Origin of the sequence: Streptomyces sp. NPDC005485, from assembly GCF_040606085.1 — a bacterium.
In the GTDB taxonomy this organism is placed as follows: domain Bacteria; phylum Actinomycetota; class Actinomycetes; order Streptomycetales; family Streptomycetaceae; genus Streptomyces.
The window spans coordinates 55321-104354 of the sequence record NZ_JBEXDZ010000006.1; the positions used below are offsets into that span (position 1 = coordinate 55321).

Annotated in this window: 40 protein-coding genes, 1 tRNA gene and 2 pseudogenes (1 of these 43 running past the window's edge); 19 read left to right on the forward strand and 24 right to left on the reverse strand. The window is 68.8% G+C overall.

The window, feature by feature from the left end; translation table 11 throughout:
• A protein-coding gene (locus ABZS97_RS04115) for an IclR family transcriptional regulator C-terminal domain-containing protein (RefSeq protein ID WP_356133374.1) crosses the window boundary here: on the forward strand, positions 1-689 show its end. It extends 949 nt beyond the left edge of the window; the window shows 689 of its 1638 coding nt (coding positions 950-1638); the start codon falls outside the window, past its left edge; the stop codon is at positions 687-689.
• A 131-nt stretch (positions 690-820) separates the two neighbouring features.
• Here the strand turns inward: ABZS97_RS04115 and ABZS97_RS04120 are convergent, their stop codons facing one another.
• A complete protein-coding gene (locus ABZS97_RS04120) occupies positions 821-2398 on the reverse strand; it encodes an MFS transporter (protein WP_356133294.1) in 1578 nt (525 codons plus the stop codon).
• Between the two features lie 132 nt (positions 2399-2530).
• On the opposite strand from ABZS97_RS04120, the gene ABZS97_RS04125 reads away from it, so the two are divergent.
• The 4 genes and pseudogenes from ABZS97_RS04125 to ABZS97_RS04140 form a co-directional block, all read left to right on the forward strand.
• Positions 2531-3262, forward strand: a complete 732-nt coding sequence (locus ABZS97_RS04125; protein ID WP_356133296.1) for a TetR/AcrR family transcriptional regulator C-terminal domain-containing protein — start codon at positions 2531-2533, stop codon at positions 3260-3262.
• A gap of 108 nt (positions 3263-3370) precedes the next feature.
• Positions 3371-3443: transfer RNA gene (locus tag ABZS97_RS04130), tRNA-Arg, on the forward strand.
• A 113-nt stretch (positions 3444-3556) separates the two neighbouring features.
• On the forward strand, positions 3557-3901 hold the full coding sequence (locus ABZS97_RS04135) for a hypothetical protein (protein WP_356133298.1): 345 nt from the start codon (positions 3557-3559) through the stop codon (positions 3899-3901).
• A 434-nt stretch (positions 3902-4335) separates the two neighbouring features.
• Positions 4336-4929, forward strand: a pseudogene (locus ABZS97_RS04140) (hypothetical protein); the annotation flags it as partial.
• 323 nt (positions 4930-5252) lie between these two features.
• Here the strand turns inward: ABZS97_RS04140 and ABZS97_RS04145 are convergent.
• From ABZS97_RS04145 to ABZS97_RS04180, 8 genes are all read right to left on the reverse strand, one after another.
• Positions 5253-8177 carry a discoidin domain-containing protein gene (locus ABZS97_RS04145; RefSeq protein ID WP_356133300.1) on the reverse strand — a complete coding sequence of 975 codons (2925 nt, stop codon included), beginning with the start codon at positions 8175-8177 and terminating at the stop codon, positions 5253-5255.
• Between the two features lie 27 nt (positions 8178-8204).
• The gene (locus tag ABZS97_RS04150) at positions 8205-9665 is read right to left on the reverse strand and encodes a glycoside hydrolase family 32 protein (RefSeq protein ID WP_356133302.1); all 1461 of its coding nucleotides are present in this window, start codon (positions 9663-9665) and stop codon (positions 8205-8207) included.
• 68 nt (positions 9666-9733) lie between these two features.
• Positions 9734-12061: a glycoside hydrolase family 3 N-terminal domain-containing protein gene (locus tag ABZS97_RS04155; protein ID WP_356133304.1), complete on the reverse strand. Its 2328-nt coding sequence runs from the start codon at positions 12059-12061 to the stop codon at positions 9734-9736.
• Positions 12062-12207: 146 nt separating this feature from the next.
• Positions 12208-13101 (reverse strand): carbohydrate ABC transporter permease, encoded by an 894-nt coding sequence (locus ABZS97_RS04160; RefSeq protein WP_356014229.1) that lies wholly within the window; start codon positions 13099-13101, stop codon positions 12208-12210.
• A 6-nt stretch (positions 13102-13107) separates the two neighbouring features.
• Complete coding sequence (locus ABZS97_RS04165; protein WP_356133306.1) at positions 13108-14085, reverse strand: sugar ABC transporter permease; 978 nt, start codon at positions 14083-14085, stop codon at positions 13108-13110.
• A gap of 40 nt (positions 14086-14125) precedes the next feature.
• The gene (locus ABZS97_RS04170; protein ID WP_356133308.1) at positions 14126-15424 is read right to left on the reverse strand and encodes an extracellular solute-binding protein; all 1299 of its coding nucleotides are present in this window, start codon (positions 15422-15424) and stop codon (positions 14126-14128) included.
• A 480-nt stretch (positions 15425-15904) separates the two neighbouring features.
• Positions 15905-16912, reverse strand: coding sequence for a LacI family DNA-binding transcriptional regulator (locus ABZS97_RS04175; RefSeq protein ID WP_356133310.1), 1008 nt, complete (start codon positions 16910-16912; stop codon positions 15905-15907).
• A 188-nt stretch (positions 16913-17100) separates the two neighbouring features.
• Positions 17101-18144 (reverse strand): LacI family DNA-binding transcriptional regulator, encoded by a 1044-nt coding sequence (locus tag ABZS97_RS04180; protein ID WP_356133312.1) that lies wholly within the window; start codon positions 18142-18144, stop codon positions 17101-17103.
• 291 nt (positions 18145-18435) lie between these two features.
• Between ABZS97_RS04180 and ABZS97_RS04185 the strand changes: the two genes are divergently transcribed.
• Together ABZS97_RS04185 and ABZS97_RS04190 are read left to right on the forward strand one after the other, a co-directional pair.
• On the forward strand, positions 18436-20985 hold the full coding sequence (locus ABZS97_RS04185; protein WP_356133314.1) for a GH32 C-terminal domain-containing protein: 2550 nt from the start codon (positions 18436-18438) through the stop codon (positions 20983-20985).
• 120 nt (positions 20986-21105) lie between these two features.
• Complete coding sequence (locus ABZS97_RS04190; protein WP_356133316.1) at positions 21106-21762, forward strand: class I SAM-dependent methyltransferase; 657 nt, start codon at positions 21106-21108, stop codon at positions 21760-21762.
• Positions 21763-22202: 440 nt separating this feature from the next.
• On the opposite strand, the gene ABZS97_RS04195 is transcribed toward ABZS97_RS04190, so the two are convergent.
• Positions 22203-23096: a site-specific integrase gene (locus tag ABZS97_RS04195; RefSeq protein ID WP_356133318.1), complete on the reverse strand. Its 894-nt coding sequence runs from the start codon at positions 23094-23096 to the stop codon at positions 22203-22205.
• Positions 23097-23130: 34 nt separating this feature from the next.
• Positions 23131-23334: a hypothetical protein gene (locus ABZS97_RS04200; protein ID WP_355842394.1), complete on the reverse strand. Its 204-nt coding sequence runs from the start codon at positions 23332-23334 to the stop codon at positions 23131-23133.
• Positions 23335-23585: 251 nt separating this feature from the next.
• On the opposite strand from ABZS97_RS04200, the gene ABZS97_RS04205 reads away from it, so the two are divergent.
• The 5 genes from ABZS97_RS04205 to ABZS97_RS04225 all read left to right on the forward strand — a co-directional run bounded on the left by ABZS97_RS04205 (position 23586) and on the right by ABZS97_RS04225 (position 27326).
• A complete protein-coding gene (locus ABZS97_RS04205) occupies positions 23586-23927 on the forward strand; it encodes a hypothetical protein (protein WP_356133320.1) in 342 nt (113 codons plus the stop codon).
• 973 nt (positions 23928-24900) lie between these two features.
• Positions 24901-25302, forward strand: coding sequence for a hypothetical protein (locus ABZS97_RS04210; protein WP_356133322.1), 402 nt, complete (start codon positions 24901-24903; stop codon positions 25300-25302).
• Between the two features lie 599 nt (positions 25303-25901).
• Positions 25902-26063 carry a hypothetical protein gene (locus ABZS97_RS04215; protein ID WP_356133324.1) on the forward strand — a complete coding sequence of 54 codons (162 nt, stop codon included), beginning with the start codon at positions 25902-25904 and terminating at the stop codon, positions 26061-26063.
• A complete protein-coding gene (locus ABZS97_RS04220) occupies positions 26029-26640 on the forward strand; it encodes a caspase family protein (protein WP_356133326.1) in 612 nt (203 codons plus the stop codon). The genes ABZS97_RS04215 and ABZS97_RS04220 overlap by 35 nt, the downstream gene beginning before the upstream one ends.
• 221 nt (positions 26641-26861) lie before the next feature.
• Positions 26862-27326: a hypothetical protein gene (locus tag ABZS97_RS04225; RefSeq protein WP_356133331.1), complete on the forward strand. Its 465-nt coding sequence runs from the start codon at positions 26862-26864 to the stop codon at positions 27324-27326.
• A 210-nt stretch (positions 27327-27536) separates the two neighbouring features.
• Here the strand turns inward: ABZS97_RS04225 and ABZS97_RS04230 are convergent, their stop codons facing one another.
• Entirely contained in the window at positions 27537-27803 is a 267-nt protein-coding gene (locus ABZS97_RS04230; RefSeq protein WP_356133333.1) for a hypothetical protein, read from the reverse strand.
• Between the two features lie 445 nt (positions 27804-28248).
• A complete protein-coding gene (locus ABZS97_RS04235; RefSeq protein ID WP_356133335.1) occupies positions 28249-31911 on the reverse strand; it encodes a LamG-like jellyroll fold domain-containing protein in 3663 nt (1220 codons plus the stop codon).
• A 788-nt stretch (positions 31912-32699) separates the two neighbouring features.
• On the opposite strand from ABZS97_RS04235, the gene ABZS97_RS04240 reads away from it, so the two are divergent.
• Positions 32700-33311, forward strand: a complete 612-nt coding sequence (locus ABZS97_RS04240) for a DUF4232 domain-containing protein (RefSeq protein WP_356133337.1) — start codon at positions 32700-32702, stop codon at positions 33309-33311.
• A 33-nt stretch (positions 33312-33344) separates the two neighbouring features.
• Here ABZS97_RS04240 and ABZS97_RS04245 read toward each other — a convergent pair whose 3' ends face one another.
• The 3 genes from ABZS97_RS04245 to ABZS97_RS04255 all read right to left on the reverse strand — a co-directional run bounded on the left by ABZS97_RS04245 (position 33345) and on the right by ABZS97_RS04255 (position 37166).
• The gene (locus ABZS97_RS04245) at positions 33345-34751 is read right to left on the reverse strand and encodes a helix-turn-helix domain-containing protein (protein WP_356133339.1); all 1407 of its coding nucleotides are present in this window, start codon (positions 34749-34751) and stop codon (positions 33345-33347) included.
• A gap of 173 nt (positions 34752-34924) precedes the next feature.
• Positions 34925-36253, reverse strand: coding sequence for a phosphatase PAP2 family protein (locus ABZS97_RS04250; protein WP_356133377.1), 1329 nt, complete (start codon positions 36251-36253; stop codon positions 34925-34927).
• Positions 36254-36497: 244 nt separating this feature from the next.
• Positions 36498-37166: a DNA-binding response regulator gene (locus ABZS97_RS04255; RefSeq protein WP_356133341.1), complete on the reverse strand. Its 669-nt coding sequence runs from the start codon at positions 37164-37166 to the stop codon at positions 36498-36500.
• A 72-nt stretch (positions 37167-37238) separates the two neighbouring features.
• Here ABZS97_RS04255 and ABZS97_RS04260 point away from each other — a divergent pair, with 72 nt between their 5' ends.
• From ABZS97_RS04260 to ABZS97_RS04270, 3 genes are all read left to right on the forward strand, one after another.
• Entirely contained in the window at positions 37239-38087 is an 849-nt protein-coding gene (locus ABZS97_RS04260; RefSeq protein ID WP_356133343.1) for an aldo/keto reductase, read from the forward strand.
• Between the two features lie 98 nt (positions 38088-38185).
• A complete protein-coding gene (locus ABZS97_RS04265; RefSeq protein WP_356133345.1) occupies positions 38186-38812 on the forward strand; it encodes an NAD(P)-binding oxidoreductase in 627 nt (208 codons plus the stop codon).
• Between the two features lie 126 nt (positions 38813-38938).
• The gene (locus ABZS97_RS04270) at positions 38939-39415 is read left to right on the forward strand and encodes a tautomerase enzyme (protein ID WP_356133347.1); all 477 of its coding nucleotides are present in this window, start codon (positions 38939-38941) and stop codon (positions 39413-39415) included.
• Between the two features lie 36 nt (positions 39416-39451).
• Here the strand turns inward: ABZS97_RS04270 and ABZS97_RS04275 are convergent, their stop codons facing one another.
• A complete protein-coding gene (locus ABZS97_RS04275; RefSeq protein ID WP_356133349.1) occupies positions 39452-40036 on the reverse strand; it encodes a TetR/AcrR family transcriptional regulator in 585 nt (194 codons plus the stop codon).
• A gap of 107 nt (positions 40037-40143) precedes the next feature.
• On the opposite strand from ABZS97_RS04275, the gene ABZS97_RS04280 reads away from it, so the two are divergent.
• The 3 genes from ABZS97_RS04280 to ABZS97_RS04290 all read left to right on the forward strand — a co-directional run bounded on the left by ABZS97_RS04280 (position 40144) and on the right by ABZS97_RS04290 (position 42508).
• Positions 40144-40575: a tautomerase family protein gene (locus ABZS97_RS04280; protein ID WP_356133351.1), complete on the forward strand. Its 432-nt coding sequence runs from the start codon at positions 40144-40146 to the stop codon at positions 40573-40575.
• The gene (locus tag ABZS97_RS04285) at positions 40568-41578 is read left to right on the forward strand and encodes an alcohol dehydrogenase catalytic domain-containing protein (protein ID WP_356133352.1); all 1011 of its coding nucleotides are present in this window, start codon (positions 40568-40570) and stop codon (positions 41576-41578) included. The genes ABZS97_RS04280 and ABZS97_RS04285 overlap by 8 nt, the downstream gene beginning before the upstream one ends.
• 186 nt (positions 41579-41764) lie before the next feature.
• A complete protein-coding gene (locus ABZS97_RS04290; protein WP_356133353.1) occupies positions 41765-42508 on the forward strand; it encodes a DUF4232 domain-containing protein in 744 nt (247 codons plus the stop codon).
• 79 nt (positions 42509-42587) lie between these two features.
• Here the strand turns inward: ABZS97_RS04290 and ABZS97_RS04295 are convergent, their stop codons facing one another.
• The 7 genes and pseudogenes from ABZS97_RS04295 to ABZS97_RS04325 all read right to left on the reverse strand — a co-directional run.
• A complete protein-coding gene (locus tag ABZS97_RS04295; protein WP_356133355.1) occupies positions 42588-43232 on the reverse strand; it encodes a response regulator transcription factor in 645 nt (214 codons plus the stop codon).
• Positions 43196-44515, reverse strand: coding sequence for a sensor histidine kinase (locus ABZS97_RS04300; protein ID WP_356133357.1), 1320 nt, complete (start codon positions 44513-44515; stop codon positions 43196-43198). Before ABZS97_RS04300 ends, ABZS97_RS04295 begins: the two co-directional genes overlap by 37 nt.
• Before the next feature lie 165 nt (positions 44516-44680).
• Positions 44681-45148, reverse strand: a complete 468-nt coding sequence (locus tag ABZS97_RS04305; protein ID WP_356133359.1) for a MaoC family dehydratase — start codon at positions 45146-45148, stop codon at positions 44681-44683.
• Positions 45149-45235: 87 nt separating this feature from the next.
• The gene (gene sbnB, locus ABZS97_RS04310; protein ID WP_356133361.1) at positions 45236-46267 is read right to left on the reverse strand and encodes a 2,3-diaminopropionate biosynthesis protein SbnB; all 1032 of its coding nucleotides are present in this window, start codon (positions 46265-46267) and stop codon (positions 45236-45238) included.
• Positions 46268-46330: 63 nt separating this feature from the next.
• A complete protein-coding gene (locus ABZS97_RS04315; protein ID WP_356133363.1) occupies positions 46331-48013 on the reverse strand; it encodes an NAD(P)/FAD-dependent oxidoreductase in 1683 nt (560 codons plus the stop codon).
• Positions 48014-48042: 29 nt separating this feature from the next.
• Positions 48043-48771 (reverse strand): 3-oxoacyl-ACP reductase FabG, encoded by a 729-nt coding sequence (gene fabG / locus ABZS97_RS04320; RefSeq protein WP_356133365.1) that lies wholly within the window; start codon positions 48769-48771, stop codon positions 48043-48045.
• Positions 48768-49034: pseudogene (locus ABZS97_RS04325) on the reverse strand (3-oxoacyl-ACP synthase); the annotation flags it as partial. The pseudogene ABZS97_RS04325 and the gene fabG, both read right to left, overlap by 4 nt.

Here is a 49034-nt window from a genome sequence, read left to right on the forward strand (position 1 = left end):
CGGAGGTCGCCCAGGCCACGGGCCTCGCCCGCGCGACCGCCCGGCGCGCCCTGATCACCCTGGAGCACCTCGGATACGTCACCGCGCACGGCCGGGTCTTCCGGCTCACCCCGCGCGTCCTGGGCCTCGGCTTCCCGCCGCTGTCCCGTGCGTCGCTCCCCCAGATCGCGGCGCCGCACCTCACGCGACTCTCGCAGCGGCTGCAGGACTCGACGTCGCTCGCGATCCTCACGGGCGAGGAGATCCAGTACACGGCGCGTGTCTCCGTCAGCCGTGTCATGAGCGTCAACGTCACGACCGGCTCGCGACTGCCCGCGTACGCCACCTCGCTGGGCCGTGCGATCCTCGCCGATCTCCCGCCCACGGAACGGAAGTTGGGCCAACTGCGGCCGCTGACCCCGTACACGGTCACCGACCCGGAGCAACTGACGGCGCTGCTGGACGGCGTACGGGAGAACGGATTCGCCCTGGTCGACGGGGAGTTGGAGGAGGGGCTGCGTTCCATCGCCGTACCCGTGCGCGAGCGTGGCGGCCGGGTCGTGGCCGCCGTCAACGTCGCCATGCACAGCAGCCGCCGTACGCCCGAGGAATGCGTCGCCAAGGTGCTGCCCGAACTGCACTCGGCGGCCACGCGGATCGAGGCGGATCTGCGGGTGGCGGGGCGGTTTCGGCGGGTGTCGAACGCGTGAGTGAGGCCGGTGCCCTTGGGGGCACCGGCCTTGGTCGGTCACTGGTGGATCGAGGTGGATCGGTCAGTGGCTGGTGGATCGGTCACTGGCTGGCGGATCGGTCACTGGTTGGTGGATCGGGGTGGATCGGGTCAGGCGACGGGCGCCGACGCGGGCTTCTCGGCCTCGGCCTCGGTTTCGGTCTCGGTCTCGGTTTCGGTCTCGGCCTCGGTTTCGGTCTCGGTTTCGGCAGGGGCCGCCTCCGCCGTCTCCGGCTGCTTGCCGTTCCGCATCACCAGGGTGGCGAGGACGGCGGCGGCGAGGACGCCTGTCGCGCTGACGGTGAAGGTGGTCGACATCGAGTCGGTGAAGGCCTCCCGGGCGGCGTGGACGAGAGCGGTGTCGCCGTGGGCGACGGCCAGGGCGCCGGCGATCGACTGCTTGGCCTGCTCGGGGGCGTCGGCGGGCATCTCGTCGGCGTAGCCGCTGGTGAGCAGCGAGCCGAGGATCGCGATGCCGAGCGCGGTGCCGGCCTGCTGGATGGTGTCGTTCAGGGCGGAGCCGACGCCCGCCTTGTCCGCCGGGATCGTGCCCATCAGCGCACCGACCGCGGCCGGCATCGCCAGACCGGCACCGAGGCCGAGCAGACCCAGAGCGACGGCCGGGACCGCGAAGCCGGAGTCGGCCGAGACGGTGGTCAGCAGGGCGAAGGAGGCGACCATGAGGAGCATTCCGGCGAGGATGACGTAACGGTGGCCGATCTTCGTGGTGAGCTGCGTCCCGGCGGTGTTGCCGACGAGTGCGGCGACGGCCAGCGGTACGAAGGCGAGGCCCGCCTTGACGGGCGAGTAGCCGAGCACGAACTGCAGGTACTGGGTGAGCACCAGGAGCAGGCCGCCGTTGCCGATCTGGACGAGGGCGAGCGAGAGCGAACCGCCGCTGAAGTTGCGGCTCTTGAAGAGCACGAGCGGGACCATCGGCACGGCGGTGACGTTCTCCCAGACCACGAACCCGACGAGGGAGAGGACCGCGACGGCCAGGGTGATACCGGCGTGGCCGCCGAAGGCGCCGTGCTGCGGGAGCTCGATGATCCACCAGACCAGGGCGGTCATGCCGACCGCGGAGAGCACGGCGCCGAGCGGGTCGGCCTTCTGCCAGGGCGCCTTCGACTCGGGCATGAGGGTGAGACCGGCGAGGACGGCCAGCGCGACGACCGGGACGTTGATGAAGAAGATCGAGTGCCAGGAGAAGTGGTCGATCAGTACGCCGCCGAGCACCGGGCTGCCGACCAGGCCGAGCATCGACACCGAGCCCCAGGCCGCCATCGCCTTGCCACGTTCCTCCTCGTCGAAGACGGTGATGAGGATCGACAGCGTCGAGGGCATGATCAGCGCCCCGCCGACGCCCATCGCGGTCCTTACGGCGATGACCTCGCCCGGGTTGGTGCAGAAGGTCGCGGCCAGTGAGGCCGCCCCGAAGAGCAGCAGGCCGATGATCATGATCTTCCGTCGGCCGAACCGGTCACCGAGGCTTCCCGAGGTGAGCAGGAGCCCGGCGAAGACCAGGATGTAGGAGTCCAGGATCCACTGGGTGTCCTGGGCGCTCGCGCCGATGTCCTCCGTCATCGAGGGCACCGCGACGGTCAGCGCCATGCTGTCGACCACCAGGACCAGCGTGCTGAGGCAGAGCACGATCAGGATCCACCAGCGACGGGGATTACGGGTTTCCATGAGCTTCCCTTTCGACTGCGCACGCTGTTCCTTCGTTGCGAACACTGTACGCAGAGCGGAACAGTGTGCGCAACCCTCCATCGATGTACGCTGGATGCGAACGCTGTACGCACGAGGGGAGCAGGCAACATCATGGCCGCCACCAAGAACTCGACCCCGAACCCGATCCCGTCGGTGTGGACCCGGCAGCAACGCGAACCCGACCAGCCGGCGCTGAGCCGGTCCGCGATCGTCCGCGAGGCGATCGTCATGCTGGACGCGGACGGCATCGAGGCGCTCAGCATGCGCAAGCTCGGCGCCCGCCTGAACGCCGGCGCGACCTCCCTCTACCGGCACGTCGCCACCAAGGACGAGCTGATGGAGCTCGCCGTGGACGAGGTCTTCGCCGAGATCACCGTGCCGCCCGCCGACAGCGCCGACTGGCGCGCCGCCGCCACCGAGGCGGCCCAGTCCTTCCGCGCGACGGCCCTGCGCCACCGCTGGCTTTCCTCGGTCCTGGGCCAGGCGGGCCTCGCCTATCTGGGCCCCAACCTCATGTCGTACTCCGAGCGCCTGGCCGCCCTGTTCACGGCCGCGGGCTTCCCCGAGCCGGGCCGAGCCATCGACACGGTCCTCACCTACGTCATCGGCATGAGCACCACGGAGGCCGCCTGGCTCACCACGGTCGCCCGCTCCGGCGAGACGGAGGCCGCCTTCATCGCCCGCCTGATGCCCGCCGCCCAACAGGCCGCCGCCGGCCACGACCACCTGTCCGACGCCTACTCCACGGCCGCGCCCCGCGACCCGGCCACCCTCCGCGACACGAAGTTCACCTACGGCCTGGACGTAGTCCTCGACGGCCTACAACTCCGCCTCCCCCACTGACCTTCCCCGCCTCCCCCTCCCCCTCCCCTGACCTGCAAAAACCAGAACCTTGCCAGCCACAACCCCACATCGGCTACGCTAGTCGCCGGGTCTCACCGAGATCCACACGCCTTCGTAGCTCAGGGGATAGAGCACCGCTCTCCTAAAGCGGGTGTCGCAGGTTCGAATCCTGCCGGGGGCACAGAGAAACACCTGGTCAGAGGCCCTTCCGTCCATCGGACGGGAGGGCCTTCGTACTCGCAGCACGCATATGGCACACATGCGGCTGCGGGCGGAGGTGGGGAGCTGTGCGAGATGCCCGCTAAGGACGAGCTGGCCCGGCGCCGGTACGAGAAGCTGGTCGAGCGGATTGAGTCGCTGATGCGGGCCGCGCTGAAGGCGGAGCACGAGGGGTACTACGGTCAGCTGATCCTTGGCGCTGACGATCTTGCGGAGATGGGCGAGCTCAAGGACGTCCGGCGTGCCGCCAGGGAGGCAGGACGGCGTCTCGGCTGGAAGACGACCACCCGTCTCGTTGGTGACAGGCTCTTCGTCCTCGACGAGCGGAAGGCTCCCGAGGAGATCGAGCGGCTGGCTGGAGATACAGCCGCTGCCGCGATCGATCGGGCCCGGCAGGAAATCCACCGACCGCGCAGCTGACCTGATCCGAGGCAGACGCAAGGCGCCGCCCCACCGCATCAGGGCGGTGGGGCGGCGCCCTCGGGTTACAGCTCCGACACGGATCAGGCACACATCACGCGGCATCGTCCTCCAGGGCGGCCACTGCCTCGGCGGCCTCACGGGCCTTCCGCTCCGCCTTCCCCAGCTTGGCCTTCGCCTTGGCGAGTTGCTTGGAGCGGCGCTTGTGCATCGCAAACCCGCAGGCCAGCGGCGGGAAATCGGGGACCGGCCCCCAAGGGGCTGCCGTTGCACCAGGGGACCGTCATGGGGACCATGAGCACGGTCCCCGCCGGTCGCTGGGGACCGACACACCCGTGGCGGGAACCGCCCACCAGGAGGGGACCGGTCCCGTCGACGCACGGGGACCGGATCACGAGGTCGGTCCCCGGCCTCCTCGGGGACCGGCAGACCCCGTGAAACGGGGTTCCGGTGAGGGTGCGGAACTGCTGGATGAGCTGCGGGCGGCGATCGGCAAGTACGTCGTGCTGCCCAGTGACGAGGCGCTGACCGCGGTCACCCTGTGGGTGGCGGCCACGCACATCCAGAGCGTTCTGCAGCACGCGCCGCGCCTGGCGGTCGTCGGCCCGACGAAGGGCTGCGGCAAGTCCCGGGTGCTGGACGTGCTCCACGAGACCGTCCACCAGCCGATCATGACGGTGAACATGTCCACGGCGGTGCTCTTCCGCGTCATCGGCAAGAACCCGCGCACGATCCTGGTGGACGAGGCCGACACCATCTTCAGCAAGGCCGGCGAGAACGAGGAGCTGCGCGGCCGACTGAACGCCGGACACCAGCGCAACCGGCCCGCCTGGCGGATCTCCGGTCCGGAGCACAAGCCGACCCCGTATCCGACCTTCGCCATGGCCGCGCTGGCCTCGATCGGCGACCTGCCCGACACGATCACGGACCGGGCGGTCGTGCTCCGCATGCAAAAGCGCAAGCCCGGTGAGAAGGTGACCCCGTTCCGCTCGCGCCACGCCACACCGGAACTGAACGCGCTGCGGGACCCAGCCCTCACCGGCCTCGCCGGTCCTCACCGTGATGATCCGTGCCAGCCGCTGACCGGTCCCCACACGTGGTCTGCCGTGGGATCCAGGTGCTCGGCCGAACGCGATGTGACATGAATGGCCGGTGCCCTTCGTGCACGTCAACTGCGCCGACCTCTACTGCGAGGAATCCGGCGAGCAATTAACTTCACCCCTTGCGGGCTCTTGCTGAAAGTGCCTCCGACCAATGCAGGAACAAGGAGGTCAGGGGTACCTGTTCCTGCGGTCGGAGGCACTCTCTCGACCTCGGGGGGTGAATAGCCACCCCGCATGAAAGCCCGAGGTCAGCTGTAGACGGTCAATTCTGCGATTGACCACCAGTTACTCGCGACGTCGCCTGTGTTGACGACCTTGATGTAGCGATCTGTCTGAGTCGGGAAGGAAATCAGCTCGACTCGCTGGCCGTCCGCTATGGAGGAAACCTTGGTCCAGTCGGTGCCATTCGAGGAGACGTACACGTCCGCGCTTCGTGCATAGTCGCCAATATTGCTGCCGGAATCCAGCAGAATCTTGCCGAACGTCTGCGTCTGCCCCATGTCCACCTGGATCCACAGGCCGTCGTACTGGCCTCTTCCGGAGCTGTACCGGGTGCCGGAATCGCCGTCCAGCATGTTTGCGGGACCGTCGTTGTACGGGCTTGTGTCGGAGGTCGTGGCGGTCCAGCCCGTGCGCGACAGCGCGGGGCCCAGGTCTATGACGTCGAAGGCAGCTTCACCCGCTTCCGCTCCGCCGGCTCCATTCACCGAGACCTTGTACGCGCCCACCGCAAGACCGCTCGGCACGTACGCGCTGATGCTCGTGTCCGACCAGCTGTCGATTTCGGCGAAGAGTTTGCCGAAACGCACCGTACCCAGCCCCTGGGCGTCACCGAAGTGAGAACCGCTGATCGTGAACTTGGCGCGCGGTATGCCTTGCTTCGGCTTCAGGCTGCTGAAGACCGGTGCGGGGAAGCTGGACAGCTTCTGCGTGGTGAACATCGCCGAGGTCCCGCTCGCCAGGGTGTAGGTGTACGAGCCGTCGGCGGCCACCGGGAAGCTGTGGCTGCTCGTGGTGCCGTTGAACACCGTGGTGACCTGTGCCCCTTCCGCGCTGGTCCAGGTCTTCAGCTGGAGCCCCTTGGGGACCGCTGTCGGGGCTGCGATGGAACCGGTGCCGCTCGAGGATCCGTATACGTTGATTTCGGCGATGCTCCACCAGAAGCCGGATGCCGCGACGCAGACGATGCGGATGTACCGTGCCGTCTGCTCCGGCAACGTGACGGCTATCTTCCCTATGTTCCCGTTGCCGTTCGCGACCGCGCTGCCCCATTCGGCCCCGTCGTCCGAGACATACACCTGGTATTTGGTGACGTAGTCGAAGGAGTTGCTTTCTCCGGTGGCGAAGACGATCTTGTTGAAGCTCGTCGGGCTTCCCAGATCGATCTGGAACCAGGCGCCGCTGGTCGTCCCCTGGCCGAGATTCCACCGGCTGTTGATGTCGCCGTCGATCGCGTTCGAGGCCGCACCCCAGTCCGGGCTCGACGAGGCCGTGGCGGTCCACTTGCCACGGCTCAACGAGGATCCGGGCGTCCGGATCGACGCTCCCATCGGAAGGGAGTACGTGAGCAGCCTGTTCCCGGTGCGGACGGCGTTCTGGTACTGCAGGAGTTCCGGGTCGTACGTGACCGTCATCGGCCCCAATGACGACTTGAACGTGAAGTCATGGGTCGGGTCGAAGACATTGGTCGCCGCGGGGGTCCCGCCGCTGCGCCGGCCCGTGTAGGTGAACGTGACAGCGTCGCCGGCGTTCAGGGTGTAGTCGAAGGACTGCGTCCCGTCCGCCACGCTGAAGTTCTTCGCGGCGCTACCCGAGTTGTACGCGATCACGACCTTCGAGCCGTCCGGGTTCAGGAACGCGACGCTCTCGATGCTTCCTTCCCCGAAGGTGTTCGAGTAGATGCGATGCGCTCCGGGCTTCACGAACCGGCTGGCGTGAGCGAGTGCGTGGTAGTCCACGTTGTAGGACACCTGCCCGCTGTCCGGATCGACCGTGACCAGTCCCCGGCACATGGGGATGCCGTTGGTGTCGCTGTTGAGGGGCCCCAACTCGGGGTCGAGCGCGGTGTTCCAGAGCATCACACCGTTCGCCCAGTTGCGCATGCCCTTGATGATCCACGTGCCGAGTGCGTCATTGAACGCCGTCTCGTCGTCGCCCTGCCAGACGCCTCCACTGGCCTCCGTGATGTAGGTTTCCTTGCCCGGAAAGTCGTTGTGGACCACAGTCTGGTAGGTCGGGTTGCCGCTGTAGATGTGCCATCCGGTGCCAGCCGTGTACTGGGAAGCGGCGGGGTCGCTGAAGATCGTCTCGGGGTACGAGGGCACATCCCAGTTGTGGTCCCAGGCGAGGATCTTCGTGGAGATGCGGTTGGCCGCGAACGCCTGGCCGATCTCCTGGATCAACGCGGATTCCTGGTAGGCGGACAGGAACATGCCGGGCCAACTGGGCGTGCCCATGGGCTCGTTCTGCGGCGTGATGTAGGAGATCGGCACACCGGCCTTGTCGTAAGCCTTGATGAACTTCACGAAGTAGTCGGCCAGCGTGGAAGCGTTCTCGCTCTTGAGGGTGCCGCCGATCATGGAGTCCGAGGTCTTCATCCAGCCTGGCGGGCTCCATGGGTTGGCCAGGATCTTGGCGGACGGGTTCTGTGCGAGAGCCTGCCGCAAGACCGGAATGATGTACTTCTCGTCGTGCTGGACCGAGAAGTTGGACAGCGTCGGGTCCGTCTGTCCCGCCGGCATGTCGTCGTAGGAGTAGTTGCCGGACGCGTTGAAGTCCGTGGCGCCCATCGGCGTACGGATCAGGCTGAGGCCGATGCCCTTCGCGGGGTCGTACAGCTTCTGCATCAGCTTCGCTCGGTCAGCGGTGGACAGCTTGTTGATGAGCCACGCGGAGGAGTCGGTCATGGCCGCCCCGAAGCCCTGGATCTTCTGGTACTGGACGCTGTCGTCGACCTTGATGGTGAGCGGGTTGGTGGTGCTCTTCGCGCGGAACAGCACATCGCTCTGGCCGGCGACCCATTTCTTGGCCGATATGTCGGTAAGCCAGACCTGCACGGACGAGTTGCGCGACGAGGTGGCTGCGGAAGCGTTGCCGGAAACCTGGGTCCAGGCGGCGGCGACGCCGATGGCGGTGGTGAGGAACTGACGTCGTCCAAAACCGTGCGAGCTCATTGAGGATCCTCCTTCAGACCTGTTGGTTCAGTACTGCTCTGCGGCGCCGGCGGTCGGCGTCTTGATCACCAGCGGGTGCAGCTCCCACGCATCGACCGCGTAGCGAAGGCGCGTGCCCGGTGCGGTGCGGGCCTGAAGTCGCCACGCGCCCTGCCCTGTCGGGTAGAACCGCAGCGTGAGGACCTGGCCGGTGGAGGTCAGGAAGACCTCGGCGATGGAGTGGTCGACGACCACGCGCAGGTCGACCGGCTGTCCGGTGGGGCAGGGCATCCGGTAGGCGCCGCCGTGAGCCCGCGTGTCCAAGGAGGCGTGGTAGCGGTCGACGACCAGTTCACCCGCGTCCGGATCGAGGCGGATGTCGAGGTACTCGGATCCGTCCGGGGTGGTGAGCAGGCGCAGGCCGGCGGTCCCGGTCGACTGCAGACGGGCCGTCAGGTCGAAGGCCCGTCCCACGCTGCCCAGTTCCACCGGCTCCGGGCCATGGATCGCACCCTCGGCCTGCACAGTGCGCTCACCGCGCAGCGCGAGCAGCTCGGTGGCGGGCCGCTGACGCAGCGTGCCGTCGCCGCCGACATGGATCTCGCGGGGCACGGTGAGGACGCCGGCCCATCCGCCGGCGGCGGCCCAGGCTTGGTCGCGGGCTTCCCAAGACCAGCCCCACAGCAGCCATCTGCCACCAGGTGCACGCAGCAGGGCAGGTGCGTAGCAGTCCGGGCCGTGGTCCGCCCACACCGGTGCGCCTGCCTTGAAGTGGCCATCGTGCTCTTCGCCGATCAGGGCGGCGACGCGCATCGGACCAGTGGGTTCGGTCCAGGTACTGAAGATGAGCGCGGCCTGTCCGCCGGCTGCCGGGAGGTACTGGGGGCACTCCCAGCCATCGCCGGTGAGCTCTTCGGTGCCGCCGATGGGCTCCGGGTGACGGGCCACGAAGGGGCCTCGGTAGATCCAGGTCTCCAGATCGGGCGACTCGTACAGGAGGGCGGCGGCGCGGCCGTCCGCGAAGGCGGCGCCGACCAGCATCCGCCAGCCGTCACCGTCCCGCCACACGTACGGGTCGCGGTACATGGTGCAGCCCTCGGGCAGCTCGGGGATGAGCAGTTCGCCCCGCGGGCTGAAGGTCGTGCCGCCGTCGTGGGAGACAGCGCAAGTGACCGGCTGGTGCTGGGGCGAGCGCTCCACGAGGTGCGCGGAGTAGAAGGCGACGAGCCGGTCGCCGTCGGAGACGGCGTTGCCGGAGAAGCAGCCGTCGCCGTCCACACCACCGGGAGTCGGGGACAGGGCGATCGGCAGCGGCTCCCAGCTCAACAGGTCGGGACTGCGGAAGTGGCCCCAGTGCATGTTCGCGTGTGTCGCGCCGTACGGGTTGTACTGGTAGGAGACGTGGTACTGGCCGTCGTGGAAGACCAGCCCGTTGGGATCGTTGACCCAGTTGCGGGGCGGGCGCAGATGCGCGACGGGGTAGTGCGGATCGAGGGGTGGAGTGGACACACGCGTGCCTTTCGGTATGTCAGGCCGGGCCCGACCGGCCGCCCGGAGAGGCAGCCGGACGCCGGCCCTCAGGCCCGGATGCGGAATCCCGCGCTGAGCTGGTGCTCCCGCCGTGAGCTGGGGCCGACACGGAGCATGAACTCGCCTGGTTCGACCACGCGACGGTTGTCGGCCGTGACGAGTGAGCAGTGCGCGGCAGGGATACTGAGGCCGACATCTAGGGTTTCGCCGGCAGGGATCTCGGCCTGGGTGAAAGCCTTCAGCTCCTGCTCGGCCCAGGTGACGCTGGTGGTCAGGTCACTGACGTACGCCTGGACCGTCTCCAGAGCGGGCCGGTTGCCGCTGTTGGTGAGTCGTACCGTGGCGTGGACGGTGCCGTCCGCGGACACGTCAGGGTCGTGTACGACGAGGTCGGAGTAGGTGACGGTGGTGTAGCTCAGGCCCTCGCCGAACGCGAACAGGGGGTCCTGGGTGAGATCGGCGTAGCGGTTCCCGTGCTGGCCCCGCACCTGGTTGTAGAAGACCGGTTGCTGTCCGACGTGGCGGGCGAAGGAGACCGGGAGCCGGCCGCTGGGTTCGATCAGCCCGAGGAGGAGTTCGGCAATGGCGCGACCGCCGCGCATACCCGGGTTGAACGCCTCGATGAGCGCTGCCGCGTTGAGGGCCGAGTCCGGGAGGCTGCTGGGCTTGGACTGGGCGAGTACGACGATCATGGGTGTGCCGGTGGCGGCTACCGCCTCCAACAGGGCGAGCTGGCCTCCTTGGAGCTCGAGGGTGGCAGTGGAACGCACCTCGCCTGCGAGCGCGATGGTGTCCCCCACGACGACGACGGCGTAGTCGGCGGCCTGGGCAGCGGCGGTGGCCTCCCGAAGCTGTGCCTGGTCGACCGGGGCCGGGGTGAAGACGGGCGGCTGCGGCTGGCCGTCGGGCCCGAGCGACCACTGGGTGGGGTCGAAGGCGAGGCTTTCGATATCGGCCCCGCGGGCATGTGTGATGGTCCAGTCGGACGGCGCGACGGCGCGAAGGCCGTCCAGCACCGTCTCCACCGTTTCCCGTGGATGGCCTTCGGGCATCCACGGGACCTGTCCGGTGGCGCCCGCCCAGTCGCCGAGCATCGCCTGCGGGCTGTCGGCGTTAGGGCCGATGACCGCTATCGTCCGCGGCGTGCCCCGGCCCTCAGCGCGACCGGTCCCGTCCGAAGTGAGCCGGTCTTCGAGGGGCAGGATCCCGTCGTTGCGCAGCAGCACCAGGGAACGACGGGCGGTCTCCAGGTTGAGGTCGGCGTGTTCGCGGCAGCCGATCACCTGTGCCTGCCGGTCGGGATCGGGTATGCGGGGGTCCTCGAAGAGCCCGAGTTCGAACTTCAGCCGCAGCACCCGTCGTACCGCGTCGTCGACCTGTTTCTCCTCGACCAGGCCGCGGGCGACCGCCTCCTGCGCGCCCTCGAAGAACGCCGGCGTGGCCATGATGAGATCGTTGCCGGCGTTGACGGCGACCGCCGCCGCCTCGACGTGGTCGGCGCAAGTCCGCTGGTCGTAGACCATCCGGCCGACGTTGTCCCAGTCGGTCACCAGCGTGCCGGTGAAGCCCCACTCGCCCTTGAGCACGTCGTTGAGCAGCCACTGGTGCGCGGTGATGGGCACGCCGTCGATGGACTGGTAGCCGAGCATGAAGGTGCGGCAGCCGGCCCGGGCCGCTTGCTCGAAGGGGGGCAGGAACCACGAGCGCAGCTTGCGTGGGCTGAGATCGGCCTCGCTCGCATCCCGCCCGCCCAGGGTCTCGGAATAGCCCGCGAAGTGCTTGGCGCACGCCAGCACGGCCGTCGGGTCGCTCAGGCCCTCCCCCTGGTAGCCGCGCACCATCGCCGCGCCCAACTCGCCGATCAGGAGCGGGTCTTCGCCGAACGTCTCGTTGATCCGGCCCCAGCGCAGGTCCCGGGTGATGCACAGCACCGGCGAGAACGTCCAGTGGATGCCGGTGGACGCGATCTCGGTCGCGGCCACGCGGGCGACCTGCTGAAGCAGAGCCGGATCCCAGCTGCAGGCCATGCCCAGCTGGGTCGGGAAGATGGTCGCGCCCGGCCAGAACGAGTGGCCGTGGATACCGTCGTCGCCGGTCAGCAGGGGAATGCCGAGCCGAGACCGCCCGGCCAGCTCCATGGCCTCCGGCATCAGCGCGGGCGTCACATGCAGGACCGAACCGGCCAGCTTGGCCGACACGATGTCCTCCAGGTCCCCGTGCTGCGCGTCGAGCGTCAACAGCTGCCCGACCTTCTCCGGCAGGGTCATCCGTGACAGCAGGTCCTCGATCCTCGCCTCCACGGAAGCTTCCGGATCCAGGTACACCGCGGTGCGGACGGGCTGTCCCACTATGGACTCCAAGTCATCAGTCGTCATGGGCAAGGGAGTTGATGGGCGACGGCAGATGGTCGCCGCGGTCGACGGCGCCGCGTCGCATGGACGCTGCCGCACGCCGGCTTGCGGGCGCGCCGTCCGCCCGCCGCCCGGGCAGGTGCCGGTACGGGCGGGGCGAACCCCAGGTGTCACTTCAGGCCGGTGGTGGCGATGCCCGCCACGAACTGGCGCTGGAAGAGGAGGAAGACGATCATCACGGGCAGCAGGACGATCACGGCGCCCGCGAGCAGGATCCCGAAGTGGGTGAAGGACTGTCCGCTGCTGGCCAGGGCGAGGCCGACGGGGAGGGTGTACTGGCTCTCGTTCTGGGCCACGACCAGCGGCCACAGGAAGTTGTTCCAGGAGCCGAGGAAGGTGATGATCCCCAGGGTGGCGAGGGCCGGCTTGGTCAGTGGCAGGACGATTCTCCAGAAGATGGCCAGCTCGCGGCAGCCGTCGACGCGGGCGGCGTCGATCAGCTCGTCGGGCAGGGTGGAGATGAACTGCCGCATCAGGAACACGCCGAACGGGCCGGCCAGGAACGGCAGGACGAGCCCGAGCATGGAGCCCGTCAGCTTCATGTTGGCCACCAGTACGTACAGCGGTACGAAGGTGACCAGGCCGGGGACCATGAGCGTCCCCATGACCAGCAGGAAGACGGCGCGCTGTCCGCGGAACTCCAGTTTGGCCAGGGCGTAGCCGAGCATCGAGCAGAAGAGGAGGTTTCCCGCGGTGACGGCGAGGGCCACCATCACGGAGTTGGCGAACATGCTCGTGAAGTCGAGCTTGCTGAACAGCTGGCTGTAGTTGCCGGTGGTGGGCGCGGTGGGGATCAGGACGGGCGGCACTCTGCGGATGTCGGCCTCGGGCTTGAAAGAGCCGGAGAGCATCCAAAGGAACGGCGCGATCGTCAGCAGCAGGGCGCCGGCGAGCGGTACGTACATCCAGGGGTGGCCCCAGGTCTGCCGGATGTGCCGGCGCCTCAGGGCGCCGTCCGCGCCCGGGTCGCCCGGATGTGCCGTGCGAGTGGTGAGGGTGCTCATGGGGCGTCAGTCCTTGTCTCGCAGCAGACGGAACTGCAGTACGGTCAGCGCGACGATGAGGACGAAGATGACGTAGCCGGCGGCCGACGCCATGTCGTAGTTGCCGTTGCCGAACTGGTTGTAGGCGTACAACGTGGCCGACAGGGTCGAGTCCAGCGGTCCGCCCTGGGTCATCACGAACGGCTCGTCGAAGAACTGCAGGTAGCCGATGCCGGTGGTGACGGCGGTGAGCAGCAGGGCGGGTCGCAGGAGAGGGAAGGTGACCCGCCAGAACCGCTGCCAGGCTCCGGCGCCGTCGAGTTCGGCCGCTTCCATCAGGGACTGGGGTACGGACTGCAGCCCTGCCAGCATGATGATCATTACGGTGCCGAGGTTGCGCCACACCGCCATCAGGATCATGACGGGCAGGGCGAACCGGGTATCGGTCAGCCAGGACGGACCGTCGATCCCGAACCAGCCCAGGACGGTGTTCACCAGTCCCGAGCGCGGGTCAAGGAGCGTCTTCCAGACCACGGCCACGGCCACGATGCTGGTGATCACCGGCAGGTAGAAACCGACCCGGAACACGGCCCGGAAGCGGCGGATGCCACGGTCGAGGGCGACGGCCGCGGCCAGCCCGGCGGCCAGCGTCAGCGGCAGGCCGACCAGGACGAAGACGGCCGTGTTGCGCAGCGCGTGGCGGAACTGCTCGTCCTGGAAGAGCCGCACGTAGTTGTCGAACCCGACGAACGACACGTTCAACGGGGTGCGCAGGTCGGCGCTCTGGGTGTCGGTCAGGCCCATCAGCAGCGACCACGCCACCGGCAGCAGCATGAAGGCCGCGAACAGCGCGAGGAACGGGGCGCCGAGAATCCAGGCGGCCCGGGCCTGTCTGCCGCGCGCCGTGCCCCGGAGCACGGAGCGCCGGCGACCGGCACTCCGCTCCGGCCGTGCGGTGTTCTGCTCTTGGGTGTCGCCCCGGCTGGGGAGCGTTTTCGTGGACATGGATGTCATCCGTCCCTACGAGGGCTGCTCACGTCGGCGCTCAGCGGCCGGTGCCGATGCTGGTCGCCTTGGACTGCAGCGCCTGCTGCACCTGGGCGACGGTGGCCTTGCCGAGGGTCAGCTTCTCCAGTTCGGAGTCGATGGCGTCGGCGATCTGCTGCCAGGTCGTGATGGCGGGCGGCGCCTTGCTGACCTCGAGCTGCTCGGCGAACGCCTTCATGTTCTCGTCCTGGGTCAGCTTCCCCTCCGACCATGCCTGGGGAGACGGGGGCAGGCTGCCGGTGGCCTTGGCATAGGTCGCGAGGTTGGCGGGCTGCGTGAGGAACCGGGCGAACTTCCATGCCGCGTCCGCGTTCTTGGCGTCCTTGAACACCGCCACGTCGGTGCCGCCGGCGAACCCCGCGGGCTTCTTGCTGTAGGGCACCGGCATGGTCTTCCACTTGCCGTCGAGGTCCGGGGAGTCCTTGTGGAGGCTCCCGCCGGCCCACGCGCCCTCCTGGTACGTGGCAGTCAGCCCGTCCCGGAAGTCCTGCAGGTTGTCCGCCTTGTTGGTCGGCGCCAGGCCCTGCTTCGGGATGCTCGCGTAGTACTCCAGCGCCTCGGCGACCGCCGGCGAGTCGAAGGTGAACTTCTTGGTGCTCGGGTCGTAGATGTCACCGCCCTGCTGCCAGACCATCGGCAGCATGAAGAGCCAGGAGTTGAAGCCCATCACCAGTCCGGTGGCGTGGCGCAGCTTGGGGTTCTGCTTGCCGGCGGTTGCCTGGATGGCCTTGAGATCCTTCAGGTATCCGTCCCGGTCGCCGGCCAGGGCGCCCTTGATGCCGGCCTTGGTGGTGATGTCGGTCCGGTAGTAGACGGCCGTGGTGTCGGCGATGAACGGCACACCGTAGGCGGTGTCCTTGTACTTGGTGGTGTCCCACTGGCCGGGGTAGAAGTCCGACGACTTGATCGAGGTCGGGGTGGCCTGGAAGCCGTTCAGGGCGGCCATTTCGGCCATCCAGGTCGTGCCGATCATGGACATGTCCGGGGTGTTGCCGCCGGCGATCGCGGTCGTCAGCTTGTCGTGGGCGCCGTCCCAGGGCACCGCCGTGATCTGGACCTTGACGTCGGGGTTCTGCTGCTCGAACTTCTTGGCCAGGCTCTCGAGGTTCTTGTCGGTGTCGCCCATGGACCACATGACGACCTTGCCGGTGGCCTTGCCGCTGCTGAGCTTCGCGGGTGCGTCCTTGCCGGCGCCGGAGTCGGCGCTCCGGCCGCAGCCGGTGGCCACCAGGGCTGCCGTGACGGTGACGCACAGGACCTGGACGGTTCTGACGGTGTGACGAGTAGGCGTACGCATGGTTCGGCTCCTTGCCGTTGAGCGATACGGGCGCAGGGGGGCGGCGAAGGGTGGGAGCGGGCGGAACCCGGACGGGTCGGTCCGCGAGGTGGAGGCCGTCGGTGGTGACGGCGGCATCGGGTCAGCCGCAGGTCGCGGCTGGAGCGTCCGACACGGAGTGGGTGGCGGCCGGGCGGGGGGTGTGCCCGGGGTGCCGTTGGTTGCCGGACCGGGAAGGCGCCGGCGGAAACGGGCCTCGGCGGTGACGCGTGAACGCGGTCCCGCGTGAATGGTGGTGAAGCCGGCCGGTGAACAGGCCGGTCGCGGCCGCAGCGTGGAGCGGCTTCAGGTGGAGCTGGACGACCTACCGCCCTGCCCGAGGACAGGTTCGGTCACTTCCGTGGCTTGCTGGAGTCCGTCCCCGCCTGCGGGGCGGCCAGGATGGCGGAGACGGACGGTTCGGAGAGACACTGCCATCGCGCGCATCGCGATGACCTGGCGTCAGTTCGAGCTCGGCTTTAACGTCGAGCCGCGGATCACGAGGCTGGTGGGGATGATGCAGGAGGGGGCGGCCTTGGGCGATCCGCGCACGTGGTCCAGCAGCAGACGCGCCGCCGCCTGACCCATCTCCCGCATCGGCTGACGGATGGTGGTCAGTGCCGGATAGGTGTACGACGCCATCTCGACGTCGTCGAAGCCCACCACGGCGACATCCTGCGGAACCCACAGACCGGCCTCGTGCAGGGCGGCGAGCACGCCGGCCGCCGAGGGGTCGTTGTGCGCGAAGACCGAATCGAACTCCACGCCCTCCGCGAGAGCGCGCGCGACCTCGCTCCGGCAGCGGTCGAAGTCGAAGTCACCGCAGACGATGCTGCGTTGGCCGATCTCGACCCCGGCTTCCGCATAGACATCCACGAAGCCGCCCAGCCGTTCCCCAGTGCAGCCGAACGCCTCGGGACCGGTGATCACCAGGGGACGACGGCGCCCGATGTCCAGCAGGTGCCGTGCCGCCTGCGCACCCCCCTCCCGGTTGGTGGTGGCCACGTAGGGGAAGCCCGGCCGCTGGAAGCGATCGTCTATCAGCACGACCGGGAGCCCCGCTTCGTGCAGTTCCGTGATGTACCCCATGGCGCCCTCGGGCTCTATCACCAGCAGACCGTCGAACGACTTGGCGGCGACCTGCAGGCCCAGCCTGCGCAGTGACTCCTCACCGCGGTTCCAGGTCAGCATGCGCAGCCCGAAGCCCTCGGCCTCCAGCGTTTCGATGACCGCCTGCACGATCCCGGCCCAGGCCCAGGCCATGTCCGGGACGAGCATGCCGATCATCTGGGTCGTGCCGCGTGCGAGCCCGACTGCCCCGGCGCTCGGCACATAACCCAGCTCCGATATCGCCTCGCGGACCTTCAGGACGGTGTTCTCGTTGATCTCGCCTTTGCCGTTCAGCACTCGCGAGACCGTCGTCTTGCTGACGCCGGCCCGTGAGGCCACGTCGGCGATGGTGACTCCCATGCCACCTCCTCTCACTCCACGCAGAGGCGGAAGACGTGCTCCCGCACCGAAGGGCCGATCGTACAGACATTCATGGAACCGCTAACGGAACCGGTACCGGAACCGGTTTCGGTACCGGTTCCGGCAGTGAAGCACCGGGAGGCCCAACCCGTCAACACACCGGAAACAACTCGTTCACAGGGAAGTCGTCAGCCGTCCTCGGGAGCAGGGAGCTCACCGGAGCCGCGGGCGAGGTAGCGGGTGGGCAGCACCCGGTGACGGGCGGGACCGCCCTCGCCCTCAAGTCGCTCGAACAGCAGGCTCGCGGCCTCCCGGCCGATCGCGGCATGGTCCTGGGCGATCACCGAGATGCCGGGTTCGAGCAGGTCGGCGAGGGACAGGTCGTCGAAGCCGATGAGCGCCACTCGGTGCTGCAGCCGGAGCTCCTGCAGGGTCATGCGGGCCCCGACGGTCAGGAGGTTCTGGCCGGAGACGACTGCGGTGGGCCCGTGGGCGAGGGCCAGGAGTTCGCGGGTGGCCTCCCGGGCGGCTTCCGCGCCATGCAGGCCACGCCTCACCAGAGAGGGGTGCAGGACACATCCAACCTCGGCCAACCCCTCCACGAACCCGGCGTAACGTTCTTCGGCGGTCCAGATCGAGCGGAGATCGCCGAGGAAGGCGACGCGCCGGTGACCTGCCTCGTGCAGCCTTTTCACCGCTGTCCGCACGCCCGCCCGGTTGTCCACCGTCACGGTGTCCACCTGCGGCGCCGTGCTGGGGCGGTCCATGCAGACGACGGGTGTGCCGGTGCGGCGGGCCGCGGCGAGGTCGGTGTCGTTCTGCCCGGTGGGCACCACGATGAGGCCGTCGACCCGGCGGGCGGTGAAGGTCTTCAGCAGGCCGCGTTCCCTGGCCGGGTCCTCGTCGGTGGACCCGGCCAGGAGCAGCAGGCCGTGCGCGGCGGCGGCGTCCTCCACCGCGCGGTGCAGCGCGGCGGAGAAGGGGTTGGCCGCGTCCTCCAAGACCAGGCCGAGGGTGTGGGTGCGGCGGTCGGCCCGGCGAAGGCTGCTGGCCGTCAGATCTTGGCGGTAGCCCAGCAGCTCGGCGGCGCGCGTCACCCGTTCCGCCAGGTCAGGGGTGACGGTCTTGCCGTTGACGACCCGCGAGACGGTGGCGATACCGACCCCGGCCATGGTCGCGACGTCGCGGATGGTTGCCGGTCGCCGACCTGTGTCGTTGTGCTGGCTGGGCAACGTTTTCTCCCGGGGTCGATGGCATCGTGCAGCCGTCTCGATCCTCGCATTCGGGAGTTTTTCTGCACAGGGTCTGGACTTCGGCGACAGGGTGCCCGTACTTTCGGCGAAACGTTTCCAGCCGCTGGCTGGAGCTGCCGGTGCCGTGCTGCCCCCACAGCCGGGCTCGCCCGTGACCTTGGACGAGGCCACGGCGCAACCGCCGCCCGCACCCGACACGCGTCAAGCGTCACTCGTCACGCGTCAGTCCCCTACGGCTGAGCCGAAGCCCGCCCGCCTGCAAGGAGCGCCATGCCCAGAACTCTCCGTCCGCGCCGCAGACTCCTGGCCGCACTGGCCGTCCTGTCCGGGCTCGGCCTGGTCGCCGCATCTCCGGCCATGGCCGACACGCTCTACCACGAGCAGTACCGCCCCCAGTTCCACTTCACCCCGGCCCAGAACTGGATGAACGACCCCAACGGCCTCATCTACTACAAAGGCAAGTACCACCTGTTCTTCCAGTACAACCCGTCCGGCAACAGCTGGGGCAACATGTCCTGGGGCCACGCGGTCAGCACCGACCTTGTGCACTGGAAGCAGCTCCCGGTGGCCATCCCACAGGACGACAAGGAGATGATCTTCTCCGGCAGCGTGGTGCTGGACAGGAACAACACCACCGGCTTCGGGACCAAGAAGAACCCTCCGCTCGTCGCCGTCTACACCAGCGCCCAGAAGGCTTCCGGCAAGCAGCAGCAGGCCCTCGCCTACAGCACCGACGGCGGCACCACCTGGACCAAGCACGACGACAACCCGGTGCTCGACATCGGCTCGAACAACTTCCGCGACCCCAAGGTCTTCTGGTACGCCCCCACGCAGCGCTGGCTGATGGCGGTCTCCCTCGCCGACCAGCACAAGATCTCCTTCTACAGCTCGGCCGACCTCAAGCACTGGACCCACCAGAGTGACTTCGGTCCGGCCGGCGCCACCGGCGGGGTGTGGGAGTGCCCGGACCTGTTCCCGCTCCCGGTCGACGGCGATCCGAAGAAGACCAAGTGGGTACTGGCCGTCAACCTCAACCCCGGCGGCATCGCGGGCGGCTCCGGCGCCCAGTACTTCGTCGGCGACTTCAACGGCAAGAAGTTCACCTCCGACGACGACGGCAGCTACACCCCGCCGAGCGGCACCGTCATGCAGGACTTCGAGTCCGGCTCGTTCGGCGACTGGACGGCCACCGGTGACGCCTTCGGCAGCGCGCCGGCGACCGGGGCGGTGGACTGGCAGTCACAGGTCACGGGCATCGAGGGCAAGGCTTTCGCCAACAGCTTCCACGGCGGTGACGCCTCCACCGGCACGTTGACCTCGCCCGAGTTCACGGTGACCGGCAACTACATCAACTTCAAGGTCGGCGGCGGCAACCACCCGTACCAGCCCGGCACCGTCCTGGGCGACCAGCCCACACCCACCGGTGAAACCCTCGCCGACTTCGAGGGCAGCAGCTACACCAGCCCCATCGGCGACTGGACCACCACCGGCGACGCCTTCGGCACCGGACCGGCCCAGGGCGCCATCGGAGACCAGCAGCAGGTCTCCGGCTACCTCGGCAACGGCCTGGCCAACAGCTTCCTGGGCGGCGACGCCGGCACCGGCACCCTCACCTCCCCGACATTCACCATCGACAAGAAGTACCTGGACTTCCTCATCGGCGGCGGCTACCACCCCGCGAGCTCCGACGCCCCCACCGCGGTCGAACTCATCGTGGACGACAAGGTCGTACGCTCCACCACCGGATCCAACGGCGAAGCCCTGAACTGGACGTCGTGGGACCTGTCCGACCTACAGGGCAAGCAGGCCCAGATCAAGGTCGTGGACGCCAACACGGGCGGCTGGGGCCACCTCAACCTCGACCAGGTCGTCCTCTCCGACACCCAGGCGAAGCCCCCCTCCATCGAGACCGGCGTCAACCTGCTCGTCGACGGCAAGGTCGTCCAGAACGCCACCGGCGCCGATTCCGAGAACCTCGACTGGGCCTCCTTCAACACCACCGCCTACAAGGGCAAGAAGGTCCAGATCCAGATCGTCGACGCCAACCCCGGCGGCTGGGGACACGTCCTCGCCGACCAGTTCACCACCGCCGACAAACCCGCCCTGAACACCACCCAGCGCGCCCACTGGCTCGACTACGGCGCGGACTTCTACGCCGCCAACACATGGACCGACGCACCCGGCGGCCGCCGCGTTATGACCGCCTGGATGAACAACTGGAACTACGGGCAGGCCATCCCCACCTCCCCGTGGCGCAGCGCCGACACGTTCCCCCGCCAGCTCTCCCTGAAGACCGTGAACGGCAAGGTCCAGCTGATCCAGCAGCCGGTCGGTGAACTGACCACCCTGCGCGGAGCCCGTACCCGGGTGCCCAGCACCCGCGTCACCAACACCACTACCCCGCTCTCGGTGCACGGCAGCACCCTGGACCTTCAGGCCGACCTCACCCCGGGCACCGCCGACCGCTTCGGCCTGGACGTCCGTACCGGCGCCGGGCAGCGCACCCGCATCGGCTACGACACCGCCACCGGCGAGGTCTACATCGACCGCACCGCCTCCGGCGCCACCGACTTCGACCCCACCTTCTCCGGCGTCCAGCGCGCTCCCCTCGACCTGCACGGCGGCCAACTGAGCCTGCACGTCCTCGTCGACGCCTCCTCCGTCGAGGTCTACGCCCAGAACAGCCGTGGCGAACAGGTCACCCTCACCGACCAGATCTTCCCCGCCCCCTCCAGCAACGGCATCGACGCCTTCACGGAGGGCGGCACCGCCACCCTCAACCATCTGCAGGCATGGAAGGTGAAGTCCATTTGGCCGTGACATGCCCTCAAGTCCGTGCGCCAGACGGCCGGGAAACGGCTTCCGGCGCACGGATATCGGCGCGGGAGCCGAGGACTACGCGAGATCGGCCTTCCCTGCCCTACTTGATGGACTGAGTGGATGAAGATTCTGTCGCCTCGCGCCCTGCGGTCTCTTGAACGGTTCAATGCCGCCTACCCCCGGGATCACAACGCCCACTACCACCGCTGGATCCTGCGGCAGCTGCCGAGACACTTCAACCGGGCCCTGGACATCGGCTCCGGCAGCGGTGACCTCGCAAGGCTTCTGGCCAGACGCGCCGCCGTCGTGGAGGGAGTCGATTCCGATCCGGCGATCACCGCTCAGGCCCAAAAGCTGACTCCATCTGCCCTCGCAGTGACTTTCACCGTCGCGGATGCGATGGCCGAGTTCCCCGCCGACTCGTACGACGTCATCACGTGCGTCGCCACAATCCACCACCTGCCGTTCACACAGGCACTCACCCGTTTCCGCCGCAATCTGGCGCCGGGAGGAACCTTGGTGATCGTCGGACTGTCCCGCGCTCAGTCACTTGCAGACCACCTGCTAGGTGCTCTCGCCATCCCGGCCAACGCTGCCATGGGTTGGCTGAAGAACAAGGGCCGTCCCTCGCCCCGGCCCGTCTCCATGACGGCCCCAACTCGCCCAGCGGACATGACCTTCGACGACATCCTCCGTGAAACCAGAAACGTACTTCCCGGCGCACGGCTGCGACGACGGCTGTTCTGGCGCTACACGCTCGTATGGCATCACCGCTGAGCGAGTCCGCACCGATTCAGAACAGGCGGGCGGGCAACTGGACGCGATGGTGAGGCCGATCAGCGCGGCACCGCACTCACCCTCACCGACCAAGCCCCGGACGGACGCGGAGCAATCTGCCGGATCATCGAGGAGGCAGCTCGCCTTCCTGAACAGCAGGTGCATCCGGGGGCGCAGCCGGCCTCCGCTCCTGCCGCTGCGGAACGCATTCAGCACACATGAGGCCGGGAAACCCCGTAAACACGTGAGAACTACAGAGGGGCGTTTTCCCAGGCCAGGCACCCTGCAGCCTACGTTTCCGCAGGTCACAGCGCCGCCCAGAGAAAACTCCTAAAGCGGGTGTCGCAGGTTCGAATCCTGCCGGGGGCACCAGCGCAAAGGCCCCGGACCGATCTTGGTCCGGGGCCTTTGCCATCTACTTTTGACATCAACGGGGGCGGTCACCCGCGATCGGGGCGCCTCTTCTTGTTCCTCAGTAGCCGGTCCATATGGCTCATGGCTTCGCGCTGGGTGTCCTGGACGACGTGGGTGTACACGTCCATGGTGATGCTGATCTGGCTGTGCCCGAGGATCTCCATGACGACGCGGGGCGCGACTCCGGCCGCCGTGAGGAGGGTGGCGGTGCCATGGCGGGCGTCGTGCAGCCGGATGACGCGGAGGCCAGCGGACTCGGCGACACGGGTGAAGGAGCGGTAGACGTTGCGCGGCTCGACCGGACGGCCATTGCGAGTGGCGAAGACGTACCCACCGTCAATCCACGACTCCCCCGCCCGCTCCTTGGCAGCCGCCTGCCGCATCCGGTGCCACCGCAGCGGAGCGATGCACCTGGCCGGGAGCGGAAGCGCGCGGTGGCGGCGGCTCTTGGTCTCGTCGTCGTAGAGGACCCCGCGCCGCCGCTGTGTCTGCTGGCGGACGTGCAATACGCGCTTGTCCAAGTCCACGTCGGTCCAGCGCAGACCGATGAGCTCACCCCGCCGCAGCCCCATCGCGATGGCCAGGACGAAGGCCGCGTACAGCGGGTCCTTTCGGGAGGCGGCGAGGAAGTCCAAGGTCTCGTCGAGCGTCCAGGGACTCAGCTCACGCGACGAGGCCCGGGGCGGCTCGACGAGGCCCGCCACGTTCCGCGTGATCAGCTCTTCACGACAGGCAGCGGCCAGGGCCGTACGCAGCACCCGGTGCGACTCCTTGGCCGTGGCCGCCGTCGCCCTCGTCTCCAACTGGTTCAGGAAGCGCCGCACGTCGGCGACGCCCAGGGCTTCGAGCCGCTTGGACCCGAGCATGGGCACGAGGTAGAGCCTGACGTGCGACTCGTACTTGTCGTACGTGCTGAGCATCGCTGCGACGACGGTTTTCAAGACCGTTCGCCGATCAGGAGTAGAAGCCCCTGCCGTACTCCTCGGGCCCGACACTGAAGTCGTCCGGACGATCACGCCTCAGCTCCTCGTACCGAACCGCGAACACGTCGATAGCTTCATGGATCGTGCAGTCCAACACTTCGCGGATCGTCTTGAGCGCGAAGATGATCCGGTGATCGACGATGTCGCGATCTACGCTTGCCGGCAGTGTGGTCACGGGTCCCCCGAAGTCGCTGTACAGCAGCGGAGTACAGCAACCGCACAGACCACAGCCAACCGAGTAAGACCGTTGGCAGGCCAACGGTCAGCCAATCGATCCTCAGCAACCGTCGCGCCCATAGTTCGGATCGGGGGGCGGCGGGTTTCGCAGGACTTTCAGCGGCGGCGGACGGAGATGGACGGGCGCCGCTCGCGTGTGCCGGCCGGAGCGTGGATGATTGGCCGTCAGGGTGCGGAGGGGGTGATCCAGTGCACGGAAGTCTGCCGGTTGAGAATGCGGGGAGCGTCCCGCTGTGCCTCTTCGTCGAGCCGTACGGTGAGGACTTCTGGCTTGAGCCCGGCGAGGCCGTCACCGTGTCGTCGGTCAGCGACGACATCAATGTCCAGTTCGCGGTAACCGTGGCGGCCGAGCTGTTGAGCGTGTGGCTCTACGAGGACGGCGACCCGCACAGGGTCGTCTCGGAATCCCAGGTGATCGATGCGTCTGGTACTCCGTTGAAGTGTGGACACCAGCGTCACGACCGGCGAATTCCCGGACCGTTCTTGCAGCGAGTTGTCAAACCCGATGATTCTCCTGACACCAGCGCCTGACACCAACAAGGGCGGACAGCGGCGGTTGACGTTGAACCTCAGCGCACAGTCAGCCGAGGAACATGGCGGGTTGAAGCAGGACCCCGACCCCGCGTGATCGACCTGATAAGGATGAGGCCACATCTCAAAGCTTGCCAATATCGTGGCGCTTCCTCCTTAGTTCAGAGGTGACGTCCCGGTTGGCCAATTCTTCCGTGACCCTTGTCTCGGATGTGACGTCCCTCGGCCCCCTGACCAGTGACTTACGATCTCAGGCATGCGTCATGCCATACCCCGTCTCGCCTGTCTCCTGCCCTTGATCGGATTGATCGCAGGGTGCGGAAGCAGCCAGACTCCCCAACCTTCCCCGGGGCGGGCAAAGGTGACCGTCGACCCTTCAGTGGCGCAGCGTCGCACGGAATACGAGAACGTTCGCACAGGGCTGCTCCAAGCGGTGGCGGAGGTGGGCGTGCCCGGTGGATTCAGGGGAGACGGCAAAGAGAAGCCATCGGCTGATTACTGCTCCGTCTTTCTTGACGGATTTGTGTCGGCGAAGAGCGGGGCTCAGCCCCGGGAGACGGTCACGGCAGCACTGCGAGCAGACGGCTGGAAGCAGGTCCAGTCCGGGGGTACTGACGAGAGTCTGCTCACCCGTGGCACCTGGGCGGTTTTCGTGACCCGCACAACCGCACCCCTCGCGGGTGCCGACGGCAAGATGCTTCACGAGCTCACGATCACGGCCGACTGCGAGGGGAACTCGTAGTAGTGGTCGACGGCTCGCGCGGAACAGCAGCGAAGTACAGCAACCACGGCAACCGACCATGACCGTCAGTGTCCATCGGCACCCTCCTCCCAAGCCTTTGCGATCTCCGCGTCGGCTGCCTCCGCGTGGCCGGCCGCTAGCATCGGGTCATGACATCACATCAGGCGGATGCCGCGTAGGTCCCCGCGCGAGGTGAGGGCCACCGTGCCCCATGGGCAAAATGATGGCGCGGTGAGCACGCTGCTCATCAGCGCGTGTCCTGGGCCACCAACGTGTGCTGCCGTCCACACGTACCTCTTCGTCGATGGCCTCGACGTAGTCGCGCGCAGCGACAGCAGAATGGTCGGCCTTGATCCGAGCCGGCTGCTCCGCCCAGGGGGACCGCTCTATCCGACCGATACGCCAGGCACGGTGGATGTGGCATCCCAGGAACAATCCGATCCGGAGCCGGGCGGGTTGACCGTCCGGGTCCGGCTCCGGGGTGAGACGGTCATCTGGTCCGGTCTGATGTACCCGGGCCCTGATGGCAGGCCGATCGAGGAGGTTCACTTCCGCCTGGAGCAGTACCTGGGCGAGGTCGAGCGAGCGTACGCGGCGTTGAAGGGCCCCTCTTCAATCAGTAGTCCCGGATGAAGAGGTCGTGCCAGACGCGTGCCAGATCGTGCGGGGAATCACGGGAACAACGGGGAACCAGTCGAACCTCTACTGCGCTTCTGCGCCCCTTCGCAGCATGTCAGACCTCGAACAAGCCCTAGATGCCCTGAGCTTCGCAAGCTGAGTGCACAAGTCCGCTCGTCACCGGGCCGGTTGCGTACGTTGTTCAGCATGATCCGAGAGCTGTCCGTACCAACTGACACTGACGCGACGGTGCCGATGCTGGAGTTCGCCCCTACGGTGAGGATATGAGGCGACCCGATCGGTCTCCGGCAGGCGCTTGGCCTGCGGCCGTGGCGAAGGCAATAGGTCCTGGCGCCCCTGGTGTGAAGGGGGTCAACGATGGCGGATGCTCTTAGGCTAGAGGTGCAAGTGCATCCAATCCCAGATGGTGATCTGGAGGAGTTGGCGACGCTCACGGGGCGACTTCGCGCGGAGCTACTCGATCTCGACGTGATGGCAGTCGACCCGACGAGCCAGGAGCGGGTGCCCGAGGGCGCCAAGGGGCTCGCGACCGTAACCGGCTGGCTGGCTGGCTGGCTGGCTGGCTGGTCGTACGGTTCGGGAGTTTTGACGGCTTGCGTACGATACTGGGCGCCGTGCGCGGATGGGCACAGCGGACCGACCGCGTGGTGGAGGTCAGTCTGGGCGGTGACATTCTGAAGGTCACCGGAGTGACTTCCGAGCAGCAGGAAAAGATCATCAATGACTGGCTTGCGCGTCACACGGCCGGCTCCTGAGCTGCCTGCTGAGCATCGGTTTGCGCTGGTGGTGGCGACCACCCGGTACGCCGATGCAACACTGCAGCAGCTGCGGGCGCCCGCCCATGACGCCGCCGCCTTGAGCCGGGTACTCGCCGACCCGCTCACCGGTGCCTTCGAGGTTACGACCGTGATCGACCGATCGGGCCAGGAAATCCGCCTGGCAGCCGAGGAGTTCCTCACCGGCCGCAGCCCTCGGGACCTGCTGGTGGTCCACCTGTCCTGCCATGGACTAATCGACCTTCGCCGACGGCTCTACTTCGCCGCCACGGACACGGTCAAGAACCGGCTTGCAGCCACAGGCGTGGAGTCGCAATGGTTGTTGGAGGAGATGGAAGACTGCAGGGCCCGTCGGCAGGTAGTCATCCTGGACTGCTGCTTCAGCGGTGCATTCGCCCAAGGGGCGAAGGGCAATACTGACCTGGGACTGGGCCCGCGGTTCCATGGGCAAGGCCGCGGTCGGGTAGTGCTCACTGCATCCCGGGCGCAGCGTTCCTGCCTACTCCTGAGGGTCACCATGGATCCGCACACCGAGCGCGCTGACATGCTGAGATGACGGGCCCAGCCGTCTCAGTTTCCGTCTCATTCATCCACGTTCACGACCGTTCAGCGGGGGCCGGGAGGCCAGCCCATCCCGGTGGCCAGCCGCCCATGAACGCAGGTGAACGCCCCTGTACCCAGCCCAACTCCCCACCACCACAGTTGGAAAGCGTGTTGGCAGCGCATGACTTGGGCCAACAGCTCCCCGCCGTAGGCGGCACGTGATCAGCTTGTGTTGTGGAAGCCGTCATCGCCAGCGCCGTAGCCGTCCTGGGCACCCTGCTTGGCTCAGGGATCACCCTTGCATTTCAGCAACGCACAGCCGAGAGAAGCCACGAGTTCACACGCCGTGAGAAGCTCCGACAGGAACGGCTCGATGCCTACTCGGCCTACGCTGGCGCCCTGGTCAACTACCGGCGGTGTCTGGTCCACCTGTGGTTCTGCATCCATGAGCAACCGCCGCCCGAGGACGCAGACGAGGTTCGAATACGCGCCTACGACCTCCGATCAAGCGCCCAAGAGGCCCTGTTCCGCGTGCAGATGCTCACGGATGACGAGGCTCTGAGTCGGTCCGCAGAAGCTGTACTCACTGAAGTGACCGGCCTCTACAAGACGGATAGTCGAAGCGAACTCGACGAGCGCCGAGCCCACACCCGTGATGGCATCAGCCACTTGGTGCGCGCGGCCAAGCAGCGTCTCTGACTCACTCAGCCAGCGTGCCCGCACAGTCATGCCGACCAGGTCCTAACCGCTGACTAGGACGCGCACCACATCCGCACCAGACGGAGCGGGAAACAGCGGGGACTCACGGTGAAAGGAACCAGGCCTCCGAGCCAGGCTCCGGGCGTTCGCCCAGGTCAGCCTTCGAAACCCACCCTTGAGCCCGAGCTTCCCAGGCTGAGAGTCGATGGCTCAGTACGGTCGCGGAATCTCGTGCTCTTCCAGCGCGCCCGCGTAGCGCGTCAGTAGTGCATCCAGGTCGACCAGGAGGAAGCCGGCGGACTCCCGGGCCTCAGCCAGGTCACCGCGCTCACACGCCTCCACCACCTCGGCGACGTCGCTGCGGAGGATGTAAAGGGAGTCCCCCTGGATCAGTACCCCGGGGAACCGTCGGCCGGGTAGACGGACCACGGCATCGTTACCGCCGTCGGTGAACAGCTCTGCCTCAACACGCTCCATCACGCCATCCAACCTGACATCACCATCTGACATCAACGACAGGGAACACCGGCGTACTTGAGCGGCATGAGCGGCGCTTCAGCTGGACAAGCGGGGCCCCACGGTGGCCATGCGACCGAACTCCTAAATCGCGTGTCGCAGATTCGAATCCTGCCGGGGGGCACAGAGGAACACATGGTCAGGGGTCCTTTCGTCCGGTGGACGGGAGGGCCCCTTGACGTTGCTGCGCGCGTGCCGTGTGCGCAGAGAGTGGTGAGCTGCGCCGCGCGGGAAGTGCCGGGGTTGCCCGGGCGGTGGTGGACGGCAGGTGCCCGGGTCCGCCGCACTTGGCGGGCCCGGGCACCTGTCTGTGGCATCGGAGGGTGGACGGCGGGCAGGCAGGCGGCGTGATGCAGCGGCTGTTCGCCCTCCGGGCGCGTTTCAGGCGCCGTTGGTGGTCATCGTCTCAGCGCACCTCCTGCGAGTACCGCGCGACGGTGATGCGGTCGATCAGCGGCGCGTAGGCGGAGCGGAGCAGGACGCCGGGGAAGGTGTCCGAGGCGTGGGTGGTGCCGTCGAAGTTCGGGAGTTCCTCGGAGCGGAAGGCGATCGTGTTCTGTCCCTTCTTCAGGTGGACCGGGACGGTCAGCTCCCAGAAGTTGTTCTGGTGGAAGCTGTGCGGGAAGCCCACGCGCTGTGTCCTGCCGGCGTTGACGCTGATGTCGGCGTGGCGGGCGAGCGGGTCCGGGTTGTAGTGGGTGGCCTCGGACTGCTCCGGGTTGGAGTAGCGGATGCGCATCGCGTACAGGCCGGCCCGGTCGGCGCGGACGGTGAACGTCGCGGTGTTGCCGTTGCCGGGGTCGCCGCCGATGCCGGTGATCGCCGTGCCCTCGGTGGCCAGGGAGAGCGGGGTCAGCGTGGCCGAGCCCGCGAGCTTGGCGTCACTCGCCTCGTACGTACGCGTCGGCAGCGCGTTCTTTGTGAGCCGGACCGTCAGGCGGTCCACGAGGGTGGAGGACGAACTCCCGGTCAGCGACACCTTGTTGACGCCGCCCGAGAGGGAGACCGCCACGCTCTTCCTGTTCTTGGCCAGGTGCAGGACGTCGTGCCCGTTGACGGAGAGCCGGGCGTTCGCGTCGCCGAGGGTGTCGACCTTGAGGGTGGCCTCGCGGTCGGCGGGCGAGTAGACCCAGAACGTGGCGCTCTGGCCCTTCTTGAGCTGGACCGCGCCCGAGCCCGTGGCGGGGGCCCCGGCCTGCTTCGGCAGCTTGTAGACGGGCTGCGCCCCGCCGCCCAGCCAGGCCAGTTCACCCTCGTGGACCTGGGTGTCGGCCGAAGCCTCGGGGAGGGAGAGGGTCAGGCGGTCGACGATGGCGTCGCCCTTGGTGGCGCGTTTGCCGTCGGCGCTCTTCGCGGCCAGCGTCAGGGTGTGCTTGCCCTTGGTGAGCTCGACCTTGGTGTCGGTGTGGTCCCACACCACCCACTTGTAGCCCAGCGGAAGGTGCATCTCCTGCTCGCTGTCCGCCTTGCCGTCCACGCGCAGGAAGACGTTGGTCGGGCCCTGTTCCTTCACCTTGTCGAAGGTGTTGAGGGAGTTGGCGAAGGTGCTCAGGTCGTACGTACCGTCCTCGGGCACGTCCACGGCGAAGTCGAGCGTGACGTCCGAACCGGTGCGCAGGCCGCCCACGTCGTAGCCGCCGGAGGTGTAGAACTTCGACACGTCGCGGGGCGAGCCCTCCGGGCCGTTCTTCGAGTAGCCGGACCCCGTGTGGGCGGCGTCCTCCGCCTCGTACGAACCCTGCCAGCGCACCGGCGAGGACTGCGTGCCCTTCGCCTTGCCGGCCGGGCTGAGGACGATCTCGTACGCCGAGGACTCCTTCAGCTTCGGCAGCGCGCCGTCGCCGAAGTCGACGACGACCTTGCCGTCGTCACCGACGTTCAGGTTCTGCTCCGAGAGCAGCTTCGGGCCGGCGGAGTCGCCCACCTGGCCGCTCCACTCGATCTCCCGCACCCAGGCGTGCACGCGGTCCCCGAAGAGCTTCTTCGGGACGTTGTCGAAGGTGATGTGGCCCTTGCCGGTGGAACCGCCGAAGATCAGCCGGGACTGCTTCTTCTTCTCGTCCAGCGTGGCGACGCCCTGCATGGTGTAGTTCTCGCCCGGGAACGGCGGGGTCACGTCGACCGTGTGCCCGCTCATCGAGGCGTACGAGTGCAGCAGCCACCACTGGCCGTTGCCACGGTTCGACTGCACGGCGGAGTCGGAGAGGTTGCCGTCGATGTTCCAGTACGCGATGTCGGCGTCCACCTTGGACTCCTCGATCGCGGACACCCACTGGACCATCTGGCCCGGAACCGAGGTGTGGTAGTTGAAGGCGTACTCATTGATGTTGACGGGGAGTTGGGTGCCCTCACGGCTGGTGCCCTTGAACAGGTCCTTCTCCCACACCCGGTACTTGGCGACGCTCGTGCGCACCGCCTCCGGATGGCTCAGCTCGTGCCAGGTGATGACGTCCGGGAGAGTGCCGGCGGCAAGGGCGTGTGTGAGGAAGCCCTTCACCTGGTCGTAGAGGACGCTGGTGTTGGGGCCGGCTATGCGGGCGTTCGGCATCTTGCTCTTGATGAGCTTGTAGAAGTCGTCCCAGGCGGCGAAGTAGTCGTCCGGGTCGTTGAGCCAGCTGACCTTGTTGTAGCTCCACTCGCCGGTGCCGAACATGTTGCCCTCGGGCTCGTTGAACGGCACGAAGACGATGTTGTCCTGGTACTCCTTCGGCAGCTGCAGGACCTGGTCGACCTGCTTGGCGACCTTCTCCCGGTAGAGCTTGAGCTTCTCCTCGGGGGTGCCGCCCGGCCACTCGTACGGGAAGCCGCGGTGGATGTCGGTCATGTAGATGTAGACGTCACCGTTGGTGGAGTCGGCCAGCGGCTTGACCACGTCCAGCGCATCGGCACCGGGGTGCTGCGGGCCGTCCTGCGCCTTGGTGGAGACCGTCCGCAGGCCCATGCCCTCGATGAGGTTGTTGGTGGGGACGTCCGGCCCGTACACGCCGTAGAGGGTGCCGGAGGCGCCGCCGTGGAACTTGCCGGTGTCGGAACCGAGGTCGACGTCCAGCCGGCCCTCGCGGACCACGGTGACGGTCGCCTTCACAGCTCGTCCGGCCGCCGTTCCCGCGACGGTGAACGTGCCGGGCCGGGCGTACTTGTCGGACGGTACGGCGTCCCAGGCGATCGGGGTGTCGCGGTCGTAGCCGTCGGAGAAGGTGGAGCGGACGGCGGCGGGGAGGGACGGGGCGGTCCCGGTCGTCGTGCGGGCCTCGAAGGACGTCTTCGAGAGCTCCTGGAGGGTGGGTGCGGCGTCGACCGTGCCGGCCACCTGCTCGGGGCTGAGCGCCGCGTGCCACACGGTGAAGTCGTCGACCGCGCCCTTGAGCAGCGGATCCGGCCAGAAGGACTTGCCGATGTAACCGGCGGCCGTGGCCGAACTGTCCAGCACGTCCCTTGCCTTGATGCCGGTGGCCGAGGAGGAGACCGCGACGCCGTCGAGGTAGGTGGTGAGCCGGCCGGCTGAGGTGTCGAGAGTGACGGTGACGGTCCGCCACTGGTCGGCGGGGAGCGGCGCGTAGCCGAGCACCTGTGTCTCCGCGCCCCCTCCGCCGGTGGTCACGGAGGTCTGCAGCAGCCCGTTGCCGCTGTACGGGGTGGCGAAGAGGTACTTGGTGGTGTCGGTGCCCAGATCGAAGAGCCGCTGCCAGGAGGACTTGTCGCCGCTCCACTTCACGCGGGCGGAGACCGTCAAGTCGCTTGCGTCGCCGAGCACTTCGCGGGGCAGGCGGACGTACGCGCCGTCGGAGGTGGGCGCCCCGCCGGGCAGGGCGAGCGCCTTGCCTCCGTCCGCGCCGGCGACCGACTGGGCGGTGGAACCGTTCACCAGGCTCGCCGTCAAGCCGTTGCCGGAACTGTCCGTGATCTTCCCGGAGGCGAGGTCGTCCTGGTCGAAGGTGTAACGGGCGGTGGGCTGGGGGGCGTCGGCCGCGTGCGCGGGGGTGACCGGCGCGGCCAGCAGGCCCGCGCCGACGGCCAGGGCCACGGCGGCCGGGGCTCTGCGTCGCCCGGTTCTGTCAGCGGATGGCATGGTGGCGTCCTTCCAGGATCGTCGAATCGGTTCGACCACGCCCGCACCGGCTCCTACCGGTGGGCGAGGAGGCCGACCGGGTGGTCAGGTGTTACGGGTTGGCCCGGGTTCGGGGAGCGTGGCGTGCGGCTGCGCCGACGCTTCGGCGGTGCCGGGCGGCACCGTCCCACGGCGGGACCGTGAGGGCTGGCGAAAGCCGGACGAGGTCAACCGGTCGGCCCGGAGCGGCCGACGAGTGCGGGCATGGGCGTCCGTAGGCGTCTGCGACGCCGTTTGTGGCGTGGCGAGGGCATGGGCGGCTCGGCCTTCGGCTTCGGGAGGCGAGGCGACGCACTCCTCTCAACTCAACCTGGGAATTCGGTATTTCGAACGCAGTTCGGGTGGTCGGCGAGACCGTAGGGGCAGGCGGGCGTGATGGTCAAGACTTTGCACAGTCCTTGGAGGTGCCCGCCGGGTCGGCCGGTCGCGGACAGCCTGCCCCGCACCCGTGCCGCGCGGGTCGGAGGCAACCGGCCGGGCCCGCACACCGCATCGGATCCGGTCGCCGGCCCGAGGGGGTTCCCTATCCCACTTCGGCATCCCAGGCTTCCCCGTTTGTGCAGGTCATCGGGGGTGGGATGTTCCATCGTTGCAGGAGGAGCGGCGGCTGTTGTCCCAGGCTCACGAGGCATCCGATGCTGTCGCTGTCGCACCGGCTGAAGCGGCCGACCGCCCGGCACACGCCTTGATCCGCAGGGTGGGGCCGAGGGCGCGTGCGACCTCGTACCGATCAGAAGAGGAACACGCAGATGAACATGAAGTCCCTTGTGAGCCGCCGTGTGGCCGTGTCCGCGGGTCTCGTCCTGGCTCTTGGGTTCGGTGTGTCGGCGCAGGCATCCGCCACCGGGCCGCGGACGGTCAGTGGGAAGGCCAAGCACGCGGTGTCGCACCGCTTGGGCGCCAGTGGCGCCAAGGCCACCGTCGCCGCCTGCTCCCAGGAGGTCCTCGGGGTGTCCTCCGTGAAGGAGCCCGCGGACAGCAAGGACGCCAGGCACCTCCTCCTCATCGTCCAGAACGCCGGCGACAAGAAGTGCAACCTGTACCGCTACCCGCTCGTGCGGCTCGGTGCCGGCCGGACCACGGCCCCCGTGATCAAGGAGAGCGACCCGAACCCCGGGGTGCCCGTCACCCTCGCTCCGGGCGAGGAGGCGTATGCCGCTCTGCTCGTCAACGGCCCCATGGACGAGTACGAGGCGAAGAGCATCACCCTCAGCCTCCAGGGTCGCAAGCCCGGCAGCAGCGCGGGCAAGCCGATCGATGTCCCCATGCCCGTCGAGACGTTGTACGCGAACGACTTCCAGCGTGTCACCTACTGGACGACCGCTCCCGGCTTCGCCCTGGACTTCATCATGTCGAAGTGAAGGACCGCTCGGTCCGGGCGGCCTGACGCTTCGTCAGTCACCGCTCTCCGTCTCCGCCTTGTCGTAGGTGGTGGTCATGGGGATCCAGCCACGGGGGTTGCGGTACCAGTAGTGCGGTAGCCCCTTGATGCCGGTGGTGCGGAACGGGCGGCCGTGGTCGTCGATGCGCACCGTGCCGCTCCGGCCCTGTGAGGACCAGTCGAGGTCGAGGTACCAGTCGCAGGTGCAGGAGTCGGTGCGCGCGGAGAGCATCAGGACCTCCGGCTCCCGCAGGGACACCTGGTAGGGGAAGTCGACCGCGGTGATCGGTCTGCCGGGGTCGTTGCCGGGCATCGACCGGGCCAGGGGCCGGTGCGCGTCGAGGTTCACGGAGAAGTAGCGGGGGATGAGGACGGCGCCGCAACCTTCGTACATGGAGTAGGCGATGCCCCGGCGGACGGCGGGGGTGGTGCGGTTGACCACGCGCACATGCAGCGCCTCCAGGACGACGGCGGCGGAGCCGCGTCCCTGTACCGAGATCCGCAGGTTGGTGGTGCGCCCGTGCACCGCCTGCTGGGACGTGGCCCACGCCTCGGCGTCCGCCGGGGTCGGCGGTGGCGGGACCTCCCGCGGTGGCTTGTCGATGACGTAGTCATGGTCGCATTCGAGTTGCCAGAGATGGGAGTTGGCCGTCCAGGTGAGCGGGATTGACGGTGGGACGGTGTCGGCGCCGGCTCGGCTCTCCTGCGGGCTGCCGCTGCTGCGCGTGGCCGATGCCGAGGGTACGGGTGCGGTGCGGGTGGAGGCCGACGGTTCACCGCCACGGGAGGGTCCGGCAGAGGGGATGCCGCCGCTGTGCGCGGCCGACGCCGAGGGTTTCGGTGTGGTGCGGGCGGACGCCGACGGCTCCCCGCCGCCGGCGCGGGGGCCGGCAGCGGATGTGGCGAGGCCGGCGAGCGCGACGGCGAGCGCTGCCGCCAGTGCCATCGATCGCACGGACCTTCGTCGAAGGCGCCCGGCGCGGGGCCGCCGGCCGGCCGGCGAAACCGGCTCCGGGTCCTCGCCCGCCGGGCTGCCGTGGCTCGTGGACGCGGCCGATACGACCGATGCGGCGGTGCTCGCGGACACGGCCGATACGGCCGATACGGCGATGCTCGTGGTGTCGTCAGGCGCGGGTGCCCGCCGGTCATCCGACGGGCGTGGTCGTTGCCGTTCCGCGACTGCCAGGATCCACCGGCGGTGCAACTCCACGCGTTCCCCGGGCGATGCTCCGCACAGGGCGGCGAACCGCTCGATCCTGGTGAAGTCCAGGGGAACCGACTCTCCGGCGCAGTAGCGGTGCAGCGTGGAGGCGTTCATGCCCAGACGGTGTGCCAGCGCGGCGTAGCTGCGGTCCGTGCGCGCCTTCAGCCGCGTCAGCAGCAACGCGAACTCCGCTACGTCATCGTGGATTGCATCCATGCGGTCCGTACTCGCATCCATCCATCGGCCTCGCAGCCGTGTCCCGATACGGGACGGCGTCCCAGGCACTCCCCGTACCCCTGCACGTCAATACGGCTGGGATGGTTCCAGGGTTGCAACGCCCCTCTCGGCGGACAGCGGTGGCTTCCCCAGGTGAACGCCGCGCCGCGGATTCACACCACTTCGGGTTGCGGTTCCGGTTGAAGTGCCGGCGCCGGCTTCGGCTGCCACTGTGTGGTGGTCCGTACGTAGCCGTAGACCACGGAGCCCACCGCCAGAATGAGGAGGGGTCCGGACAGCCACGGGTGTGCGGCCATCTCCGTCGGCAGATAGCGGTACGAGAGCAGGAGTGCGGCGAAGACCGTTGTGCCGTAGGTGACCAGTTGGATTCCTGATCGGTCCCAGCCGCGGTCGTGCGCGCGCAGGGCGGCCTCGATCGTGACCGCGAACACCACGCCGGCGACGAGGTCCGCGCCGTAGTGATAACCGAATCCCAGTGTCGCGGTGAGGGTGGCGACCAGCCAGAAAGTGCCCGCGAAACGCAGAACTCGTGGGCCCTTGCGGGAATGAATGAAGATCGTGGTGGCCCACGCCGTGTGCAGGCTGGGCATGCAGTTGCGTGGGGTGATCTGGTCGAACGGCATCGGGTGCGGGGCGCTGATCGGCGGCATGATGTCCGGCCAGAGGTTGGCCACGGCCCAGTGCGCGGTGGGCGGCGTTTCCGGCAACAGGCGGGCCCATGCCCAGTATTCGTTGCCGTTGCCGAAGGCGTAGAGCGGTCCGACCACCGGGAAAATCATGTAGATGGCCGGCCCGAGAAGGCCGATCACCAGGAAGGTGCGCACCAGATGGTGGCTCGGGAAGCGGCGCTCGACCGCCACATTGCGCAGCTGGTACAGCGCGACGACGACCGCGGCGACGGCGAGCTGACCGTAGACGAGGTTGAGGGTATGGACGCCGACCGTGCCGGAGGCCATGACGATCCGGCCCACCAGCCAGGACGGATCGCCCAGCGCGTGGTCGGCGGCTGCCATGTACTGGTCGAGCACCGCCGGGCGGCTCTTCGCCGTGATCAGCAGCCAGGTGTCACCGGTCTTGCGGCCGGCCACCAGCAGCAGAGCCAGCCCGACGCCCTTCAGCATCAGCAGACGTTCCTGGCCCGCGCGACGCGTGACAGCGAAGACCGCACTGCCCAATATCACCCACAGAGCACCGTTGCCGAAGGGGTGGCCTTCGGTCACCTTGATACCGGCCGCCCATCGCACCAGCACGATGACCACGTCGATGCCGATCGCCGTGCCGGTCGCGATGAGCCGCTGCCGCCGGGTGAACGTCACCATCATCAACGCCATGCTGGCGTACAGCAGAAAGCCTGATTTGGGCGGGAATATCACTTCGCGCACCTGGCTGGCCATCGGCCCCGGGATGCCGTAGTGATGCGCCGCGATCTCCAGCGCGATGAGGAACGCGAGGGTCACGGCACCCGCCGCGCCCCACAGCAGCACCCGCGGCCGGCGCCACGCGGGGAACGCAGGTCTGCGATTGGTTCGCGAAAAAAGCCGCGATGTTCGAGGTATCAATTATTTGGCCGGTTTGCTAGATATTGGTCGAGTTTGGTCACTGATCGCGCTGGAAAGCATGGTTTTTCGACGAAGGACGTTCGAAGGACGCCTTCGTCGTGAGTTCGAACATGCTAACGGAGCCGTGCGGGTGGGTTTCAGGGACTTACGGGACCCGGAATGGTGATCAGCTCCGGGTCAGGCCCAGTTCGCCCGCGCGCACCCCGGCCTGGAAACGGGAGCCCGCGTTGAGGGCGACGAGGAGTTCGGCGACCCGGCGGCGGTAGGTGCGCAGTGACATGCCGAGGTCTCGTGCGGCCGCCTCGTCGGTGACGCCGGAGCCCAGGGCGCGCAGGACTCTGCCGGTTTCGGCGTCGATGCGGGGGCGTTCCGAACTCAGGAAGTCAGCGAGGTCGGTGGCGCTCTGCCAGGCGGCCTCGAACAGCGCGTAGGCGCCGTCGACGAGGGCCGGCGTGGCGCTCATGGTGTACGTGCGCCGGCCGTGGGCGGCCATGGCGGCGGGCACGGGGCTGGTGAGGATCATGGTCCGCCGGTCGATGAAGACGGTGCCCTGGGTCAGCGGGGTCGCGGCGATCCGCACCTGCATGCCGTGGGCGGCCATCTCGCGCAGCGCCTCCCGGTCGCGCTCGTCGGCGAGCACGGCGGGGCTGTACAGCTTGCGGGCCGGCCGTACGGTGCCACCACGACGTATCTCCCGGCGCGCGGCCTCGCGGGCGCCGGGCCAGATGTCGAGGTCGCGGGCGATGTTGACCCATTCCGCGTCGTCCGGCTCCGTCAGGGGCCTGATCCGTGCCCAGAGTTCAAGATCACTGTTGAGCACCATGACCTGTGGCATGAGCCCATTGTGCCTCTGGCAGCAAAATGCCACGGGCTCGTGAACCGATTCCGGCCCGGGCAGCCTGGGCCCATGAGCAACAGATTCCGCCTCGGCGGCGACCTCGACGTCAACCGGCTCGGCTTCGGCGCGATGCGCCTGCCTTCCAAGGACGGCATGGGCGGTCCCGCCCGCGACCCCGAGAACGGCCGTGCCGTGCTGCGCCGCGCCGTGGCCCTCGGCGTCGACCACATAGACACCGCCGAGTTCTATTTCAGCGCGGGCGGTACGGTGCGCGCCAATACCCTGATTCGCGAGGCCCTGCACCCGTACCCGGCAGGCCTGACCATCGCCACCAAGGTGGGCCCGGTCCTCGGTCCGGACGGCATCTCCCACGGCACCGCGGCCGACCTGCGCGGCCAGGTCGAGGCCAACCTCGAAAGCCTGGGGCTGGACCGGCTCGACCTCGTCTACCTGCGCATCGGGCTCATGGAGCCCCCGCACGGCGAATCCCTCGCCGAACGCTTCGAGGCGCTCGCCGCCCTGCGCGAGGAGGGTCTGATCCGCCACCTCGGCGTCAGCAACATCGACGCCGCCCATCTCGCGGAGGCGCGCGCCATCGCCCCCGTCACGGCCGTGCAGAACCAGTTCCACGCCGCCCGGCGCGGCGACGCGGACATCCTGGCCGCCTGCGAGGAGTCCGGGATCGCCTTCGTGCCCTTCTTCCCGGTGGGCGGCGGCGGGGAGTTCGAGGACGCGCGGCCGGCCAAGGTGGCGGCCCGGCACGGCGTCACCGTCCCCCAGATCGGCCTGGCATGGCTGCTGGCCTCCTCCCCGGTGACCCTCGCCATCCCGGGAACAGGGTCCGTCTCCCACCTGGAGGAGAACATGGCCGCCGCCGCGATCACCCTCACCGAGGAAGACCTCGCCGACCTCGCGTGACGTCCGGCTGCTCCGAGGAGCCTGCCTCCGAGGCCTCCCCCTGGTGCGTTCCTCCGCACCACACCCTGCCGCCCCCAAACACGAAGGACACCCATGCCATGAAGCTGCTGATCCTCGGTGCGACCGGCCCGACCGGCCGCCACGTCGTCGACCTGGCCCTGCGGGCCGGTGACTCGGTCACCGTCTTCGTCCGCAACCCGGCCGCGCTGGGCGACCTGGCGGATCGGGTCACCGTGGTGACCGGGGACGCCACCTCGCGGCACGACGTCTCCGGCGCCATGACCGGGCAGGACGCCGTTGTCGCCGCACTCGGCCGCGGGAACTCGTTGACCGCCGACGACTTCTTCACCCGTTCCTCCACGGCCGTGATCGCCGCGGCCGAGGAGGTGGGCATCTCGCGCCTGGTGTGGCTGTCGTCGTTCGGCGTCGGCCACACCTACCAGTGGTCGAGCGTCCCGCAGAAGCTGATCTACCGCACTCTGCTGCGCTCGGTCTACGCGAACAAGGAGATCGCCGACGAGCGCATCCGCTCCAGCGGACTGGACTGGACCCTCGTCTACCCCACCAGGCTGACCCACGGCCCGGAAGCCGGCACCTACCGGGCGGACGACCGGCTGCCGATGAAGGGCAACCCGACGATCAGCCGCGCGGATGTCGCCGCCTTCATGCATCAGGCGGCGCACGGCAGCGAGTGGCTTCACCGCACCGCAGTGATCTCCGACTGAACCCTCTGGGGCCTCTGGTCTCCGAAGTCTTCGGAGTCTTCGGAGTCTTCGGAGTCTTCGCCTATGACAGTCGTTATAGAGGGCTGTAGGCTACTGCCTCTATAACGACTGTCATAGGAGGATGGCATGACGATCATCACCGTGAACGCACCGAAGGGCCGCCTGGGCCTGGAGCAGCGCCGCGAGCTGGCCGAGACGCTGACGGACGCGGTACTGCTGCCCGAGGTGGGACAGTCCGCTCCGGCCGCCCGGGTCGGGTTCCAGGTGCACTTCGTCGAGCGCGAGCGGGACATGATGGCCATCGGCGGACGGCTGCTGGCGGACGCCGGGCCGGACCTCGACGTGATGGTGATCGACATCGCGGTCATGGACGCCGCCTGGCAGTCGGACGTACGGGCCGAGGTCATCGAGCGCGCGCTCGCCGCACTGGCGGAGGCCTGCGGACTGGAGGAGCCCTCGCCGACGTGGTGGGTCAACTTCCGCGTGATCGAGGAGGGCAGCTGGGGCTCGTCCGGGGGCGTGCTGTCGATTCTGCCGCTGCTGGAGAGCGGGGTGTTCACCAAGGAGAGGGTCGAGGCCGTGCGCGCCGCGCTGGGTGCCTGACGCTCAGGGGGAACGCCGAGCGCGCGACGCGCCCCCTCAGTCCCTGATCGTGGCCAGGATGAGCCCCCGCAGTTGCTCCGCCGCACGGTCGAGGGGCTGCGTGCTGCGTCTGGCGCGGCACATGGCCACGGTTCCCTCGACGGCCGCGACGATGAGCGTCGCGAGCTGCGCCGCCTGCTCACGCTCGGCGCCGTGCTCGCGCAGCGAGGCGGCGAGCAGGCCCTCCCAGGTGGTGAAGACCTCGGCGGCGGCCACCAGGGCGGCGGGCGGCTCGTCGGCGGGCGGTTCCTCGATGGAGACGGCGAGCACCGGGCAGCCCGCCCGGAAGTCACTGTCGACGACGATCTTGCGCCACAGGCCGAGGAAGGCCTGCAGTCCGGCGACCGGACCCGCCTCCAGCTCCCTGCGCAGGCTGCGGGCGACCCACTCGCCCGTGTAGCGGACGGCCTCCGTGGCCAACTGCTGCTTGCCCTCGGGGAAGTAGTGGTACGTCGAGCCGAGCGGCGCCCTGGCGTGCTTGGCCGTCTCGCGAATGCTCGTGGCGTTCAGGCCGCGCCGGCTGATCATGTCGGCCGCCCCGGCCACGATCCGCTCACGCGCCGTCGGGCTGGGCTTGGTCACGTACGTGATCCCTTCTGACACCACACACCACTGGATATAACGACCGTCATACTCTAGCGTGACGCTGTCTATAACGACTGTCATAGAACCGAAGAGAGAGGTGTGCCATGCCGTCGATCCGGCTCACGGTCCCCGCCGGTGCCCTGAGCGAACAAGGCCGCCGGAGCGTTCAGCGTGACCTCGCCGCGGTGCTGCTGCGCTGGGAGGGCGCACCCGACACGCCGTTCTTCCGTGCCCAGGCGTGGAGTTACCTCCTCGAACTGCCGGCAGGCGCGCAGACCACCGCCGAGGACGACGCCCCTCGCTTCCTGGTGGAGGTCACGGTCCCGCAGGGCGCCCTGTCCGAGCGCCGCAAGGCGGGCCTGGTCGAGGAAGTGACGCAGACCGTGCTGTCCGCGGCCGGTCTCGCCGCGGACGAGGCCCTGCGGGTGTGGGTGCTGGTGCACGAGCAGCCCGACGGCACCTGGGGAGCGGGCGGCTCGGTTCTGCGCCACGCCGACCTGGTGGCACTGGCGAAGGGGCAGCGCGCCGATGCGTGAACTGACCTACGTCGCCAAGCGCACCGTCGAGTGGCGCGAGGCACCCGACCCGAGGCTCCGGTCCGGGCGGGAGGCGATCGTCGCGCCGGTGGCCGCCACCCCCTGCGACGTCGACTCCGCCATCCTCGCCGGGCACGGCTTCGTCGAGCCGCCGTTCGCCCTCGGCCACGAGTGCGTCGCCCGCGTGGTGGAGACCGGCGACGCCGTCACCGCCGTCACCCCCGGCGACCTCGTCGTGGTCCCCTGGTCCATCAACTGCGGTATCTGCGACCGCTGCCGGGCCGGGCTGACCGCGCACTGCGCCGCCGTGCCCTACATGGCGATGTACGGCGCCCCGATCGGCGGGAGTTGGGGCGGACTCTTCTCCGACCTGGTCCGCGTGCCCTACGCCGACGCCATGCTCGTACCCCTGCCGCCCGGTCTCGACCCCGTCGCCATGGCCTCGGCCAGCGACAACTGGTCCCTGGCCTGGCGGCTTGTCGCCCCGCATCTCAAGGCCCGCCCCGGCGCGCGGGTGCTGGTCGTCGCCCGTGGCAGCATCGGCCTGTACGTGTGCGACATCGCCCGCGCGCTCGGCGCCGGTGAGGTGCTCTACGTCGACCCCGCCGCCGAGCACCGCGAGATCGCTCAGGGGTACGGCGCCGCCACCGCCGTATCCATGGAAGGGGTCCCGCCGGGCTTCGACATCGCGGTGGAGGCCACCGGCCGCGTCGACCAGCTCGCCCTGACCGTCAAAGCCCTGGCGCCGGAAGGGATCTGCGAGAGCGCGGGCAACCACTTCCGGCCCGGCGAGCTGCCCCTGCTCGACATGTACCTCACCGGCGTCACCCTGCGCGTCGCCCGCGACAACGTACGCGCCCACATCCCCGACGCCCTCGCACTCGCCGCCACCGGCGAGGTCGCCCCCGAGAAGGTGGTCTCCCACGTCATCGACTGGGAGGACCTGCCGACCGCGCTGCCGGAGAAGTACCTCAAGCCCGTCTTCGTGCGGGCGGGCAGCTGAGTCGACGGCCGGTCCGACGGCCGGGGAACGGGAACGCGGACCCGGACGATGACCGTCCGGCCCATATCTCGTCACCGCTGCGTCACAGGTGAGCGTTGGCGAGAACCCGTCGGCCGCCGATCCTGTCTGCAGCAGTGGGTGTCGGCGAGGGTCGGTGTCCGGTGCGAGCCACAGTCGGGGGAGATCATGCAGTACAGGAACGGCATGCGCAGAAGCGTGATGATGGCGATGGTCGCGGCGTCGGCCGCCATGGTGATGACCGGATGCCAGCCCGATGACGACGGATCGGGGACGGACGACTCGTCTTCGAGCGCACCGAGCGTCTCGAAGTCGCCCTCGGGTTCCCCGAGTTCCGGCTCCACGGGCTCCGGTACGCCGAGTTCCGGATCGACGAGTTCTGCTTCGCCGAGTTCCGGTGGCACGGATCCCGCGACGCACGGGCCGTCCTCGACGCCGACGACCGCGCCGTCCACGGGCTCCTCCTCCGGAGCGACGTGTGCGGACTCCAGCCTGGACCTCACCGCCTACCAGGCCGCCGACCGCCCGGACGGGACGGGAACCGGCGCGGCGATCATCGAGTTCACGAACACCTCCGGCGCGGAGTGCGTCCTCAACGGGCACCCGACGGTGGCGGGGGCCGGCAACGGATCCCCGGACCACAACACCCCGTTGACGGTGACGCCCACCGGATCGGTGACGCCCGTCCGGGTCGCCCCGGGCGGCAAGGCCTGGGTGAAGCTGACCTTCGTTCAGGTCCAGGGCGAGGCGGACGGCTACTGCGAGTCCGGCGCGGACCCCTCGTCGTACCCCACCCTGGTGATCGGCCTGCCCGGCTCCGGCGCCCACCAGGTCGCCCTGGACGACGGCGTGTTCGCCGAGTGCGACAACACGGTGAGCGCCACCGCGGTCACGGCGACCAAGCCTTCCTGACCCGGTACGCGCGAAAGCCCCGGACCGAGAATCATGGTCCGGGGCTCACCCGCGTCTGCTGCTGTATTTGCCGCTGGGCCTACTGCTCCAGATACGCCAGTACCGCGAGCACCCGTCGGTTGTCGCCGTCGCCCTGGAGGAGGCCCAGCTTGGTGAAGATGCTGCCGATGTGCTTGGCGACGGCCTTCTCGGAGATGAACAGGCCTTGGGCGATACCTGCGTTGGAGCGGCCCTGGGCCACCCATTCGAGGACTTCGCGTTCGCGTTCGGAGAGGCTGCCGACCCGCTCGTCGCGTTCCTTGCGCTGCAGGAGCTGGGTGATGACCTCGGGGTCCAGGGCGGTGCCGCCCTCGGCCACGCGCCGGATGGAATCGAGGAACTGGGTGCCGTTGGTGACCCGGTCCTTGAGCATGTAGCCGACTCCGCGGCCGCCGCTGCCGAGCAGCTCGCGGGCGTAGAGCGGCTCGACGTACTGGGACAGGAGCAGGACCGGGAGGTCGGGGATCTGCTCGCGGGCGGCGAGGACCGCTCGTAGGCCCTCGTCGGTGAAGTTCGGCGGGAGCCGGACGTCCACGACGGCGACGTCCGGCTGTTCACGGGTGAGGGCTGCCAGCAGTTCCGTTCCGTTGTCCACGGCGGCCACGACCTCGTGGCCGTAGGCCTCCAGGAGGCGGATCAGACCGTCCCTCAGGAGGAAGTGGTCTTCGGCGAGGACAATACGCACGGAAGCTCCATCGTCACCATCGTCGGGCCGTTGACGGGGCTGTTCACCGCCAGGACACCGTCGAAGGTGGCCAGCCGCCGCTCGATGCCGCGCAGGCCGGTGCCGCGCGAGGCGTCGGCGCCGCCGTGGCCGTCGTCGGTGACGGTGATGCACAGCATGGCGTGATCGTAACGGATGTCGATCCAGGCCCGGTCGGCCCCCGCGTGCTTGGCGACGTTGGTGAGAATCTCCGAGATCGCGAAGTACGCGGCCGACTCGACCGGCATCTCGGGGCGGCCGGGCACATCGACCGTGACCTCGGTCGCGACGGGGCAGACCAGGGCCAACGCCCGTACCGCGTCGGCGAGTCCGCGGTCGGCGAGGACCGGCGGGTGGATGCCGCGGACCAGGTTGCGCAGTTCCTCCAGCGCCTTGGAGGAGGACTGGCGGGCCTCGATCAGCAGGGCGCGTACGGCCTCAGGGTTGGACTCCAGGAGGTGTTCGGCGGCGTCGAGGGTCATGCCCATCGCGACCAGCCGGGCCTGGGCGCCGTCGTGCAGGTCGCGTTCGATACGGCGGATCTCGGCCATCTGCGTGTCCACCGCGGCGGAGCGGGTGGTGGCGAGGTGCTGGATACGGCTGGCCATGATCTCGTTCTCGCTGGGGGCGAGCATCGCACGGGTGTAGAGGGCGTGCTTGCGGACGGCGCGGGGCGCGGCCCACAGCGCGAGCGGCACCTGCAGGACGCCGAGAGCACCGGCGAGGACCGCGGTCGCGGTGCCCTCGATCGGGATGAACTGGTACCACAGGCCGTCCCACTCCGCGGAGAGCGGGACTCCGAAGAACGCGAGGAAGACGCCCCAGACGCCGCTGAGGATCAAGGCGAGCGGGAGGAACGCCAGGAAGGCGCCGGCGATCGGGTCGGTGAGGACCCAGACGTACTCGCGCCGCGTCTGCGGGTCGCTCATGATCCAGCGGTAGCGGGCGACGGCACCCGAGGCGCCCGCGGGCACCGGCGGCAGCGGGCCGACCGGGCCCGGGATCTCCACGCCGCACCAGCGCAGGGCGAGCTCACGCTGACGCGCGGCGAGATTGCGTACGCCTTCCATGGCGCGCGGCACCATTCCGAGGCCCGGACCCACCAGGGTGATCGCCCCGGAGACCGCCAGGGAGCGGCCGAACGCGGCGATGGACATCCAGCACAGGGTGAGTGCGTGCCGCAGACCGGTGATGCCCGCCGGAACGGAGAATCCCCTGATCTCGCCCGGCGGGCGGCTTTCCCCGAGCTGCATCGTGCGGTCCATGGGACTCGCTCCTCTCTGGTGCCATTCGCAGTACCTGGGCCGAACCGGCCGTGTTCTCATTGTGGCGGTCGGCAGGTACGGAAATCGGTAGTACTAACTCCCCTCTTGGTTGGCCGAAAAGGGGGAGTTCCTCTACCTCGCGCGTAGTCCCCCACGGCAAATGCCCTAAGAGGCCGTGAAGAGCGACAGGGTGTCCGCCACACAGGCCGGCCGCGGCTTGTCCTCCCCCGCGGCCCGCACCTCCACCGTCATGCGTACGGCCGCCAGGTGGCCCACGGGTGTCTCGCGCACGCCGGTGAGCTTGGCGCCGCCGCGGACGTGCGCGCCGACCGGCACGGGCCGGGGGAAACGGACCTTGTCCAGGCCGAAGTTGACACCCAGGTCGACCTTTTCGATCTCGAAGATCGCGCGCATCATCGCGGGCAGCAGCGCGAGCGTCATATAGCCGTGGGCGATGGTTCCGCCGAAGGGTCCGGTCGCCGCGCGTTCCGGGTCCACGTGAATCCACTGGAGGTCGCCGGTCGACCCGGCGAACTGGTCCACGTCGTGCTGGGTGACTTCAAGCCACTCGCTGTAGCCGAGGTGTTCACCGGTGGCGTCGGCGAATTCGTCCAGGCTGGCGAAGGATTTCATGGGCTCGATTCTGTGCGGGCGTCATGGACGGGGACAAGAAGGTCCGGCACCGTGGTGCCGGACCGTCAGCGGGGTGTCAGCGAGGCGTCAGCCGTAGCGCTTGAGCTCGTGGAAGAAGTCCGGGACGGTGTGCAGCCGATCGGCTTCCAGGACGCGGTCGTAGATGAACTTGGCGACCGCCATGTCGAGGACGCCGAGGCCGAACGGCGAGAAGATCACCGGCTTGTCGGTCGGCGGGGTGATCGCTCCGGTGAGGACGTCGTAGAGGGTGCCGGCGACGAACTCCCGGTGGCCGACCTGCTGTTCGGCCAGGTGCGGCGAGGTGTTGGCCTTCATGCAGTGCTCGACGTCGTCGACGGCGTTCCACGACGCGAGGACGATCTCGGGCGACAGGTCGCGCAGGGAGACGTGCAGCACCAGCGGGTTGTGCGCGAACCACTGCGGGTCCTGGACATGCGGCTCGCCCGCGATGGTCGCGAAGACGATCAGGTCGCTGGAGCGGATCAGGTCCTCGGCCTTGTCGTGGACGGTGATCTCGCAGCCGTCGCTCTCGACCCGCTCCAGGTAGCCCTTGAATCCCTCGGCGTGCTCGGCGGACAGGTCGTGCACGCCGATCGACTCGAAGGCGAAACCGGTGTTCGCGAGGTAGGCGTGCACATAGCGGGCGATCAGGCCGACGCCGAAGAAGCCCACCCGGGTGGGGCGTTCGCCGCGCGCGTCGGCGAGCCGCGCCGCCGCGAGGGCCGCGGAGGCCGCGGTGCGCGCCGCGCTGATGATGGAGCTCTCCAGACAGGCGAACGGGTAGCCGGTCTCCGCGTCGTTGAGGATGAGGACCGCCGAGGCACGCGGAATCCCCGCGGCGACGTTCTCGGGGAAGCTGGAGATCCACTTGATGCCGTGCACGCCCACGTCGCCCTTGACCGACGCGGGCAGCGCGATGATCCGGTCGGAGGGCCGGTCGGGGAAGCGCAGGAAGTACGAGTCGGGGTTGACCGTCTGGCCCTCGCCGTGCAGGCGGTAGGCGGCCTCGACCGTCGCGACGACCTCGTCCTCGCGCCCGCCGAGGGCCTCGTGCACCTGGGCGCCGGAGATCACGGCGAAGGGCGGTACCTGATTCATGGGAACACTGCTCCTGAGGAAATGGCTGCTCGAAGGACTTGGGGAAGTGAGGAAAGCGCCGCGTCAGCCCATCCGTGCCAGGCCCTTGGCGCGGTGCCGTGCCCGGCCGCGTGAGACGACCAACGGGTCCCAGTCCGGGGCCCGTTCGGGCAGCATGGAGGCGTCGCCGAGCACCGTGCCGGCGAACACCTCGGCGAGCAGTCCGCGACCGAGGATCTGCGAGGCCGCGGCGACTCCGCCCGTGGCGACCCCGCCGACTCCGCTGCCGTAGCGGACGCTCTGGCCGACGACGTAGAGCCCCTCGACGTCGGTGCGTACGTCGGGGCGCTGGCCGGCGCCGCCCCAGGTGGCCATGCCGTACGGGGTGCCGCCGCTGGCGCGGATGTAGCGCTCGTTGGTGAGCGGGGTCGCCGTCTCCACGTGGGTGATGCGGTCTCGGAACGGGCCGAGGACCTTCTCGGCGGTGTCCAGGATGACCTCGGTCAGCTGCCGCTTGCGCGCCATGTAGGCGGGGTTGCGGCGGTAGGGCTCGCCGTCGACGGGCCCGCCCTGCAGGCCCCAGAACTCGTAGCCGGGCGGGCAGCCCGTCATGAGCTGGAAGTTGCTGTGGCCGGGCGGACAGACGGCGGGCGCGCCCGCGTCCTTGATCGAGGCGAAGGAGAACGCGAGCTGCGGCACGGACTCCATCGAGCCGTCGCGGGCGTAGCGTTCCAGGACGGCCGCGTGCGCGGCCTCCATGTCGTCGCTGTCGTGCCACCAGATGTTGGCGTTGGGCAGGTCGGGCAGCTCGGTGTCGAGGGCGACGTACACGGCGACGACGGCGCTGCGCATGGTCGCCGCGCGGGTGCGCGCCACGAGGTCGGCGGGGAAGGCATCCTCGCCGCCGCAGAGGTCGAGGACGGTGCGGCGGTAGTCCGCGTTGGAGATGACCAGGGGCGCGGATATCCGTTGTCCGTCGGCGAGTTCGACGCCGGTGGCGCGTCCGCCGTCGATGAGGATGCGGCGTACCGAGCAACGGGTGCGCAGTTCACCGCCGTACGCCTCGAGTGCCTCGACGAGCGCGGCGACGAGGGCCTGGCCGCCGCCCTCGGGGTAGTACGCGCCGCGCAGGTAGTGGTCCATGATGTTGACGTGCTCGGCGAAGCCGATGCCGTCGGGCATCGCGCCGTAGTTGCCGGCCTGCGCGGCGACCAGGGTGCGGCCCTTGGCGGACAGGCCGCTGTGGTCCAGGGCCTGGCCGAGGGTGCGGCGGGTCCAGCGCATCGTCTGCGGCGACTTGCGGAACAGCTGCACCATGGGCTCGCCCATGAGGCCGGCCCGGCTCGCGCCCGCCACGGCGGTGGCGAGGTCGATGAACCGGTCGACGCGGTCGGCCTCCTCGGGCACGGCCCGCTTGAGGTTCTCGCGGTACGGCTCCCAGCCTGCGGGCACGTCCACGGTGGCCGTGGGCGTGATGATCCGGTCGAAGCCGTTGTCGTTGTCCATGGGGCGAAAGCGCACCCGGTCGCCGACGCCGAGGCCGGAGAGGATCGACGGGATGAGGCCGTCCGGGCCGCAGTCGCCGAGGTAGTGGGTGCCGACGTCGAACTCGTACTTGCGCCGGCGGCGGAAGACATGGGCGTTGCCGCCCGCGATGTCGTGCTGCTCCAGGACGAGGACGCGGCGCCCGTCGGCGGCCAGGTAGCCGCCGCTGACCAGTCCCCCGATCCCGCTGCCGACGACGATGGCGTCGTACCGGTCCTGCATCCCCGAGCCCCCCTGCATTCCCGCCCCCATCAGAACGTGCCGCCGCCGTGGATCTCGAAGACCGATCCCGTGATGTAGGCGGCCCGGTCGGAGACCAGGAAGGACACCAGGTCCGCGACCTCCTCGGGCCGGCCCATGCGGCCGAGCGACACGTTCTGCAGCATGCGGGCCCGCGCGGCCTCGGACATGCCGCCGACCATGTCGGTCTCGATGAGACCCGGTGCGACCACGTTGGCGCGGATGCCGCGCGGTCCGCACTCCTTGGCGAGGGACTTGGTGAAGCCGATGATCCCGGCCTTGGAGGCGGCGTAGTTGGCCTGGCCCGTGTTGCCGTAGATCCCGGAGACGGAGGACAGGTTGACCAGGGCGCCCCGCTTGCGCTTGCTCATGGCGAACGCGGCGGCACGGTTCACGTGGTAGACGCCGTCGAGGTTGGTGCGCAGGACCTGGTTCCAGTCGTCCTCGGGCATCAGGATCAGCGGCCGGTCCCGGGTGATGCCGGCCGAGGTGACGGCGGCGTCGACGGGCCCGAGTTCCCGCTCGGTGCGGGTGACCCAGTCGCCCACCTCGGCGGCGTCGGCCACGTCGCAGCGCGTGGCGGTGACGCGGGTGCCGAACTCGGCGGTCTCCTTGACGAGTTGTCCGGCGGCTTCCTCGTCGGAGCGGTAGCAGAAGGCGACGTCGTACCCGTCCTCGGCCAGGCGCAGCACGATCGCCCTGCCGATGCCCCGGGACCCGCCGCTGACCAGCGCGATCACGCGTTCTCCCCCATCAGTCGCAGCACCGCACACGCCACGGCGCCGTCGCGGTCGACGGCGGACACGAGTGCGATCCGCCCCCGGGAGTCCGGGTCGGCCTCGGCGATGCCGAGCACGGCCGCGATCTGGAAGGACGCGGACGCGGCACTGGTGTCGCCGAGAAGTTCCATGGACGGTACGCGGGACAGCGCGTCGGCGGGCAGCAGCGCGGCGAGCGCCTCCCGCTCGGCGCGGCCCGCGGCGGTGGGCGCCGCGCACGGGAC

Excerpts from the sequence above, each read along its gene's own strand:
- ABZS97_RS04220 (WP_356133326.1), top strand. The coding sequence starts at position 26,029 with ATGACTGGCTTGCGCGTCACACGGCCGGCTCCTGAGCTGCCTGCTGAG.
- ABZS97_RS04290 (WP_356133353.1), top strand. The coding sequence starts at position 41,765 with ATGCAGTACAGGAACGGCATGCGCAGAAGCGTGATGATGGCGATGGTC.
- ABZS97_RS04265 (WP_356133345.1), top strand. The coding sequence starts at position 38,186 with ATGAAGCTGCTGATCCTCGGTGCGACCGGCCCGACCGGCCGCCACGTC.
- ABZS97_RS04125 (WP_356133296.1), top strand. The coding sequence starts at position 2,531 with ATGGCCGCCACCAAGAACTCGACCCCGAACCCGATCCCGTCGGTGTGG.
- ABZS97_RS04185 (WP_356133314.1), top strand. The coding sequence starts at position 18,436 with ATGCCCAGAACTCTCCGTCCGCGCCGCAGACTCCTGGCCGCACTGGCC.
- ABZS97_RS04145 (WP_356133300.1), bottom strand. The coding sequence starts at position 8,177 with ATGAGCTCGCACGGTTTTGGACGACGTCAGTTCCTCACCACCGCCATC.
- ABZS97_RS04170 (WP_356133308.1), bottom strand. The coding sequence starts at position 15,424 with ATGCGTACGCCTACTCGTCACACCGTCAGAACCGTCCAGGTCCTGTGC.
- ABZS97_RS04300 (WP_356133357.1), bottom strand. The coding sequence starts at position 44,515 with ATGGACCGCACGATGCAGCTCGGGGAAAGCCGCCCGCCGGGCGAGATC.
- ABZS97_RS04260 (WP_356133343.1), top strand. The coding sequence starts at position 37,239 with ATGAGCAACAGATTCCGCCTCGGCGGCGACCTCGACGTCAACCGGCTC.
- ABZS97_RS04155 (WP_356133304.1), bottom strand. The coding sequence starts at position 12,061 with ATGACGACTGATGACTTGGAGTCCATAGTGGGACAGCCCGTCCGCACC.
- ABZS97_RS04195 (WP_356133318.1), bottom strand. The coding sequence starts at position 23,096 with ATGCTCAGCACGTACGACAAGTACGAGTCGCACGTCAGGCTCTACCTC.
- ABZS97_RS04270 (WP_356133347.1), top strand. The coding sequence starts at position 38,939 with ATGACGATCATCACCGTGAACGCACCGAAGGGCCGCCTGGGCCTGGAG.
- ABZS97_RS04255 (WP_356133341.1), bottom strand. The coding sequence starts at position 37,166 with ATGCCACAGGTCATGGTGCTCAACAGTGATCTTGAACTCTGGGCACGG.
- ABZS97_RS04120 (WP_356133294.1), bottom strand. The coding sequence starts at position 2,398 with ATGGAAACCCGTAATCCCCGTCGCTGGTGGATCCTGATCGTGCTCTGC.
- ABZS97_RS04245 (WP_356133339.1), bottom strand. The coding sequence starts at position 34,751 with ATGGATGCAATCCACGATGACGTAGCGGAGTTCGCGTTGCTGCTGACG.
- ABZS97_RS04175 (WP_356133310.1), bottom strand. The coding sequence starts at position 16,912 with ATGGGAGTCACCATCGCCGACGTGGCCTCACGGGCCGGCGTCAGCAAG.
- ABZS97_RS04315 (WP_356133363.1), bottom strand. The coding sequence starts at position 48,013 with ATGCAGGACCGGTACGACGCCATCGTCGTCGGCAGCGGGATCGGGGGA.
- ABZS97_RS04135 (WP_356133298.1), top strand. The coding sequence starts at position 3,557 with ATGCCCGCTAAGGACGAGCTGGCCCGGCGCCGGTACGAGAAGCTGGTC.
- sbnB (WP_356133361.1), bottom strand. The coding sequence starts at position 46,267 with ATGAATCAGGTACCGCCCTTCGCCGTGATCTCCGGCGCCCAGGTGCAC.
- ABZS97_RS04160 (WP_356014229.1), bottom strand. The coding sequence starts at position 13,101 with ATGAGCACCCTCACCACTCGCACGGCACATCCGGGCGACCCGGGCGCG.
- ABZS97_RS04230 (WP_356133333.1), bottom strand. The coding sequence starts at position 27,803 with ATGGAGCGTGTTGAGGCAGAGCTGTTCACCGACGGCGGTAACGATGCC.
- ABZS97_RS04305 (WP_356133359.1), bottom strand. The coding sequence starts at position 45,148 with ATGAAATCCTTCGCCAGCCTGGACGAATTCGCCGACGCCACCGGTGAA.
- ABZS97_RS04235 (WP_356133335.1), bottom strand. The coding sequence starts at position 31,911 with ATGCCATCCGCTGACAGAACCGGGCGACGCAGAGCCCCGGCCGCCGTG.
- ABZS97_RS04280 (WP_356133351.1), top strand. The coding sequence starts at position 40,144 with ATGCCGTCGATCCGGCTCACGGTCCCCGCCGGTGCCCTGAGCGAACAA.
- ABZS97_RS04240 (WP_356133337.1), top strand. The coding sequence starts at position 32,700 with ATGAACATGAAGTCCCTTGTGAGCCGCCGTGTGGCCGTGTCCGCGGGT.
- ABZS97_RS04285 (WP_356133352.1), top strand. The coding sequence starts at position 40,568 with ATGCGTGAACTGACCTACGTCGCCAAGCGCACCGTCGAGTGGCGCGAG.
- ABZS97_RS04165 (WP_356133306.1), bottom strand. The coding sequence starts at position 14,085 with ATGTCCACGAAAACGCTCCCCAGCCGGGGCGACACCCAAGAGCAGAAC.
- ABZS97_RS04190 (WP_356133316.1), top strand. The coding sequence starts at position 21,106 with ATGAAGATTCTGTCGCCTCGCGCCCTGCGGTCTCTTGAACGGTTCAAT.